This window comes from Streptomyces sp. NRRL S-87, assembly GCF_000719335.1.
Taxonomy (GTDB): Bacteria; Actinomycetota; Actinomycetes; order Streptomycetales; family Streptomycetaceae; genus Streptomyces.
This window is the reverse complement of record NZ_JOGB01000014.1, coordinates 1-57,671: the sequence shown is the minus strand read 5'-3', so window position 1 is coordinate 57,671 and position 57,671 is coordinate 1. Positions and strand designations below refer to the sequence as shown.

The window sequence follows — 57,671 nt, the reverse complement described above, 5'->3', positions numbered from 1 at the left end:
GCGCGCGGATGCTGGTCGACGCCACGCAGGCGGTGGGCTGGCTGCCCTTCGAGGCCGGCCGGTACGACTACACGGTGACCGGCGGCTACAAGTGGCTGCTGGGCATGCGCGGGGTCGCCTACCTCACCGTCACCGAGGAGGCGCAGGAGTCGCTCCTGCCGCTGCACGCGGGGTGGGTGGCGGCCGAGTCGATCTGGGAGGCCACGTACGGGCCCATGCCGGCGCTGGCCGCGGACGCGCGGCGTTTCGACGAGTGCCCGGCGTTCGTCGCCTTCCATGCGGCGGCGGTCTCGCTGGCGCTGCTGGAGTCCGTGGGCGTGGCCGCCGTGCACGCCCACAACACCGCCCTGGCGGCGCGGTACCGGGACGGGCTGGCCGCCCTCGGCCACGTGCCGGTCGCCGCGGACGGATCCGCGATCGTCTCGGTGCCCGGTCTCGGCGACCGCCAGGCCGCCCTGGGGGCGGCGGGCGTCGTCACGGCGGACCGCGCCGGTGCGCTGCGTGCCGCCTTCCACCTCTACAACACCGTGGATGACGTCGACCGGTTGTTGGGGGCCCTTGCTTCTTGAGTTGTCGGGGGGGGTGGGGTGAGGTGGGCTGGGGTGGGGTGGTTGCGGTTGGGTGGGCTGCGGTTGGGGTGGGCTGGCGTCGGTGGGTGGGGTGGGGGGCGTGGGTTGGTGGTTGGTGGGTGTGGGGTGGGTGGTGGGTGTGGGGTGGGCGTACGCCGTACGGCCGCTTGGCGCGGCTGCGTACAGTGCGACCCATGAGCGATGACGCCGTACTGCACGTGAAGGGGCGGGTGCTGGTCGGGCCCGACGAGGTCCGCGACGAACTGTGGGTCGTCGGGGGCCGCATCTCGTACGAGCGCCCGCGCGCCGGCCGGGACGTGACCACCGTCGAGGGCTGGGTGCTGCCGGGCCTGGTCGACGCCCACTGCCACGTGGGCCTCGACGCCCACGGCCCGGTCGACGCCGCCACCAGCGAGCGGCAGGCCCTCACCGACCGCGAGGCCGGCACCCTGCTGATCCGGGACGCCGGATCCCCCTCCGACACCCGCTGGATCGACGACCGCGAGGACCTCCCCAAGATCATCCGAGCGGGTCGGCACATCGCCCGGACCCGCCGCTACATCCGCAACTACGCGCACGAGATCGAGCCGGCCGACCTCGTGGCGTACGTCGCCCGCGAGGCCGGACGGGGCGACGGCTGGGTCAAGCTCGTCGGCGACTGGATCGACCGCGACGCCGGCGACCTCACCGCCTGCTGGCCGCGCGCAGAGGTCGAGGCCGCCATCGCCGAGGCGCACCGGCTCGGCGCGCGCGTCACCGCGCACTGCTTCGCCGAGGACTCGCTGCGCGACCTCGTGGAGGCCGGCATCGACTGCATCGAGCACGCGACCGGCCTCACCGAGGAGACCATCCCGCTCTTCGCGGAGCGCGGGGTGGCGATCGTGCCGACGCTCGTCAACATCGCCACCTTCCCGAAGCTCGCCGCCGGCGGCGAGGCCAAGTTCCCGCGCTGGGCCGACCACATGCGGCGGCTGCACGACCGGCGCTACGACACCGTACGGGCCGCGTACGACGCGGGCGTCCCGGTGTACGTCGGCACGGACGCGGGCGGCTCACTGCCGCACGGGCTCGTCGCTGCCGAGGTCGCGGAGCTGGTCAAGGCCGGCATCCCGGCCGTCGAGGCGCTGTCCGCGACGGCCTGGGGCGCGCGCCGGTGGCTGGGGCGGCCGGGGCTGGAGGAGGGGGCGCCCGCCGACCTCGTCGTGTACGGGGCGGACCCGCGCACGGACGTCGGGGAGCTGGGCCGGCCGCGCCGGATCGTCCTGGACGGTGTCGTGAGGGGCTGACCCGCATCGGGTGGGGTGGGGTGGGGTCGCTTCGGGCGGCTCGCCTCGGGGCTTGGGCGGGTGGGCTTGGTGCCGCTTCCGGGTGCCCAGCTACCGCTGGGAGGTACCCCCAGCGGCAGGCCCACCCCAGGGGCAAGGGGCTTCGCCCTGGCCTGCGGCCACCCCTGGCCCGGGCCTGCCTCCGAGCCAGCCTGCCACCCCTGTCAAGCGCCTCCCCCACACACCACGGGGCGGCCTGGCGGGGCTTCGTGCGGTGATGGGGCGGTCGGGGCGGGACGTGTCGGGGCGGGGATCGGGGTTGCCTCTTCGGGCTGCTCGGGCTGCCCGAACCGCTGCCCGGATCCCGGGTGATGGGGGGCGGGCAGCGGGACAGGGTTTCGGGTGAGGAGGTCTGCGTGCGACGACGTGTACGAGGAGACGGCCGACCGGTCGGCGGCGCACACCGGCCCGCTCCGGCCGTGCTCCCGCGCCCCGGCAGGCCCGCGCGCTCCGGCGCCCGCTTCGGGCGGTGCGGGCTCGTGCTGGCGCTCGCCCTCGCGCTGGTGGGGGCCGTGCCCGCCGCCGCGCCCGGTGCCGGCGGCCCGGCCGCCGCGCCGGCCCCGGCCGCGGCCGCCGATCCGCCGCCCGACCCCGGGCGGATCGCGTACGTCGGCGACGGGTGGCACCGCAGCCTCGTCACCGTCGGCCCGCGCGGCAGCCTCGCGCCCGCGCTGCCCGTCGGGCTGGCCGGGAACGACTGCGAGGCCTCCGCCCGCGGCGACGACGTGGTCTGGGTCAGCGACCGCGACGGTGACGCCGAGGGCGTCTACCGGCGCACGGCCGACGGGGCGGTCCACCAGGTGCTGCGCAAGCCCGCGGTCGGCTCGGAGCCCGGGTGGCGCCTCGCCCACCCGGTGCTCTCTCCGGACCGCCAGTGGATCGCGTTCGTCGGCTGGGCGGGCGACGAGGGCGACGGCACCCGCTCCTCCGCCGGTCGTTGCGACGCCGAACGCGGCCTGACCGAGCAGGACGCGCGCCCGTCCGTATGGGTGGTGAAGGCCGACGGCAGCGGTGCCGGGCTGCGCGAGGCCGTACCGGACGCCGACTGGTTCGACTGGTCGCCGGACGGCAGCGAGTTCGTGTTCACCCGCGACGGGGTCGCGTACCGGACCACCGTCGCGGCCGGCGGCGCCCAGGTGCGCGTCACCGGCGACGAGGAGGGGGTGGCCAAGCCGGCCTGGGAGCCGGCCGCCGCCGGCTCCCAGGACCGCATCGCGTACGTGAGTTGGCGCTGGATCGACGACGACCCCGGGTGCGGGACCGCCTGTGTGACCCGCGGGCGCCCGGCCGACGGGGCGGGGGTACGGGCCGCCGCCGAGCGGCGCCACATGGTGCTGGCCGCCGTGTCGGCCCGTCCCGGTGACGCCGCCCCCGAGGTGCTCGCCGTCGGCGACACGTACACGCAGGCGCGGGCGGGCGTGGCCTGGTCGCCCGACGCGAAGACGATCGCCTTCCTCTCCGGCGAGCCGTACCTGGTCGACGCCACCGGCCCCGCCTGCGGGACCTGTGCCGGCACGCCCGTCTTCGACCCGGACGCCGTTGTCGACTACGAGACGGAGTCCGTGACCTGGTACGGGCCCGCGGCCGGCGGGGACGGGGCGCCGGTGCTGCTGCTCGGCGGGACGGACCCCGAGTCCACGAACATCGAGAACTCCCGTCCCGTGTTGCCCGCCGACCGCCTGCAGCTCCGCGCCCTGCAAGGGCGCGAGTACGACCTCGCCGACCCGGCCTACTCCCCGGACGGCACGGCCCTGGCGTTCGTGGCGAGCGCCTCGACGCCGTCGGAGGCCCCGGACGAGCAGCGCATCCTGGTGGGCGGCCCCAAGGACCTGGCGGCGGCCGTCCGGCTCACGTACGAGAACCCGGGGAGGGAGCTGCCGAACGAGCGCCAGTCCCGGCCCGCCTGGTCGCCGGACGGCACGAAGCTGGCCTTCGCCCGCTGGGGCGACGAGGGCCAGTCGTACGCGCGGATCACCGTCGTCGACGTCTCCGGCGGGGCGGCGCACGCCGAGTTCCTGTACGACGTGCCGTGGCGGTTCCCCGCGCCCGGGTACGCGTGCGACTCCGACGACCGGGACCCGGCCTGGTCCCCCGACGGCACGCGGTTGGTCTTCTCGCGCTGGAGCAGCTGCAGGCTGGTCGACGAGCCGGGGCTGCGGGCCGGACCGCGTGTGCCGGCCGCGACCCCGCCGGCCGTGACCCCGCCGGCCGTGACGCCCCCGGCCGCGACCCCGCCGGCGGGGGCCCGGTCGCCCGGGGCCGTGCCGCCCGGGTCGGGGGCTCCGGGTCCCGCGTCCTCCGGTTCCCCGGCCGCCGGCTCCTCTGCGTCCGACGCCCCGTCCTCCGGGGACGGGCGCGCGGGTGCCGCGCCGCCGGGGCCGAGTCCTGCGGCCCCGCGCACCGGCGTCGTCGCCCCGGCCGCCGACCGGGCCGCCCCCACCCCCGCCCCGCTGCTGACGGGGGACCCCGGGGACCAGCGCGACCGCCACATCTGGAACGCCGAGGCCTTCATGCCCAGCGAGGAGCACATCCCGCGCCAGTACGACGTCACGGCCCGGCAGTGCGGCAGCCCGGGCTGCCTCGTCGTGGACGTACGGCCGGCCTGGAACTGGGGCGACGGCACCATCGCGTTCGTCCGCCAGGCCACGCTCAGCGGTCCCGGTCTCGGGGCGGCCGCCCCGGCCGCCCGACCGCGGGCGGCCGGCGCGCCCCCGGTCGCGCTGAGCTCCGGATACGACGGCCCCCGCGCGGTCCTGCGCATGAAGGCCGACGGCACCGGCTGCACCGGCCTGCTCCCGCGGCGCACCGACGACTGCCCGCTCGCGCCCTCCGAGCTGCCCGGCGAGGACGGGACGGGCTGGTCGTACGACGAACCCGACAACCCCGCCTGGACCCCGGACGGCCGGCGCCTCGCCGTGGACGTCCTCGTCACCGGCCACGACAGCGACGCGAACCCGCGCACCCGGCGCCTGATGACCCTCGACCCGGCCGCCCCCGCCAGCGCCCGGATCCTGGCCGGCAAGCTCTACAACGGCCAGTCCCAGCCCACCTGGGAGCCCGGCTCCGACCTGCGCGCGTCCCTCACCACCCCCGACGACCCGCTGCTGCTGGGCGGGACCGCGACCCTCGTCCTGGAGGTGTGGAACCGCGGCAACGCGCCCGCCCCCCGCGCCCGCGCCCGCTTCACGCTGCCGGCCGGGCTGGAGGCGGCCGGCCCGCCCGTGCCCCCGCCCGGCCGCGGCACCTGCGGGCCCGACCTGGTCTGCGACCTCGGCACGCTGCCGAGCGGCACCAGGACCCGCGTCGAACTGAAGGCCAAGGCCGTGGCGAAGGGCGCGCAGACCGTCACCGCGGCCGCGGAGTCCGGCCTGCCCGACCCCCGACCCGGCGACAACACCGCGACCCTGTCGGTGGACGTCGTCGTCGCCGACCTCGCCCTCAGCGCCACCGCCACCCCGCCCGTCGTCGACGTGGGCGAGCCGTCGACGGTCGTGTTCACGGTCCGCAACCTCGGCACCGCAGGCGCCCAGGACGTCCGCCTGAGGCTGACCGTCCCGCCCGGCCTCACCCTCGTGTCCGGGACGGCGTGCCCGCCCACCGGCTGCGCCCTCGGCACGCTCGCGCCCGGCGCCGTCCGCACCGTCACCGCCGCCTACACGGCCGCGGCCGCCTTCTCGGGCAGCATCGACGGCACCGTCAGCACCGGCACCCCGGACGACGACAGCGAGAACGACGAGGCCTCCGTCGACCTCACCGTCGTCGACCCGCGGCTGCCCGACCCGACCGTGAGCGTCACCGCCAGCCCGCCCGTGATCGCCACCGGGCACCTGGCGACCGTCACGTACACGGTCCGCAACGCGGGCGACGCCCCCGCCCGGGACGTCCACCTGACGACCCTGCTCCCGACCGGGGTACGGGTGGTCACCGCGAGCCCGCCGTGCCCGGCCCCCACCGGCTGCGCGCTCGGCGACCTCGCCCCCGGCGCCACCGTCACCGTGACCCGGACCGTCACCGCCGACGTGGCCCTCGACGGCGCCGTGGCCGGTACGGTCACCACGCCCGGGCCCGACTCGAACCCGGCCAACAACAGCGCGAGCACGCCGTTCGGCGTCCGCCGGGTGACCGACCCGGGCACCGACCCGCCCGGCCGGCCCCGGCCCGGACGCCCCGACCCGGCGGTCGCCCTGAAGGCGGCCCCGCGCACCGCGTACACGGGCGGCCGGTTCGACGCCGAGGTCGTCGTCCGCAACGAGGGCCCGCGCCCGGCCACCGGGCTGCGGCTGGTGGTGGCCGTGCCGAGCGGGGTGCCCGTGCTCAGCGCCTCGCGCCCGGAGTGCCTGACGCCCGCCGGCTGCCCGGTCGCGGACCTGGGCTTCATGAAGCGGGCGACCGTACGCCTCGTCCTGGCCGCCGAACACGCCCTGACCGGGGCGGTCACGGCGACCGTGACCACCACGGGCGGCGACGCGCGGCCCGGCAACAACAGCGCCCGCGCCCCCCTGACGGTCCGCGAACCGCTGCTGCGGCTCGTCCCGCCGGTCGGACCGCCCGGCGCGGTGGCCCAGGCCTCGGGGGAGCAGTTCCCGCCGGGCGTGGAGCTGCGGCTGCGGTGGAGCAAGGGCGTGACGGTGGCGTCGGCACCGGTGGTGGTGCGGGTGGACGGCACGTTCTCCGCGCCGATGCTGGTGCTCGTCCAGGACGCGCTGGGCGAGCGGCGGCTGAGTGCCGTCCAGGCCGGCGTACGGGCGCCCGCGCGGGCCCTGTTCCGGCCGGTGACGGCGGACTACCTGGTGGTGCCCGGCGTACTGCAGCCGGGGGACTTCCAGTGGCGACGGTGACGGCCGGCGGGCCCGGCGGCGGGGGTGCGGTGTGATCCACGAGGTGGACGAGGCGCTGCGGGCGCTGGTGCGGGCCGAGGCGGTGGGGGAGGGCGCGGACGTCGACGTGGTCTTCGAGGCGCCCACCCGCGACTGGGCGGCCCGCCGCAACACCCCGACCGTGAACCTGTACCTGTACGACATCCGCGAGGACATGCGGCGCCGGTCGCGCGGGCGCCGCAACCTCTACGACGAGCAGGGCCGGGTCACCGCCCGCACCCTGCCGCCCCGCTACTTCAAGCTGTCGTACCTGATCAGCGCGTGGACGCAGCGGCCGGAGGACGAACACCGGCTGCTGTCCGCGCTGCTGGCCTGCTTCCTGCGGCACGACGCGCTGCCGGCGGCGGGGCTGGGACCCGAACTGGCCGGCACGGGACTGCCGGTGCCGGTGTCGATCGCGCTGCCGCCGCCGGAGGACCGGGCGTTCGCGGACGTGTGGTCCGCGCTGGGCGGCGAGCTGAAGCCCTCGCTGGACGTGGTGGTCAGCGCGCCCGTGGCGACGGCGCCGGTGTGGGACGCCGGGCCGCCGGTCGAGGACGGGCTCGTGGTGGACCTGTCGGACGTGGCGGCGGGACCCCGGGCCGCGGGCGGGGACGGGGACGGGAGCACGGGGCCGGGTGGGGGCGCCGAGGAGGGGCCCGGTGCGGGCGCGGGCCCGGGCGCGGGACCCGACGGCCCCGGTTCGGGCGGCGGGGTGGGCGTACCGCGGGCGCGGGGGCCGCGGACCCGGCGGCGCGGCTGATGGACCGCTACCTGCTGGGGCGCCTGGCGATCGTGGAGGCCCGGGTGCGGCGGGCCGTGGCGGCGCGGCGCGCCGGGGACCCGGAGGCCGACGACCCGTTCCGGGGCCTGTACCTGTCCGACGAGACCGTACGGCGCATCCTCGACGACCCCGGTACGCCCATGGGCCCGGACGAGGTGGACGCGCGCGCCCTGGCCGCCCTGCCGGCCCCCGGTGACTCCCGTCTCGGGCTGCTCGTACGGAACTTCGGGCTGGGGGCGGGCGGCCCCGCAGGCGCGGGCGGCTCCGCCCACGCGGGCGGCTCGGGCGGCGAGGGCGGGCCGGGCGGCGGGGGCGACGTGCTCGGGGGCGCCCCGGGCGGCCTGGACGCCGAGCTGCTGCTCATCGCGCTCGCGCCCGACCTCGACCGGCGGTTCGAGCAGCTCTACGGCTACCTCAACGACGACGTGACCCGGCGCCGCCCGAGCGTCGGCCTCGCCCTGGCCCTGTGCGGGGTCCCGGCCGCCTCGGCCGCCGCCCGGGCCCGGCTGTCGACGGCCGGCCCGCTCGCGGCCCGCGGCCTGCTGCTCGTCGAGGAGCCGGAACGGCCGCTGCTCAGCCGGTCGTTGCGGGTGCCCGACCGGGTCTCGGCCTACCTCCTCGGCGACGACTCCCCCGACCCGGCGCTGGCGGACCTGCTCGCCCCCGGCCGCCCGGGACTGCTGCCCGTCGACGCGCTCGGCGACCTGCCGGACCGCCTCGCCGCCGCGCTGCACGCCCCCGGCCTGGTCTACCTGCGGGAGCCCGCGGGCGGCGTGGCCCGCGCGCTGGCCGTGGACGCGCTGGCCCGGGCCGGGCACCGGGCACTCGTCCTCGACCCGGCTCGGCTGACCCGGCAGGCCGGCGCCGACGTGCTGGTCGCCGCGGCCGGCCGGGAAGCCGCGCTCACGGGCGCCGGGCTGGTGGCGGGGCCCGTGGAGGCCCTGGCGGAGAAGCCGGAGCTGCTGCGGGCGCTGGCGGGGCTGTGCGGGGCGGACGGGGCACCGTCCGGGACGCCGTACGGGGCGGCTGGTGAGGATCCGGCCAGGGCGGCGACCGGGTACGGCGTACCCGTGCTGCTCACCGGCCAGGCCGGCTGGGACCCGGCCTGGTCGGACCGGGTGCCGCTGCTGGTGGAGGTGGCCCGGCTGGGCGCGGCCGCGCGGGCGTCGCTGTGGGAGGCGGTGCTGGGCGCGCCGGCCGGACCCGCCGTGTCGGCCTTCGTACTGACCCCGGAGCAGATGGAACGGGCCGCCCGTACGGCCCGCCAGCAGGCCGACCTGGCGCGGGGCGACGGACCGGGGGCGGAGCTGGCCCCGGCCCCGGACGCGTACCTGCTGCAGGGGGCGCGGGCGCAGAACACCTCCGGTCTGGAGCGCCTGGCCCGCCGGATCGGACCGGGCGTGGGCTGGGACGACCTCGTCCTGCCCCCGGTCGTCCTGGGCCAGCTGCGCGAGCTCGCCGCCCGCGCCCGGCACCGTGACCGGGTGCTCGGCGACTGGGCGATGCGGCCCGGGGGCGGGCGGGGCCGCGGGGTGATGGCGCTGTTCGCGGGTGACTCGGGGACCGGCAAGACCATGTCCGCGGAGGTGATCGCCGGTGCGCTGGGCCTGGACCTCTACACCGTGGACCTCGCCACGGTCGTGGACAAGTACGTCGGCGAGACCGAGAAGAACCTGGAGCGGATCTTCACGGAGGCGGCCGGCGTGAACGGCGTCCTCCTCTTCGACGAGGCCGACGCCGTCTTCGGCAAGCGGTCGGAGGTCAAGGACGCGCACGACCGGTACGCCAACGTGGAGAGCGCGTACCTGCTCCAGCGGATGGAGACCTTCGACGGTCTGGCCGTCCTCGCCACCAACCTGCGCGCCAACCTCGACGAGGCGTTCACGCGCCGGCTCGACCTGGTCGTCGACTTCCCGCTGCCGGACGCCGCGCAGCGCACGGCGCTGTGGGACCGCTGCCTGGGGTCCGCGCTGCCGCGCGGTGACGACCTGGACCTCGTCTTCTGCGGGCAGGCCTTCGAGCTGGCCGGCGGCGACATCCGCTCGGCGGCCGTGACGGCGGCCTACCTCGCCGCCGACGCGGGCCGGCCGGTGGGCATGGCCGACCTGGTCGCGGCGGTGGCGCGGGAGTACCGCAAGCTGGGCCGGCTGTGCCTGGCCTCGGAGTTCGGCCCGTACCTCCACCTGGCCCGCTGACGCACGGGTCAGGCGCCGGGGGCGCGCCAGACCAGGCTGTAGCGCCAGAGCAGGTGCCGCCGCAGCCGGGCGCCGGGCAGGAGGCGGCGGGCCGCCCCGGCCGTCTCGGCGTACGTCATCCCGGCCGGCTTGGTCGGCGCGGTCATGGCCACCGGGCGGGGCGCGGTGCGGCCCTTGTTCTTGAGCCAGGCCATGGCGAGGTTGACCGGGATCGAGGCCAGCCCGAGCACCTGGTCGACGGGCCCGGCCTCCCGCGCCAGCCCCACCACCACGAGGGTCCCGCCGGGGGCGAGCAGCTCCCGGAACCGGACCAGCGCCTCCTCGAAGGGCAGGTGGTGGAGCACGGCCACGCAGGTCACGACGTCGTACGGCCCCTGCACCGCGCCTTCCGCGAGCACGTCACCGACGCGGTAGGACACCTTGCCGGCTTCCCGCGCCCCGGCTCGCGGGGCCTTCGCCTCCCGGGACCCGGATTCCGCCGCCCCGAACTCCCGTGCCCGCGCGACGATCCGCGGATCCGCGTCGATGCCGTCCACGGTGTCGGCGCGGGCGGCCAGCGCCCGTACCAGGTCGCCGCTGCCGCACCCCACGTCCAGCGCGCGCCCGCAGCGGCGGGGCAGCCGGCGCAGGATCCAGGGGTGGAAGCGGGCGTTGTGGTCCCACGGGTGGGTGGCGTTGAACCGGTCGATGGCGTGCAGGAGGCGGCCTCCGGTGCTGGTCATCCCACCATTGCACCAGCCGTGTCGCGACCGGCCGCGACCGGCCCCGGCACGACCGCCGGCCGCGGGCCGCACCGGTGCCGCGCGTCGGTGGCCCGCCCTGCGGATCGGCGTGCCTGAAAGGGCAGTAAGCGATGCCCTCTTGGGGCTGCGCGGGTGAAGGACGGCAGCGGTACGCGACCGGCAGGGTGGCCGCGGGAGGCTACGACATGCGCGAACACGAGCACGACGGCGAGCACTTCGACGGGCCCCGCCCCAAGGCCGAGCCGGACCACGGGTCGGCGGCCCCCGACGCGCTGCTGCTGAAGGCCGCCGCCGACGGCCGGGCCGACGTCCTGGGCCGCACCGGCCTGCTCCGCCTCCAGCGCGCCCTCGGCAACAAGGGCGCCACCGCCTCGGTCCAGCGCTCCTCCGTGCACGACGTCGTCGGCTCCGGCGGCCAGGCCCTCGACCCCGAGGTGCGGGCCGACATGGAGGGGCGGCTCGGGGCGGACTTCGGCGACGTCCGGGTGCACACCGACGCCGCCGCGCACGCCTCCGCCAAGGAGGTCGGCGCCCACGCGTACACCGTCGGCTCGCACGTGGTGTTCCAGCGCGACGCCTACGACCCCGGCTCGCACCAGGGCCGCACCACGCTCGCCCACGAGCTGACGCACGTCGTCCAGCAGCGTTCGGGCCCCGTCGACGGCACCGAGACCGCGGGCGGCGTCAAGGTCAGCGACCCCGGCGACCGCTTCGAGCAGGAGGCGGTGGCCAACGCCGAGCGCGTCATGGCCGCCCCCGGCCCCGGAACGGCGTCGGACGGCACCCCGGACGCGGGCCCCGCGCCGTCCGCCACCACTGCCTCCGCGGGCCCGGCGCCCGCCGTGGCACCGGTACAGCGGGCGGCCGAGGAGGCGGAGGGGGAGGAGGCCCCGTCGGTGCAGGGGCTGTTCGTGCAGCGCGCCGCGGCCGAGGAGGCGGACGAGGAGGAGGCGCCGGCGGAGTGACGGCTCCGGGGACCGGGCGACGGCCGTGCGGTGCCCCGGCCGACCGAGGAGCGGCTGCGTGAAATGCCCCGCGGACTGAGCGGGGTGGCGGAGTGGAGGCGGGTGGCCCGGTGGAGGCGGTGACGCGGTGAAGGCGACGGCGGACCGGCCGGCGGGCGGCCAGGAGCCCGCACGGGACGGCGCCCGCGCGCGGAGGCCCGCGCCGTCCGGCGCGTCCGCCGCGGCCCGCCCCCGGCCCGTGGACGCGCGGGCGCTGCAGCGGCTCCAGGCCGGTGCCGGGAACGCCGCCGTGGCCGCGCTCCTGGGCCCCCGCCGGGCCCCGGGGCAGAGCGACCGGGGCGGCGGGGAGAGCGGCGGGAGCGGCGCGGGCGGGGGCCCCGGGCGTACGGAAGCCACCGCGCCCGACGCCGGCACCGGAGCCCGCACCACCGCGCCCGACGCCGGCACCGCGTCCGCCCTCGGCACCGCTCCCGGATTCGTCCCCGCCCCCGGACTCGCCTCCGCCCCCGGACCGGACACGGCCCCCCGACCGGACGTCGGCCCCGAACTGGACGCCGCCCCCGCCCCCGCCCTCCAGCGCCTCGAAGCGCTGCCCGCGCCCCCCGGGGGCCTGAGCCCCGCCACCGACCCGCGCTTCAGGAAGGTCGCGCTGGACCTGCGTACCAAGAAGGCCGCGCTGGCCGCGCACCCCACCGCCGCCTCGCAGGCCAAGGCCGCCCAGGACGCCGCCCGGCCGCCCGCCGACGACAAGGAGGCGCAGGCCAAGCAGGCGCAGGCGGCCGAGATGGGCGCCGCCACGCCCGGCACGTTCGACAAGGCGGCCTTCGTCGCGGCCGTGTCGGCGGCCATCGCCGCCAAGGCCCCCAAGACCCTCGACGAGGCCGACAAGTTCACCGGGTCCGGCAAGACGGACGAGATCAAGAGCCAGGTCGCGGGCCAGGTCAAGGCGGGCAAGGACGGCTCCGCCAAGGACATCACCGACAGGACCAACGCGGCCCCCGACCAGTCCAAGGCCGTCGAGAAGCCCGTCACCCCGCTCCCCGGGCAGCCCGCCCCGCCCACGCCCGCACCGCCGGACCCGAAGGCCGCCGCCGTGGCCCCGGCCCCCGCCGCGCAGACCGACCTGAGCACGGGGCCCAGGGAGACCGACGCCATGCTGGCGGAGGCCAGGGTCACCCCCGAGATGCTGGCCCGCTCCAACGAGCCGCAGTTCAAGGAGACCCTCGACGCCAAGAAGGAGGCCGACACCCACGCGGCCACCGCCCCCGCGCAGTTCCGGGCCGCCGAGACGGCCCGGATCGCGGCCGAGCAGGGCGGCGCGGCGGCCGCCGGCCCGGCCGGCGTCCAGGCCATGACCGCCGCCCGGGCCGGGGCCGGGCAGCAGGTGGCGGCCGGGCAGGGCGCCGCCCGGTCGAAGGAGGAGCAGGAGCGGGCCCGCGTCGCGGCCGAGATCAAGGGCATCTTCGACGCGACGAAGAAGGACGTGGAGGGCATCCTCGGCGCGCTCGACGCCGAGGTGGAGACGGCGTTCGACAGCGGTCAGAGGCAGGCCAAGGCCGCCTTCGACGCCGACCACCAGACCAAGATGAAGGCCTGGAAGGACGAGCGCTACTCGGGCGTGACCGGCGCCGCCCGCTGGCTCGCCGACGCCGTGCTCGACCCGCCCCCGCGCGCCAACCAGATCTTCGCCGAGGCCCGCGCGGTCTACGAGCGCGAGATGCGCGCGGTGATCACCACCGTCGCCGACCTCGTCGGCAAGCGGCTCGGCGACGCCACCGCCCGGATCGCCCAGGGCAAGGCGCAGATCGCCAAGAAGGTCGAGGACCAGCCCAGGAACCTGCGGCAGTTCGCGCAGCAGGCGGCGGGCGACATCGGCGGGGAGTTCCGGGCCCTGGAGTCCTCCGTCAACGAGAAGTCGCAGTCCCTCGTCCAGGACCTCGCGGACCGTTACGTGGCCGCCCGCGACGACCTCGACAAGGAGATCGCGGCCCTCCAGGAGGCCAACAAGGGCCTGCTCAGCAAGGCGAAGGACGCCGTCGCGGGCACCCTCGAGACGGTCCTCAAGCTCAAGGACATGCTGCTCGGGGTACTGGCCCGGGCGGCCGGCGCCATCGACAAGATCATCTCGAATCCGATCGGGTTCCTCGGCAACCTCGTCAACGCCGTCAAGGCGGGCGTCACCGGTTTCGCCTCCCGCATCGGCGAGCACCTCAAGAACGGCCTCAAACAGTGGCTGTTCGGGCAGTTGTCCGCCGGCGGCATCGAGATCCCCGAGACCTTCGACGCCAAGGGGATCATCAAGCTGATCCTCTCCATCCTGGGCCTGACCTGGTCCAACATCCGCACCCGCATCGTGGCCCAGATCGGCGAGCCGGCCATGAAGGCGCTGGAGACCAGCTTCGAGATGGTCCAGGTCCTGGTGTCCGAGGGCGTCGGCGGGCTGTGGAAGTGGATCGTCGGCAAGCTGTCCGACCTCAAGGACACGGTCGTCGGCGCCATCAAGGACTTCGTCGTCGAGAAGATCGTCACGGCCGGCATCACGTGGATCGTCTCGCTCCTCAACCCCGCCTCCGCCTTCGTCCGCGCCTGCAAGGCGATCTACGACGTGGTGATGTTCTTCGTGAACCGCGCCGCCCAGATCAAGTCCTTCGTCGACTCCGTCCTCGACTCGATCGAGGGCATCGCGGCGGGCGGCGGCGGGGGCGTACCGGCCCTGATCGAGAACAGCCTCGCCAAGGCCCTCCCGGTCGTCCTGGACTTCCTCGCCAGCCTGCTCGGCCTCGGCGGCATCTCCGAGAAGATCAAGTCCATCCTGGCGAAGGTCCAGGCCCCGGTCATGCAGGCCGTCGACTGGGTCGTCGGCAAGATCGCCGGCGCCGGCAAGAAGCTCCTGTCCAAGCTCAAGGCCAAGGCCCAGGGCGGCGACGACTCCCCGGAGGGCAAGAAGGCCCGCCTCGACAAGGGCCTCGCCGCGGCCGCCGCGGTGGCCAACCGCTACGCGGGCCGCCCGCTGTCGAAGCTGGTGGTCCGGGCCGCCTTCGCCGCGATCAAGGTCAAGTACGGCATGCAGAGCCTCGAACTCGTCCCGGCCGGGCGCAAGTGGGCCGTCCAGGGCACCGTCAATCCCACCGACACCGTGGGCACGGAGGCGTTGACCGAGGAGCAGCAGGCCGCGGGCATGATGGCCGCGGGCGACGCGGCCGTCGAAGCCAGGGTCCGCAGGCTCAGGGACGAGCTCACGGCGGCCGAGACCGACAAGGACGGCAGGCAGGCCGGGTGGCGGGCGCGCAAGACGGAGATCGAGGCGGTCAAGGCGCGCAGGGACGCGGCGCCTCCGGGTGCCGAGCGGCAGGCTGCCCAACGGGAGTACCTGGCCCTGTGCGAGAGCCAGCGCGGTGACCTGGTCGAGATCGAGAAGCTGGAGGGGGAGATCAGGCACTGGAAGGAACTCGTCGGAACGGCCCTGGCCGACCAGGAGAAGAACCGCGTCGCCTCGTTCTCGGAGCTGGTCAAGCGGCTGCGCTCCGCCAGCGCGTTCAAGGACGCCAACACCCAGGTGAGCGAACCGGCGGAGAAGAAGGGCGAGGACTTCCTCGGCCCCATCATGCAGCGGCCCGGTCAGCCGGCCGACCCGATGACGGCGGAGCACGTCTTCCCGATGTACTGGATCTCACGGCTGGTGTGGCAGCCGACCGGCGGCGCGGCCAGACCCATCGGCTTCGTGCAGCTGAGCCGCGAGCACCAGCTGGCGATATCCACCCACGCGGACAACCTCGTGCCGCTGCGGCACAGCGTCAACAGCTCGCGCCAGGAGCGTTCGTGGAGGTCGATGAAGGACCAGATCCTGCGCACGCCCAACCTGAAGGACCTGCCCGGCATCGCGGCCAAGGTCCAGGAACTGATCGACCGCGAGGCGCGCATGGAGACCTTCCTCCGCAACGAGGTGGGCCGCCGGGGCCGCTCGCAGGGCCTGGGGCGCTGACCGGGTACGTCGCGCCGTGGCAGTCGCAGCCAGGGAGCGGCGGAGCCACGCGTTGCCCGAACGGGCAGATCGTGATTCCCCCGCGGCCGTACGGCAGGTCATGACCTTCGACCGGGGGCGGGCGGAAGGTGGGGGCGACCGTCACGTCCCAGGGGAGGGCAAGGATGCCGTCGTACCTGTCACCAGGCGTCTACGTCGAAGAGGTCGAGGCCGGCTCGCGCCCGATCGAGGGCGTCGGCACCGCCGTCGCCGCCTTCGTCGGGCTCGCGGCCGCGGGCCCGTACGACACGCCCACCCTGGTGACGAACTGGAGCCAGTTCACCGCCGCCTTCGGCGACTTCATCGAGGGCTCCTACCTCGCCCACGCCGTGTACGGCTACTTCCTCAACGGCGGCGGCACGGCCTACGTCGTCCGCATCGGCGGCCCGGACGGGACCGGCGCGGAACCGGCCGCCGTCCCGGCGCCCGCAGCCGCCCCCGGCACCCCGGGCCCCGCCGGCGCCGGCAAGCGCGGCAAGGCCACCCTCCCCGCCGGCACCCGCGTCCCCCTCGGCGGCTTCCAGGTCGCCGCCCTCGAGGGCACCGGCGAGGGCCTGTCCGTCGAGGTCGCCGACGCCGCCGGCGAGGCCCCGGCCGAGGACGCGTTCACCCTCCACGTCAAACGCGGCGACCGCACCGAGGAGACCTGGGAGGTCTCCGCCAAGCGCAGCCAGCGCAACTACGTCGCCACCGTCGTCCGGGAACGCTCCCGCCTCGTCCTCGTCGAGGACGCAGGCCCCGCCCAGGCGCTGACCCGCCCGGACAACCAGAGCGTTGCCCTCCCCGCCGCCCCCGCGCCCGCCGCACCGGCGCCGGCGACCCCCACCGGGCTCGCCCCCGCCGACTACGTCGGCAGCGCCGACGACCGGACGGGCTTCGGCGGCCTGGAGGCCATCGACGAGATCACCATGCTCGCCGTCCCCGACCTGATGAGCGCCTACCAGCAGGGCGCCCTCGACGCCGACGGCGTCAAGGCCGTACAGCTCGCGATGATCGCCCACTGCGAACTGATGGGGAACCGCGTCGCGATCATCGACCCGCTGCCCGACCTCACCCCGCAGCGCGTCAAGGAGTGGCGCATGACGGGCGCGGGCTACGACTCCAAGTACGCGGCCCTGTACTACCCCTGGATCAAGGTGGCCGACCCGGCCGTGCCGAACCAGATGAAGTACGTGCCGCCCAGCGGTGCCATGGCCGGCATCTGGGCGCGCAACGACGAGAGCCGCGGGGTGCACAAGGCCCCCGCCAACGAGGTGGTGCGCGGCGCCGTCGACCTCGCCGTCCACCTGACCAAGAACGAGCAGGACCTCCTCAACCCCATCGGCGTGAACTGCCTCCGCTCCTTCCCGGGCCGCGGCATCCGCGTGTGGGGCGCGCGCACCCTGTCCTCCGACCCGGCGTGGCGGTACCTGAACGTGCGGCGCCTGTTCAACTACATCGAGGACTCGATCCTGATCGGCACCCAGTGGGTCGTCTTCGAGCCGAACGACGACGCGCTGTGGGCCCGGATCCGGCGCACGATCTCGGCGTTCCTGGTCAACGAGTGGCGGCGCGGCGCGCTGTTCGGGCTGACGCCGGACGAGGCCTTCTACGTGAAGTGCGACCGCGAGACCAACCCGGCCGAGGGCATCGACGCGGGGCAGGTGGTCTGCGAGATCGGCATCGCGCCCGTGAAACCGGCCGAGTTCGTGATCTTCAGGCTGTCGCAGTTCTCGGGCGGCACCAGCCTCGTCAACGAATGACCGGAACCCGTACGTCCCGTACGCGCGCGTGAGGAGCGGTTGCTGTGGCACTTCCCGATATGGACACCTCCGTCGGCCACTCCTTCGGGCTGGAGGTCGACGGGGTCGTCATCAAACAGATCAACGAGGTGACGGGCCTGAAGATGGAGCAGGACGTCATCGAGCTCAAGCAGAACACCGCGGACGGCAAGTACGTCATCAAGAAGCTGCCGGGCCGGCCGAAGGCGGGCGAGGTGACGCTCACCCGCGGCCTGACCGCCGACCAGAGCTTCGAGAAATGGATCAAGGACGCCCGCTTCGGGAAGATGAGCACGGCCCGCAAGGGCGGCGCGATCATCGTCTTCGACTACGAGGGCAACGCCATCAAGCGGTACACGCTGGTCAACGCCTGGCCCAAGAGCCTGGAGATCAGCTCGCTGAAGGCCGGTGACACGAGCGTGCTGACGGAGAAGCTCGTCATCACGTACGAGCAGATGGATGTGGCGTGAGGCCCTGATGCGTCGTCGGATCGTGCCGGAGCCCGGGCAGACCCTCCCCGGGCAGCCCGGCGTGCAGCCCGCGCCCGGGGGCCCGGGTGCGGAGACCGGGCCGGGAGCGGGAGCGGGGCCGGGGCAGGGCGCTTGGGCGGGGTCGGTGCCAGGGGCGGGGTCGGTGCCAGGGGCGGACGCGGAACGCGCCGCGTACGGGACGGCCGGGGCAGGGGCAGGGGCCGGGACGGGCGTACCCGGGAGCGGTGGGCGGGAGACCATGCGGACCGAGTTCACCTTCGAGCTGCCGCGCGGGTACGTGGACGAGTCCGGCCACGTGCACCGTACGGGCGTCATGCGCCTGGCCACCGCCCGCGACGAACTCGTACCGCTGCGGGACGACCGGGTCCGGGAGAACCCCGCGTACCTGTCGGTGGTGCTGCTGGGGCGGGTGGTGGAACGGATCGGCACGGTGACCGACATCCACGCGGGCGTCATCGAGGACCTGTTCGCCTCCGACCTGGCCTTCCTGCAGGACTTCTACCGCCGCATCAACGCCGAGGGGCACACCCGCGCCCAGGTCACCTGCCCCTCCTGCGCGACCGGCTTCGCGGTCGACCTGGCGGGTGGGCGCCTGGGGGAATCGTGACGTACGCGACGGACGACCTGTACGACGAAGTCGCGTACGTCGCCTACCACTTCCACTGGGACATGGACACGATCCTGGACCTCGAGCACCCCGACCGCCGCCGGTACGTCACGCAGATCGCCCGCCTCAACCGGCTGGCCACCTCAGGGGGGCGCTGACCGGTGGGGGTGTGGGGGTGGCTGCGGGGAGACGGCTCGTCCGGAGGTAGAGCAGGAGCAGGAGCAGGAGCAGGAGCAGGAGCGGGAGCAGGACCAGGAGCAGGAGCGGGCGCGGGCGCGCGTGCGGGTGCGAGTGCGGAGGCAGGTGCGGGTGCGGACCCGGGGTTCGCCTCGGGGTCCCGTGACGACGCCGCCCCCACCGCCCCAGCCGCTCCGGCGTGGCTCCAACTCCCGCTTCAGCGGACGACGTTCGACGCCCCCGCCCTCATCACCGCCCCCGAGTCCTTCGCCGCCGGACTGGCCAGTTGGCAGAGCCCGGTGCTGTCGAGTCCCCTGGGGCACGCCGTCACCCCCGATGCGCCCTCGGGGTTGGTGCACGGGGTCGTCGAGCCGGCCGTGCCGATGACGTCGCTCCATGACGGCGCGGGTGCACCGGCCGGCGGCCCGGCCACGGCCGCGCTGCCCGTGGTGCGGCTGGAGATGCCCGCGCGCCCGTCGATGTCGGCGTCGTCGTCGGTGTCGGTGTCGGCGTCGTCGGTGTCGGGTGAGCTGTCGGCCGACTCGGCCTCTCGCGCCGCAGGAGCGTCGGGGACGGGTTCCGGCGCGGGCGGCGGGGTCGGGGGCGGATCCGACGGTTCGGCGGGGTCCGTGGTCGTACGACCGGAGCCGCCTGCGTCCGTCCTTACGGTGTCCCGCGCCGTGGACCTGCCGCGCCGACCGCTGCCGGCGTTCCCGCTGCCGGCGGCGGAGCTGGCGGGTACGGGTCCGGAGGCGGCGCGACGTACCCCGGACACCGTCGCGGTGGAGGACCCGCGGGCGCTGGTGGGCGACCGGCCCGCGGCGGCGGTCCCGCCCGAGACAGGGGGCCTGTACGGCGCCGCGGGAACGGGCGGCGTCGCCGGCCTGCCGGTGCAACGGGCCCACGCCCCGGACGCGGGGCCCGCGGACGCGGCCGCCCGGTCGGGGCCGGTGTCCGGCGCCCTCCCGGTACGCGACCCCGGCGAGCCGGACGCGGTGGGCCCGGCCGCCGCCTCTTCGGCCGCGTCGGCCTCGTCGGCCGCGTCGGCGGTGACCGACGCGCCGGCCCAGGACGGGCCGGCCGGGGAGGTGCGTCCGCTGGTCGGCGAACGGCCCGGACTCGTCGCGCAGCCGGACGACGCCGTCTCCTCGTCGCAGCCGGCCGGGGCGGATCCGACCGGGGTGAACCCGGTCGGGGCGGACCCGGCCACGGCCGACCCGGTCGGGGCGGTGGTGCAGCGGTCCGTGGTGGCCGGGGGTGGGGTGGAGGTGGCCCCCACTCCTGAGCGTGCCCGGGTGGAGGGGGTGGGTGCGGTTGCGGGGCCCGGAGAGGGGTCGGGGCCGGACCCGGGGAGATCCCTGAGAGAGGGACAGGACTTCGGTGTGCAGCGGACTCCGGAGGGTGGGGCGGTGCCGGACGGCCATGAGCCGGTGGCGGTGCGACCGCTCGTGGGAGGGCAGGTGCCGGAGGAGGCATCGCCGCTCGGTGGGGAACAGGCGTCGTCGGCCGGGGCCCCGCTGCTCGCCGGGGACCAGGCGCCCACAGGGGTCTCGCCGCCGGCCGGGGACCGGTCGGCCGGGGAGGCACGGCTGCCCGCAGTGGAGCAGCCGACCGGCGAGCTGCGGCCGCTGGTGGGGGAGTGGTCGGAGCCGGGGGGACCGGGGCCGACCTCGCTCGGCAGCCTCGGGACGGCCCCCCCGCCGCCGGTGCAGCGGTCGGTCGAGCAGCGCGGGGGCGGGACCCCGCCGGTGCGGGCCGCCGCCGACCGGGCAGGTGGCGCGGCCGACGACGGGGCGTACGCACCCCCGGGCGGGCCCGGTGTGGTGCAGCGCGAGGTCGGGTACGGCAGCGGGACTCCCAGCGGGAGCGGAGCCGGGAACGGCGGAGTCGGTGTCGGGGGTGCGTCCGGTCCGGGCCCCGGGTCGGGGGCTGACGCGGCGGCGGTCGGTGGGAGCCTCGGGGAGGGGACGCCGGGTGACGGGGCGGCCGGGTCCAGGGGCTCGGACGCGGTTCCCGTAGGTGTGGACGCGGGTACGGACGGCGGTGCGTTCGAGGGCGGCGAAGTGCGGCCCCTCGTCGGGGAGCGGCCGCTCTCGGAGACCTCGGCGGGGTCGGGTGCGGAGGGGCTGCCGGGGGTGGGGGCGGGGGCGCCGGTCACCGGGGTCCAGCGCCTCGGCGAGGGGTCGGTACGGCCCGGGTCCGGGCAGCGGGGGCCAAGGGACGCGCGGGGCGACGCAGGGCCCGTGCAGCCGGTGCAGCGGACGCGGCGGCTGGGACTGGGCGCCCCGATTCCGGCCGTTCCGGCGTCGGTCCAGCGGAGTGCGGCGGGTCCGCCGGCCGTGGCGGCTGCCGGGGCTCCGACGTCTGTGCCGTCGGCTCCGGCTCCGGCTCCGACGTCTGTGCCGTCGGCTCCGGCTCCGGCATCGGGTTCGGGTTTCGACTCGGGTGGGGGTCCGGCTCCGGTCGGCCCGGCGGGTGCCGCTGGCGGTGGGGGCGCCGGTGCCGTGCAGCGGGAGGCGCGGGCCGGCGGCGCGGGAGGCGGGTCGGGGACGGCCGGGCTGCCCGTGGTGGCGGCCGTACCGCTGCAGCGGGCCCTCCCCCTCGTGCCCGAGGCCGGTGACGTGCCCGTGGCGTCGTTGGTCGGCGAGCGGCCGTTGGAGCTCTGGTCCGCCCCCGCCCCGGCCGGTGACGGGATGGCCGGGGCGGGGGCGGTGGACCCCGAGCCGGTCGTCGTGCCGGTGACGTGGGGCGACGGCCGGTCCGCTGCCGCGACCGGTGCGCAGGCCGGCCCGTCCGGTGGCGGGGCGGGTGGTGCGCTGTTCGGAGGGTCGGGCGGGATCGGCGGGTCGGGGGCCGCGTCCGGACCCGGATCCGGCCTGCCGTCGGGGCCCGGCTTCCCGTCCGGACCCGGCTTGCCGTCCGGGACGGCGGCTTACCCGGTGGGAGCTGGTGGAGGTCTCCCGGTGGGGGCCGGTCCGGTCGTGCAGCGCGCGCGGGAGGCCGACTCCCCGGCCGGTGAGGGCGGAGGGCCCGGCGATGGGGGTGTGGTCGGCTCCGCCGTTCCCGCCGTGTGGACCCCGCCCGCCGTCCAGCGGGAGCCGGAGCCGGGCGGGTCGCCGCCCGAGCCGGCCGGCGCCGCGCCCGCCGCCGCGCCCGCCGGCGGGCCCGGACCCGCGGCCTCCGGTGCGGCGGCCGCCGGCCCACCGCCCAAGGAGTCCACCGACGAGCTCGTACGCCGCCTCATCGGCCCGCTCAGCCGCCTGCTACGGGCCGAGCTCCGTCTCGACCGCGAGCGCGCGGGAGTCCGTATCGACCCCCGCCACTGACCCGAAGCCGACCCCCACCCACCCCAGCCCACCCCACCCCACGCGAAAGGCACCCCGTGGCCAAGGACACCGACCCCGCCGTGAGCGTCTGCTTCATGGTCGAGATCGACAACATCAACCTCGGTGCGTTCAACAGCTGCGAGGGTCTCGGCTGCGAGGTCGTGATGGAGCAGCGCGAGGAGGGCGGCAACAACGGCTACGTCTGGCAGCTCCCGACCCGCATCAAGTACTCCAACATCAAGCTCACCCGCCCCGTGACCCAGGACACCGAGAAGGTCACCGCCTGGCTCTCCGGGATGGTCAACGGCGTCGCCCGGAAGACCGCCCACATCAGTGCCATGACGGTGGAGGGCACCGTGGTGGCCCGGTGGAGCCTCATGGACGTCGTGCCGGTGCGGTGGACCGGGCCCCAGCTCAACCCCGAGACCCCCAAGGTCGCCACCGAGACCCTGGAGATCGCGCACCACGGCTTCCTCAAGTAGCCCCCGTCCGCCCCCGTCAGGAGACCCAGGAGCCATGCCGCCGACCCAGCCCGTAGCGTTCATCGCCTCCGGTGCGCCCGCCGCCCCGCCGTCCAAGGACCCGAACGGCAACGGTGCCGGCGGATCGCGCCCCAAGCTGGAGCGGGCGTACCTGGAGCTGCGCCAGCCCCCCGCCGACGGGGGGACGACGACCCCCGGGCCGCGCATGGGCCGGATCGACTTCCAGTTCAACCCCAAGGAGCTGACCCTCGCCAAGTCGGCCAAGTGGGAGCGCAAGACGGCCAAGGGGGCGAAGAAGGCGGGGCCGGCGGAGTTCAAGGGCGCGGGGCCGGCGAAGCTGACGTTGGAGATGTTCTTCGACGCGACCGGTACGCAGGACGACCGCGTGGTGAAGTCCGTCGAGGAGCTGCTGTCCTGCTGCGTGCCGACCGAGCAGACGCACCAGAAGCAGCAGGGCGTGCCCCCGTGGGTGATCTTCCACTGGGGCGGTCTGACGGGGTTCGTGGGGTACGTGAGCCAGGTGCAGGTCAAGTACAGCCTGTTCACGCCCGGTGGCATGCCGATCCGGGCCACCTGCCAGGTCACCCTGGAGGAGATCGCGGGCCCGATGCCGGGCCAGAACCCGACCTCCGGCGCCCTGGCCGCCCGCCGCGTGCACCGCGTGGTCACCGGGGACACGCTGGCGCTGCTGGCCTGGAACGAGTACGGGGACCCGGCCGCGTGGCGGGACATCGCCGAGGCGAACGGCATCGACGACCCGATGCGCCTGGCCCCGGGGCGGGAGCTGCTGCTGCCCGCGGCCGAGGAGCTGGCGGACCTCCGCGAGGCGCGGCGGCAGGGGCAGGGCCGGGGACAAGCCATAGCCCAAGCCCAAGGCCAAGCCCGAGCCCAAGGACCGGGGCCAGGACCCGGGCCAGGACCAGGACCGGGACTGATCCCGGACCAGGGACGGGGCCGCCAGCCGTGGGGAGGGCCCGCCGATGGCCGGTGAGAGCTTCGCGAACACCCTGGCCGTGGAGGTGAACGGGCAGCCGCTGCCCGCCCCGCTGGCCGAGCTGGTCGTGTCCGCGTACGTGGACGACAGCACCCAGCTGCCGGACCTGTTCGTGGTCCGCTTCCGCGATCCGCACCACCAGGTGCTGGAGAAGGCCGGCATCACCGTCGGCACGCCGATGAAGCTGTACGCGCGCGCGGGCGACGATCCGCAGCGGCTGCTGCTGGTCTCCGGCGAGGTGACCGCGGTCGAGATCGACCTCGACGCCACCGGCACCTTCACGGTGGTCCGCGGCCTGGACCACGCGCACCGCTTCTTCCGCGGCCGGCGGGTCGCCGGGTACCGGCAGATGACGGCCTCCGACATCGCCGTGCAGGTGGCGCGGCGGGCGGGGCTGCCCGTCGGGCGGGTGGACGCGACGACGACCGTGTACGAGCACCTGGCCCAGCCGGGGGTGACGGACTGGGAGTTCCTGCACCGGCTGGCCGATCTCGCGGGTGCCGAGGTCTCCGTGTCGGACGGGAAGTTCCACTTCCGGGACCCGGCGAAGGCGGAGCGGGCACCGGCCACGTCGACGCGGCCGCAGGCCAGCCCCTACGTGCTGGAGTTCGGCCGGAACCTGCTGCGCTGCCAGGCGTCGGTGACCGCCGCCGACCAGGTGCAGCAGGTCGAGGTGCGGGGCTGGGACGTGCAGGCCAAGGCGGCGGTGGTCGGGCGGGCGCCGGCCGGGACGAGCGACCGGCTGGAGCTGGGCATGACGCCGGGGCAGGCGGCGCAGCCGTTCGGGCAGGCGGTGTTCCTGGCGACGGACACCCCGTACGGCACCCAGGCCGAGGCCGACCAGGCGGCGAAGGCGCTGGCGGCGGACCTGGCGGCGAGCTTCGCGGAGCTGGACGCGGTGGCCATGGGCATCCCGCAGCTGCGGGCTGGCGTGGCGGTGACCCTCGCCAACGTCGGCAGGCCCTTCGAGGGCAAGTACACGGTCTCCGCGAGCCGGCACGTCTTCGACCCCGACACCGGCTACCAGACGTGGCTGACGGTCGGCGGCCGCTCCAACCGCTCGCTGTACGGGCTGGCGTCGGGCGCCTCCGGCGGTCCGGCGCAGCAGGACCGGGTCGGCGGGCTGGTCAACGCCACCGTCACCGACACCCGTGACCCGGAGGGGCGGGGCCGGGTGAAGCTCGCGTTCCCCTGGCTGTCGGGGGAGTACGTGAGCGACTGGGCCCGTACCGCGGACGCCGGCGGCAAGGGCGGCGGCGGGGTGTTCGGGCCCGAGGTGGGCGACGAGGTGCTGGTCGGGTTCGAGCAGGGCCGCGTGGACCACCCGTACGTCATCGGCGGCCTCTACAACGGCCAGGACAAGCCCTCCGCGCACGAGGGGCCGCTGGTCGACTCCACCAGCGGGCGGACCAACCGCCGTTCGCTGGTGTCCCGTACGGGGAACCGGCTGGAGCTGCTGGACGCCGCGAACGGGCCCAAGGGCGTACGGCTGGCCAGCGGTGACGGCACGTTGACGCTGCACCTGGACCAGAAGGCGACGAGCGTCACCGTGCACAGCGACGGCACGGTGGAGATCACCGCCAAGGAGAAGGTCACCGTGAAGGCCGAGTCGGGCATCAGCGTGGACGCCGGCACCGGGAAGCTCGAACTCACCGGCCAGTCCGTGTCCGTGACCGCGAAGACCGGGGTGGAGGTGGACGGCGGCAGCGGCGCGCTGAACCTCAAGACCAGCGGCCAGGTCGACGTCAAGGGCGCCACGGTCGGTGTCAACGGCCAGGCGAGCACCGAGATCAAGGGCGGGGCCAGCTGCTCGATCAGCGCGGCCCTCGTACGCATCAACTGACCCACCCGACCCGCAGACCGGCCCGACCCCGCAGACCCCCGACCGCAGACATGCACGACCGGCAGACATGCACGACCCGCAGACACGCACGATCCGCATCGCACAGAGGAGTGGTACGAGATGCCGCCTGCCGCACGCGTCGGCGACCCCACCGGGCACCCGGGGGTGATCGGACCGCCCGGCGTCCCCACGGTCCTCATCTGCGGCATGCCCGCGGCCGTCGTGTCGACCCCGCACGTCTGCTCCTTCCCGCCCCCGGCGGTGCACCCGCCCTCGGTGATCGCCCCGCCCGGCTGCCCGACGGTCCTGATCGGCGGCATGCCGGCGGCCCGCATGGGTGACCTGGCGGCCTGCGGCGCGCCGATCGTGACGGGCGCGCCGACCGTACTGATCGGTGGGTGAGGGGCGGTGGCCGAGCAGTTCATCGGCTCCGGCTGGGCCTTCCCTGTCCGTACGGACGCCACGGGGGCGGTCGCGCTGGTGGGCGGGGACGTGGAGATCGAGGAGAGCATGCGGCTGATCCTCGGTACGGCGCCCGGGGAGCGGCCGATGCGCCCGCAGTTCGGGTGCGCGATCCACGACTTCGTCTTCGCCCCGGCGGACGCGGCGACCGCCGCGCAGATCGCGTACGAGGTGCGGCTGTCGCTGGAGCGGTGGGAGCCGCGGATCGACCTGGTGGACGTGACGGTGACGTTCGACGCGGGTGACGAGGGCACCCTGTACATCGACATCCGGTACGCGCCGCGGGGCAGCAACGACCCGCGGAACCTGGTGTTCCCCTTCTATGTGATCCCCGGTCACGACGCACCCGACGACGGCGGGGAGCGGGCCGGCGGGGCGCAGGGCGGGGGCGCGGGATGAGCCTGCCGCGGCCCAACCTGGACGACCGCCGCTTCCAGGACCTCGTGGACGAGGCCAAGCGGATGGTGCAGCAGCGCTGCCCCGAGTGGAGCGACCACAACGTGTCCGATCCCGGGGTCACGCTCATCGAGGCGTTCGCGCACATGACGGACCAGCTGATCTACCGGCTCAACCGGGTGCCGGACAAGAACCACCTGGCCTTCCTCGACCTGATCGGCCTCCAGCTGCACCCGCCGGCGGCGGCCCGTACGGACGTCACGTTCTGGCTGTCGGCGCCGCAGGCGGACGCGGTGCGCGTGCGGGAGGGGACGGAGGTGGCCACCCGCCGTACCGAGACCGACGAGGCGGTGGTGTTCTCGACGGTCCGCGAACTGGACATCGTGCCGGTGGAGCTGGCCGTGGTGGCGACGCGCGCCGCCGATCCGCCGGGGGCGGGCGCCCGGCTCCCGGCGGGCGGGGGCGCACCAAGCCCGGCAGGCGCACCGGGCGCGGCAGGCGCACAGGGCGCGTCGCACGGTGCCCTGCCGGCGCCCGCCGCCCCCGCGCGTCCCGCGACCGACCGGCGTGCGGAGCTGGCGGACGGGCGTGGGGTGCCGTGCTTCCAGCCCGTGCCCCGCCCGGGGGACGCGCTGCTGTTCGGCCTGTCGCGGCCCGCGCCGTCCTGCGTGGTGGCGCTGCGGTTGGACTTCCCCGTCGCCGGTCACGGCATCGACCCCGAGCACCCGCCGCTGGCCTGGGAGGCGTGGACGGGCGAGGAGTGGACGCGGTGCGAGGTGGACCGCGACGGCACCGGCGGCTTCAACCGGCCGGGCGACGTGCTGGTGCAGCTCCCGCCCGCGCACACGGCCTCCGCGGAGGCCCGTACGCGGGGCGGCTGGCTGCGCTGCGTCGTCCAGGACACGGCGGCGGGGCAGCGGGCGTACTCGGCGACCCCCGAGCTGCTGGCGGCCGAGGCGTTCACCATCGGCGGCACGGCTCCCGCCGTGCACGCCGAACGGCTCGGCGAGGAGCTGCTGGGCGTCTCCGAGGGGGTGCCCGGGCAGGAGTTCGTGCTCGACCGGGCGCCGGTGGCGGCCGGCGGGCCGCCGTTCGTGGTCGAGACGGCCGGTCCGGGCGGCGACTGGGAGGCGTGGAGCGAGGTCGGGCACTTCGCCGAGTCCGGCCCGCAGGACCGCCACGTCCGCCTCGACCGGGCCACCGGGGAGGTCGCGTTCGGGCCGGCCGTACGGGAGCCCGACGGGCGGCTGCGCCAGTACGGGGCCGTGCCGCCGAAGGGGGTGCCGGTACGGGTCCGCTCGTACCTCGCGGGCGGCGGGCGGCGCGGCAACGTGGCCCGCCGGGCGCTGTGCGTGCTGCGCAGCTCCATCCCGTACATCGCCCGGGTGGAGAACCGGCGGCCGGCGGGCGGCGGTGTGGACGGCGAGGACGTCGCGGACGCCCGGCTGCGGGGGGCGCTCGCGCTGCGCACCCGCGAGCGGGCGGTGACGGCCGAGGACTACGAGTACCTGACCCGGCAGGCGGCGCCGGAGGTGGCGCGGGTGCGGTGCGTGGACGCGGGCGGCGGCGGGGTGCGGGTGCTGCTGGTGCCGGCGGCCGAGGACGACGCCGGCGGCGAGGGGCGGCTGGAGTTCCACCGGCTGGCCTGCCCCGAGGAGCTGCTGGCCCGGGTCGGCGGGCACCTGGACGCCCGGCGGATGCTGGGGACGCGGCTGGTGGTGGAGCCCCCGTACTACCAGGGGGTGACGGTGGTGGCCGATCTGGTGGCGGTGCCCGGGGTGACCCAGGCCGGGCTGCAGCGGGACGCGCTCGGCGCGCTGTACGGGTACCTGCACCCGCTGACGGGCGGGCCGGACGGGCGGGGCTGGCCGTTCGGGCGGGCCGTGCACGGCGGGGAGGTGTTCGCACTGCTCCAGCGGGTGCCGGGGGTGGAGGCGGTGGAACGGGTGCGGCTGTTCCCGGCGGACCTGGAGACGCACCAGCGGCAGGCGATGGCTGAGCGGATCGTGCTGGACGCGGGCTCGCTGGTGTTCTCGTACGACCACCAGGTCCGTGTCAGCGGCGGCCGCATCGGAGGCTCCCGGTGAGCCGGCGGCTGGTCCCCGGGCTGCCCTCGCGCTACCCGCTGGGCCCGCAACTGCCCGCCGTGTACGCGGAGGACGACAACGCCCAGCGCATCACCGAGGGCCTCGACGAGGTGCTCGCCCCGATCCTGACGGTCCTCGACAACCTCGCCGCCTACTTCGACCCGCGGTTGGCCCCGGCCGACTTCGCGGCCCTGCTCGGCGCCTGGGTGGGTGCCGAGGGGACGGCCGCGCCCGGCACGGTGCTGGCGCACGCCCGGCGCGGGACGGCGGCGGGCCTGGCGGAGGGGGTACGGGCGGCCTTCGGAGCGCTCCCGGAGATCGAGGAGAGCGGGGCCACGACCTGGTCGGCCACCGCCCGCACGCCGCTGCCGGGCGCGGCGGCGCCGGGCGTCACGGTGCGGCTGCGGGTGCCCGACCCGGACGCCGTGGACGCGGCGGCCGTGGCGGCGTACGTGGCGGGCGCCCGCCCGGTCCACCTGCCCTTCCGCGTCGAGGTCGTCCGCACCGACCCGCCGCCTCTCGCGCTCCCCTCCCAGCCGGGCCCGCCGTCCCCCGCGCCCCCGTCCGAGCCGGGCCCGCCGGACTCCTCGCTCCCGTCCGAGCCGGGACCGCCGGACTCCGCGCCCCCGTCCCGGCCGGGCCCGCCGGACTCCTCGCGGCCCGTCGACCCGCGTGCCTCCGAAGGCCCTCCCGACCCCCGCGGCCGGTAGCACGAATCCCCCCTCCCGCTCCCGCGAGACCCGCAGGGAGGAACGCGGCCCGCACCAGGGCACCCTCCCCGTCACCGGGCCCGGGTCCACGCCGGTTCCACCGACGCGCAGCCCGCGCCCGCCCACGCGAAAAAAACGGGGCCCGCTCGTACAACCGTGCGGGGCTCCGGCGTGTCTCCTTTGCGAAACCGATCGAATCCAGTCACGGGGAGACCATGCGCCGCTCCTTCACCGTCCGTTCCCGGCGTTCGCTGGCCACGCTGGTGGCCCTGGCCGCCGTCGCCGGTGCCGCGCCCGTCCTCGCGGGGCAGCCGGCCGCCGCGGCGGGCCTGGGGCCCTGGGTGGACACCAAGACGCTCGCCTCGGCCCTGACCCACCCGCAGGACCTGGTCATCACCGGCAACGGCACGACGGTCGCCCTCTGGAACCAGAGGGCCTCGGTCAACGACCCCGAGCGCAAGCTCTTCGCCGAGGCGATGCCCGCCGGCCAGGGCTACTACACGGGACCGGCGAAGCTGCTCGCCACCACCCCCACCGAGGTCGGCGACGCCTCCCTCGCGGTCGCGGGCGACGACAAGGTCGTCGCGACCTGGACGGAGTTCCCGGAGAACACCGACCCGGGCGAGGACGGCAAGACCGCCGGCCGCATCATGAGCGCCACCCTCACCGGCTCCTACACCTGGTCGGCGCCCCAGCCCGTGCTCGGCGCGGACCGGAACCGGTACGTGCTCGACCTGGACACCGCGGCCGCCGCCGACGGCCGGGTCCTGGCCGTCTGGGCGGACCGGGCCGTCGACTCGTCGCAGTGGGAGGTGTGGTCCGCGCTGCGCGGCACCGACGGCACCTGGTCCGAGCCGGTCCAGGTCAGCGCGGCGGAGGCGGACGGCCAGCGGGCCACCGCGCCCGAGGCCGCCTTCGACGCCAAGGGCACCGCGGTGATCGCCTACCGCCAGGAGGGTTCCGGGGGCGCGGACCCCAGCATCCGTACGGTGACCCGCACCGCCGGCGCCACCGCGTGGTCCGCGCCGAAGCCGGTCGTGGCCGCCGCCACGGTGAGCGGCCCGCCGCGGCTGGCCGCGGGCACCGACGGGTCCGTCGGGCTGACCTGGACGGAGCGGGCCGAGGAGGGCGCCGCCCCCGTGGTGCACACGGCCACCACGCCCGACGCGTCGGCCGCCGGCTGGAGCACGGGCAAGCCCCTCCCGGTGGGCGACAGCCTCACCGAGACCCCGGAGCCGCTGATCGAGCCCGACGGCGACCTGACGCTGGTGTGGGTCGACGCCGCGGGCGGCTTCGGCACCCGTACGGCCACTCGCGCCAAGGCCACCGGCGCCTGGACGGCCGTGAAGACCCTCTCCACCCAGTACGTGCCCGAGCAGTTCGACGCCGCCATCGGCAAGGACGGCAGCATCCGGGTGCTCTGGACCCAGGACAACGCCGCCGGAACCAGCCGCTACGTGTGGTCGGCCGGCCGCAGCGACGACACCTGGACCACGTCCGCCGTCATCCAGAACTCTGGCACGCAGTACGCCGTTCCGCAGGTCGCGGTGGGTGCCGGGGGCCGGGGCAGCGCGGTGTGGGCCGGCGCCCGCAGCGACTCCGACCCGCGCCTCTTCCACTCGTTCACCACCGCCTACGTGCCGCCGCTGGCCGTGGCGTCCGCGACCGTCCCCGCGACGATCGCGCTGGCCGGCACCACCAGCACCAGCAAGGCCTGGACGCCGGTGTGGCAGCTCAACCGCCCGGTGTCCTCCTGGACGCTGACCGTCACCGGCACGGACGGCAAGGTGCTGCGCACCCTGACCAGTGCGCGGGGCGCCGCGGCCTCGCAGACCGTCGCGCCGGCCTGGACCGGCCGCACCACCGACGGCGCCGTCACCCCCAACGGCCCGGTGAAGTGGGCCCTCACGGGCGTCGCCGCGGGCGAGACCGCCACCGTGAACCTGGCCTCGGGCTCCGCCACCGTCACCGGCGGCGGCGCCCTCTTCCGCGACTACGGCAGCGCCACCGGCTCCCCCGACGGCACCGGTGACGCGCTCGTCCTGACCACCAACGGCGGACTGCGCTCCATCTACGGCGACCGCGCCACGGGTGCCTTCAAGGGCACGGCCACCGGCTACGGCTGGCCCGCCGGCACCCTGCCCGTGCCCATGAAGGACATGAACGGCGACCGCTGCAACGACCTCGTCGTGCGCAACAAGGCAGGCGAGCTGCGCCGTTACACCCCGGCCTGCGGCAAGACGGCCACGCCGGGCACCACGAACAAGCTCATCGGCGGGGGCTGGAACGTCTACGACGTCCTGACCTCGCCCGGTGACGTCACCGGCGACGGCCGGGCCGACCTGATCGCCCGCAACCCCGCCAACGGCTACCTGTACGTGTACGCCCGCACCAGCACCGGTGTGTTCGCCCCGCGCGTGCAGATCCCCGGCGTGTACAAGCACTACAAGCGGATGGTCGGCGCGGGCGACCTCAACGGCGACGGCAACGGCGACCTGTTCGTGCAGGACACGTACAACAACGCGTGGATCATGTTCGGGACCGGCGGCGGCAGGTTCGGCACCCCGGACTACGTCGGCGCGAAGTGGGGCGCGACGTACAACGCCGTGGTCGCGGCCGGTGACATGAACGGCGACAACAAGGGCGACCTCCTCGCCCGTGACACCTCCGGCGCCATCTGGCGCATCCCCGGCACCCTGACCGGCGTCGGCTTCAAGCTCGGCGCACCCGTGAAGATCGCCACGGGCTGGCAGATCTACGCCGGCCTGTACTAGCCGGACCCTGGCGTCGAAGCAGAACCGGTCGTCCGGTGCCGCCCCGCTCGCGGGGCCGGCGCCGGGCGAGGCGGCCGGCGCCGGGGCGGGCGGCCCGCCCCGGCGGTCGCCCGCCCCTCAGAGGAACTCGGCCAGCCCGTCCAGGGCGCGCAGCACCTCCGGCTCGTCCGCCGACGGCAGCTGCGCCACCACCTCCTCGATGCCCAGCTCCGCGTAGTGGTCGAGCTTCCCGCGCGAGGGGTGGATGGCGTACGGGACCACCTGGAGGGTCTTCGGGTCCCGGCCGGCCTCCTCCCACGCCCCGCGCAGCACCGGCAGGCTCTCGGTCAGGCCCCGCCCGCCGATCGGCATCCAGCCGTCGGTGAACTCCGCGATGTGCGCGAACAGCTTCGGCCCGGCCGACCCGCCCAGCAGCGTGCGCGGCCCGTGCAGCGCCCGGCCGCCGCCCAGGTCGCGCGGCGCCTGGGCCGGCTTGGGGTGCGCCGAGCTGGCCCGTACCGACCCGAACTCGCCGTCGTACGGCATCGGTTCAGGGGCCCACAGGGCCCGCATCAGCGCCATCCGGTCGCGCACGAGCCCGCGCCGGGTCGACCACTCCACCCCGTGGTCGGCGGCCTCCTCGCGGTTCCAGCCGTATCCGATGCCGAGCGTGAAGCGGCCGCCCGAGAGGTGGTCCAGCGTCGCGACGCCCTTGGCCAGGTCGATCGGGTCGTGCTGCGCGACCAGCGTGATGCCCGTACCGAGGGCGAGGCGCTCGGTGACCGCGGCGGCCTGGCCGAGCGCGACGAGCGGGTCGAGGGTGCGCCCGTACTGCTCGGGCAGGTCCCCGCCCATCGGCGCGGGCGTGTCGCGGCTGACGGGGATGTGGGTGTGCTCCGGGAGATACAGGCCGTGGAACCCGCGCCGTTCCAGCTCGCGCGCGAGCCGTACGGGAGAAGGGGTCCGGTCCGTCAGGAAGATCGTCACGGCGATCCGCATGTGCTGACACCTCCGTCGAACGTCGTCGAACGTCATCAAACGCCACCGGCTTTCACCCGGCCACGTCCTACCGGGTCCGACCGCTCCGGACGGTCGGAAACGGACGCACTTCGAACCGTCTCCGGTCGGTCACCGGTCCGTCCCGGTCGGCCTGCGCCGAACATCGTCGAGTGCGGCACTCAACCTAAGGCCCCCGCGGTCAAATGCCGAGGGGGGCACGGATGTTGCCAGCCAGGCCGCGATTCGGTAAGCAGTAACTCGTTCATTGCGGAGAGTGAGCACCGATCCTTGTCCTGCTCGGGTGCAGGGGGGAGCATTTCATGACCGTGCGGGACCGAATCGTGCCCGGACTGATCGGCGGGCCCGGACCGCTGGCACTTCTGGTGGCGCCGGCGGGCTACGGGAAGACCACCGTCCTCACCCAGGCCGCGGCCGCCTTCGAGGGCAAGGTGCTGCACTGGCACCCCAGCCGCGACACGCGTGGTGCCCCCGTCCTGCTCGGCCGCCTCGGCCGGCGGCTGCACATCCCCCCGGCGGCCGGCCCGGCCGAACAGGACGGCGGGGTGACGGTGGAGGCCGTGCTGCTCGCCGTCGAACGCCACGCCGACCCGGTCCTCCTCCTCGTCGACGACGTGCACCTGGTCCACGGCAGCCCCGCCGAGCAGGTGCTGGAGGAGCTGGCCCTGCTCGCCCCCGCCAACCTGAGGCTGGTCCTGGCCGGCCGGCGGATGCCCGCCCTCAACCTCGCGCGCGCCGAACTGGCCGACACCTGCGTCCTCACCGCCCGCGAACTGCGCCTCGGCGAGGCCGAGATCGCCCGCGCCTTCCCCGACGCCGGCCCCGACCTCGCGGAGCTGACCGGGGGCTGGCCGGCCGTGCTGAGACTGAGCGCCCCGCTGGTGCTGGCGGGGCGGGACCCGCTGGACTCGGGGGCCCTGCGGACGTACCTGGACCGCGAGGTGCTCGGCGCGCTGCCGCCCGGCTGCGCGCCCACCGGGCCGGAGGCCGCCGAGGAGTACGGGATGGTGGACGTCCCGCTGCTGCGCGCCCACACCGCCCGCCGCCGGAACCCGGCCGCCCACCGCGCCCCCGCCCCGGCCGCCGACGGGCCCGACGGGGCGGGACGCGGCGCGGCAGACGGGCCCGCGGGCGGGTACGGGCCGGGCGGCGGACGTCGGCCGGAAGGTGAGCACGGGGCCGGGGCGGGGGTCAGGGCCGGGGCCGGATTCGGGTTCGGGGCCGGGGTCGAGGTCGGATCCGGAGGCGGGTCCCCCGCCGGTGGTGGTGCTGGTGCAGGTGTGGTGCCCGCCTGGGGGCCGTTGTCCGTGCGCTGCTTCCGGCGCTACGAGGCCACGGTGGGCGGACAGGCCCTGGACTGGTCCGCGACCCGGCCCCGGGTCCGGACGCTGGCCCGACTGCTGTCGGTGCACGCCGGACGCCCCGTGCACCGCGAGGAGCTCATGGCCGCCCTGTGGCCCGAGAGCCCGGCCCGCACCGCAGGGCGCGGTCTGCAGGTCGCCGTGTCGGCGCTGCGGACCTTCCTGGAACCGGGCACGGACCGCGGGCGGGCGCAGGTGCTGGTGCGCCAGGGCGAGGCGTACATGCTGGTGCTGGCCCCGGACGGCAGCAGCGACGTGCAGCGCTTCGAGGCCGCCCTCGCGGAGGGGCTGCGGGCGGCCGCGTGCTCCGACGCGGACCGGGCCGGCACCGCCCTCCAGCAGGCCCTGGCCGTCTACACGGGCGAGCTCCTCCCGGAGGACGGGCCCGCGGAATGGGTGGTGCCGATCCGCGAGCGGTACCGCGCCCAGGCGGTGCGGGCCGCGCACGTACTGGCCGAGGTGGAGCTCGGCCGGGACCGCGCCGCGGCGGCGGTGACGGCGGCCTCGTACGCGCTGTCGGTCGACCCGTTCCAGGACGCGGTCTGGCGGCTGCTCATCGCCGCCCACCTGCGGGCCGGTGACCCCGTCGCGGCCCGGCACGCCGAGCGGCGGCACGCCCGTATCCTCGCCACCCTCTCGGCCCCGGACCCGGCCTGAATTCCAGCCCCGAATTCCGGCGTGCGGGGGTGGGCGGGGGAGTGTCCGGCGCGTACGGAAAAGGCGCTTAACACACCTTGATTTCCGGCGACTTCCCGTCCGGGCGCCCGGCGTGTGGCGTCCGGCGTCCGGTGTGCCACTGGATACGCTCACCGCGTCGTACACGCCCGCTCACGAATTCGAGGCACGTATGAGTATGACCAGCGGGAAGGATTCCGGCGGACGGCGCGGGGCCCGGACGGCGGCCTTCGTGGTCGCGGGGGCCGCCACCTGCGCCGCCCTCGCCTGGACGGCGGTCGCTCTGACGGACAGCACCGCAACCGATGCCAAATCCGCCCCCACCTGCACCTACACGCCGACCGGCAGTGCCACCAAGTCCGTGGGCGTGCCCACCTTCGACACCGTCACCGCCCGCCGGCCCGTCATGTACAGCCTGGTCACCAGCGCGGGGACCATCACGATCCAGGCGCTGACCACGCAGGCGCCGTGCACCACCAATTCGTTCTCCTTCCTCGCCGGAAAGAAGTACTTCGACGGCAGTAAATGCCACCGCCTCACCACCCAGGGGATCTTCGTACTGGAATGCGGCGACCCGGCCGGCGAAGGCACCTCCGACCCCGGTTATTCGTATCCGGACGAGAATCTGTCCGGGGCCGCCTATCCGACCGGCACCGTGGCCGTCTCCAAGGCCCAGCCGGGGCGCAACGGCGGCCAGTTCTTCCTCACCTACGGCGATCCCACGCTGCGGATGCCGCCCCAGTGGACCCCGTTCGGGAACGTCATCGACGGGCTGGACGTGCTGCGGAAGATCGCGGAGAAGGGCACGGCGAACGGATCGACCGACGGCAGGCCCAAGGAGCCGGTCGTCATCAAGTCGTTCACGGTGCAGGTCCTGCCCGCCTGACCCCGTCCCCCGGTCCTGGCCCTGGCCCGGCCCTGCCCCGGCCCGCGGCCCCGGCCCTGCCCCGGCCCGCCCCCGCCCCCTGCACGGAACACGGGTGCCACGTCGCCGCTCGCGGCGCGTGGCACCCGTGTTCGTGTGTCCGGTACCGGCGGGAGCCCCCGCCGGTACCGGCGGAAGGGTCAGCCGGTACGGGCGGCCGTACGGCTCAGCAGGACGAAGCCGTCGCGTTCCACCACGGTGCGGTAGCCGTGGGCGCGGGCGTCCTCGAGGGCGTACGACTCCTGCACCACCGACATCGGCCACCGCCACTGCGGCGCCACCTCGGTGTCCACCATGATCCATTCCGGGTTGGGGCGGCTGTCCCCCCAGCCGTAGAGGCTGACGCTCGTCCGGTCGGCGAGGTGGGGCACCAGGTAGTGCGACGCCTGGACGGTGGCGTCGTCCGGGATCTCGGCCATCACCTGGTGGGCCACCGCGGTGCGCGGGTGGTTGCGCCACGTGTCCGCCTTGACCAGCTGCCAGAAGGGGAAGTGCGGCAGCAGCAGGAGGGTGACCCCCGCGCAGCCCGCCAGGTACCGGTACAGGCTGCGGCCGCTGGTGCCACGCCGGTGCAGGGCGTCGACGAAGGCCACGAAGACGATCGGCATCACCAGCAGGGAGTAGTGGTAGCCGGTGCCCCAGTGCGGCGGGTAGTTGGAGGCCAGGCGCCACAGCACGGACGGCACCAGGACCAGGGCCAGCGGCGAGCGCAGGGCCAGGAAGAGCGTGGGCGCGAAGATCAGGATGAGGGTGGTGACCTTCTCGCGGGGCTCGACGAGGCCGATCGTCACCCGCTCCAGCAGGGCCGGCAGGCCGCCGCCGGCCGCGTCCTGCGGCCCGGCCGGGGCGCCGCTGCCCGGGTTGTGGGATCCGAAGTAGCCCTCGAAGCCGCCCGGATGGAAGGAGCTGAGCACCAGCAGCGAGAGGGCCACGGCGAGCACCCCGGCCGCCGCGGTGAGCAGTCCGGTCCGGCGGTTGCCGCGGCCGCCCTGCCAGGCGATGACCACGCCGATGGCGGCCACGGTCAGGCCCATGTCCTCCTTCACCAGCACCAGGGGAAGGGCCCAGGCCGCGGCGGCCCGCAGTCGGCCGGCGCTCAGTGCCGTGAGGGAGAGCGTGAGCAGCGGAAGGGCGAAGGCCCACTCGTGGAAGTCGGACTCGACGCCGCTCGCGAGCCCCCACGACAGGCCGTAGCAGATGCCGACGACCGCGGCGGCCGGGGCGCCCAGTGCGCGGCGCGCCCAGAACGCCAGGGGGACCATGCTCCCGGCGACCAGTGCGGCCTGCGCCACGAGCAGCATCTTGACCGAGGGCCACAGCCAGTACAGGGGCGCGAGCAGGGCCAGGACGGGGGAGAAGTGGTCGCCCAGGACGGGGAAGTCGGGGCCCTTGACCTCGGAGACGGGCAGGTGCCAGGCCGCGTACGAGCGCACGACCTGAACGAAGATCCCCAGGTCGAAGCTGCGGGAGAGCAGGCGTTCGTGGACGGAGAGGGAGAGGATCGAGTAGCCGAGGAACAGCGCCGCGGCCATGGCCCAGATCCACCACGTGGTCCCGGGACGGGCTCGCGCCGCGGGCTCCGGCGCGGGCTGTGCCGCGGTGCCGGTCTGCTGCGGGGGGAGCGTGGCGGGGGCGTCGCCGGTGGGTGCGTGCATGGCTCCCCAAGATGCCAGCAACCTTGCGGGACGCCGCCGGAGTTGGCCCCCGGCCGGGCAGATTCCGTCGAATGGCGCACGTCGGCGGGTGGCTGGGGGCGGGGGACCGGGCGGACCGCGCCGCTCGTGCCGGTCCGGCACGCCCCGGGCGCCCGGGGCGCGCAGGGGCCGCTCGCGCCGACCGCGGAATCCTAGGCCCGCTTGAAGAACTCCAGTTCCGCGACGGCCACATGGCGGCCCGGCGCGGCGCCCGCCGCGGACTCGATGGTGACCCGCACCCGCACGGCGTCGGACACCGGCACGCGGAAGCGGTGCGGACCGGGCTCGTCCGGCACCCGGACCGTCTTCCGCGTCACGCGCCCGTCCTCGGCGGTGACCGTCACCAGCAGCGCGGCCGGCCGGGCCTGGGTGAGGAACTTCTCCGCCACGGGTGAGATCCCCGGATGGACGACCACGTCGAGGAGCCGCACGGGTCCCGGGAACTCCACCTCCAGGAACTGCCCGTGCGCGTCCCCCGTCGCGGCCGGCGCCCAGTACTTGTCCGTGGTGCCGTCGACGGCCAGGGCGGCCGCGTGCCCGGCCCCGGAACTGGAGGCGGTCAGCCGTACCGCGTGTACCTGTTCGGCCTTGCCGATCCGGTCCCGTACGGACTCCACGGCCCCCGGGACCTGGCCGCGCAGGGCGTACCCGGCGCCGGCCAGGACGACGAGCAGGGCGAGTGGCAGCAGGCAGGAGGGGCGCCGCCACCGGCGCTGGCGCGGGCGTTCGCCGGCCACCGGCGCCGCCTTCGGGCGGCGGGTGAACAGCCGCTTCCACCAGGGCGGTCGGGGCGCGACGCGGGCGTCCTGCAGCGAGGAGCCGCAGCGGCGGCAGAAGCGGCGGGTGGGGACGTTGCCCGCCCCGCACTGGCCGCACACGAGGTCGCCCGCCTGGGGCGGCGGCTCGTCGGGCTCGTCCCGGACCCGGACGGCCGGGCCCCGGTGCGGTTCGGCGGTGGGCTGGACCGCCCGTACCGGGTCGCGCCCGGCGGGCGGGGCCGGTGACCGCGGTACGGGGCCCTGGCCGGCGGGCGGGGCGGTCTGGGCGGGCACGCCGGGCGGTACCGAGGGGGGTACGGACGGCGGCACCGAGGGTGGCGGAGGTGCCGGTACGGACGGGGGGATCGCGGGTGGGGGCGGGACCGGTACCGCGGGGGCGGGTCGCGCGGCGGAGGCGGGCTTCGGGGTGGGGGGTGGGGCTGAGGTGGTGGCTGGGGATGGGGATAGGGCTGTGGTGGGGGCCGGGGCGCTGTTGTCCGTACTGCTTCCCGTGCCCGTCGCTGCCGCGCCGGGGGCCTCGTCCCCGACGAACGCCCCGCAGTTCCCGCAGAACTGCTCCCCCGGCTCGCACCGGTGCCCGCACACCGCGCAGTTGACCACGCCTCGCTCACCCCTCTTCCGGGGTTCATGCTCCGCCCCGCGGCCCTTCCGGGCCATGCCCGTAAGGGCAGCCGAGGTCCGGGGTTCCCTTGCCCTTTCGGGTCACCGTGCAGGCCGGGGCCGGGGGCGGGGGCGGGGGGCCGGGGACGGAGGCTGTCGTGATCCTCAGGAGCGCGGGTAGCGGGCCAGCCAGCCGGTGGAGGTCACGGTCGGGCCGTGCAGGGCCGGGCCCTGGGTCATCTCCATCGCGAAGTCGTCGGCCAGCTCCAGGATCGTCGCCCGACCCTCCAGTTCGGCCAGCCAGGCCGGCGGCAGGGCCGTCTCGCCGTGCAGGGCGCCCAGCAGGGCGCCGCACAGGGCGCCCGTGGCCGTGGAGTCGCCGCCGTGGTTGACCGCCAGCCGCAGGCCGTGGCGCAGGTCCTCGGCGACCAGGGCGCAGTACACCGCCACCGCGAGCGCGTCCTCGGCGTCCCGGCCGTCGCCGGGGGACAGGGACTCGACGAGCTTCGGGGAGGGCAGCCCCTGCCGTACGGCACCCAGGGCGCGCTGCAGGGCGTCGGTGACCGGCTGGTGGCCGGGCCGGCCGCCGAGCATGCCGAGTGCCCGCTGCACGGCGGCGTCGAGGCCGTCGCCCCGGGTCAGCCCGTGCACGATCACGGCGAACGCGCCCGCCGACAGGTAGGCGGTGGGGTGGCCGTGGCTCTGCGCGGCGCACTCCACGGCGAGTTGGAGCACCAGCGCGGGCTCCCATCCGACCAGCAGCCCGAACGGCGCCGAACGGCCGGTCGCTCCCGCGTCCCGCGCGGTGGGGTTCTTCGGCTTCTCGAGGGTGCCGAGGATCTCGTCGCCGAACCCGGTCATGCAGGCCCGGTCGGGGCCGCGGCGGGCGTACAGCCACTCCTCGCGGGCGAGCCAGCCGTTGTCCTTGCGGCGTTCGTCGGGGCCCCAGTCGTGCTGGGTGGCCGCCCAGCGCAGGTACGCGCGGTGGACGTCGGTGGGCGGGTGCCAGGCGCCCGTGTCGCGGCGCACGTGGGCCCGTATCAGGCCGTCCACGGTGAACAGGGTCAGCTGGGTCGGGGACGTGACGCTGCCGCGCCGCCCGTAGGCGGGGGCGAGCTCGGTCAGGCCCTCCAGGCCGTGCTTCTCGCGGATGCCGACGAGGGAGAGGCCGGCCACGGGTGCGCCGAGGGCGTCGCCGATGGCCCCGCCGAGCAGGGCGCCGCGGACCCGGCTGCGGAAGTCCTGCTGCTCGGTCCGGCCCCACACGGGCGTCGTCACTGTCGCTGAGCTCACGGAACCCCCCCTCTGGATCCCCCCTGGATCTGGGTCGGCACTGTAACGGACAGAGTCGATCGAATCCGGACGCGGTGGGCCACGAGGCGCGAAGGTGAGCGGAGAACGGCTGGAATGCGAACTCCAGCCATCCGCGGGCCGCCTCGGCGGGACTTCCGGAGTCGGGTTCGTCCCCCGTACGCGGCGGCGGTCCGGCCGGCGGCGCCGCGGTCGGGCGCGTCCGCACCGGTCGGCGGCCCGGGAGGCGCGTTTCGCCCTAGTGGCATGCTTTGCCGCTGGTCGTCATCCGGCCTGTCTCTTTCGGCCATGTTCCGTTCAAGGTCGTTTCTTCCGCCCTGGCCCCATCCCCAGCCGCGCTCCCAAGGGACGACACACCCCGAGCCCCGCTACTCCAGCACCGGCAGCAGCTCCGGCAGGTGCCCGTCCGAGGCCGCGGCCGCCCGCAGCCGCTCCTCCGGCACCTCCCCGTACAGCGTCGTGCGCGCCCGCACGGGACGGCCCGCCGCCGCCGCGACGGCCTCCAGGTCCCGGACGGACTTGTACGAGCCGTAGCTCGACCCCGCCATCCGCGAGATGGTCTCCTCCATCAGGGTGCCGCCCAGGTCGTTCGCGCCCGAGCGCAGCATCTCGGCGGCCCCCTCCGCGCCCAGCTTCACCCAGCTCGTCTGGATGTTGGGGATGTGCGGGTGCAGCAGCAGCCGCGCCATCGCCGTCACCGCCCGGTTGTCGCGCACCGTCGGCCCCGGCCGGGAGATCCCCGCCAGGTAGACGGGCGCGTTGGTGTGGATGAAGGGCAGGGTCACGAACTCCGTGAAGCCCTCCACCCCCTTCTCCAGCGCCTCCCGCTGCATCCGGGCCAGCGTGCGGAAGTGCCCGAGCCAGTGCCGGGGCTGGTCGACGTGGCCGTACATCATCGTGGACGACGACCGGATGCCCAGCTCGTGGGCGGTCGACACGACCTCCATCCAGTCGGCGGCCGGCAGCTTGCCCTTGGTGAGCACCCACCGCACCTCGTCGTCGAGGATCTCCGCCGCGGTGCCGGGGATCGAGTCCAGCCCCGCCTCCTTGGCCGCCGACAGCCAGTCCCGCACGGACATTCCGGTGCGGGTCGCCCCGTTGACGACCTCCATCGGCGAGAAGGCGTGCACGTGCATGCCCGGCACCCGCTCCTTGACCGCCCGTGCGATGTCGAAGTACGCCGTGCCGGGCAGGTCCGGGTGGATGCCGCCCTGCATGCACACCTCGACCGCCCCCACCTCCCAGGCCTGCGCGGCCCGTTCGGCGACCTGCTCCAGCGACAGGGTGTACGCGTCGGCGTCCGTGCGGCGCTGCGCGAAGGCGCAGAAGCGGCAGCCGGTGTAGCAGACGTTCGTGAAGTTGATGTTCCGGGTCACGATGTACGTGACGTCCTCGCCGACCACCGACCGGCGTAGGTCGTCGGCGATGCGGGTGAGGGCGTCGAGGGCGGGCCCGTCCGCGTGCAGCAGCGCCAGCGCCTCGGCGTCGCTCAGCCCGGTCGGGTCGTCGGCGGCCTGCCGCAGCGCCTGCCGCACGTCGGTTTCGATCCGTTCGGGGGCCATGCCGGGCGCCGCCGCCTCGCGCAGCGCCTCCCAGTCCCCGTACACGGCGTCGAAGTCGGCCCGCCGGTCCCCGGTGCGCCCCTCGCTGTCGATGGTGCGGTGCAGATCGGTGCGCCCGCTCGCGGCGAACACCTCGTCGGGCTCCTGCCACGGACGGCCCTCGACCACGGCGTCCGGCCGCGCCAGCCCGGTCTCCGGGTCGGCGAGCGCCCGTACGTGCGGCAGCAGGCGGGGGTCCAGCCAGGGTTCGCCGCGCTGCACGAACTCCGGGTACACGCAGAGCCGTTCGCGCAGCTCGAAGCCGGCCGCGGCGGACTCCTGCGCCAGCCGCTCGATCTGCGGCCACGGCCGCTCGGGGTTGACGTGGTCGATGGTGAGGGGGGAGACCCCGCCCCAGTCGTCGATCCCGGCCCCGATGAGCCGCGCGTACTCGTCCTCGACGAGGTTGGGCGGCGCCTGGAGGCAGGCGGACGGCCCCATGATGTGCCGGGCCACGGCCACCGTCGCCACCAGGTCGTCCAGCTCGGCGTCCGGCATGCCGCGCATGGCGGTGTCGGGCTTGGCGCGGAAGTTCTGGACGATCAGTTCCTGGATGCCGTGGTACGCGCGGGCGACGCGGCGCAGCGCGAACAGGGAGTCGGCGCGTTCCTCGTACGTCTCCCCGATCCCGATGAGCAGCCCGGACGTGAACGGCACCGACGACCGGCCCGCGTCCTCCAGCACCCGCAGCCGCACGGCGGGCTCCTTGTCGGGGGAGCCGTAGTGGGGCATGCCCGGCTCGGACCACAGGCGGGTGGCGGTGGTCTCCAGCATCATCCCCATGCTGGGCGCGACGGGCTTCAGGCGCTGGAAGTCGGACCAGCTCATGACCCCCGGGTTGAGGTGCGGCAGCAGGCCGGTCTCCTCGAGGATGCGGATCGACATCGCCCGCACGTACGCCAGGGTGTCGTCGTAGCCGTGCGCGTCGAGCCACTCGCGGGCCTCGGGCCACCGGTCCTCGGGCTTGTCCCCGAGGGTGATGAGCGCCTCCTTGCACCCGGCCGCGGCCCCCTTGCGCGCCACGTCCAGCACCTCGTCCGGGGACATGAACATCCCGTGGCCCTCGCGCCGGAGCTTGCCGGGCACGGTGGCGAAGGTGCAGTAGTGGCACTTGTCGCGGCAGAGCCGGGTGAGCGGGATGAAGACGCTCTTCGAGTACGTGATGACCCCGGGGCGCCCGGCGGCCGCCAGCCCCGCGTCGCGCACGCGGGCGGCGGAGGCGGTCAGGTCGTCGAGGTCCGCCCCGCGCGCCTGGAGCAGCACGGCGGCCTCGGCGAGGTCGAGCGCGACGCCGTCGCGGGCCCTCTTGAGGGCCCGGCGCATGGCGTTGGCGGTGGGGGGCTGCGGCACATCGGTGGTCATCTGAGGAGCATACGATCCAGTGATCGCGGCCCGTGCCCCCGTTCCCGGCCCGCCGCCCGGCCGTCCCCCGCCGGTCACCTCATCAGCTCGCCCGCGTTCACGAGCAGCGACTGCCCCGTGATGGCCCGCGCCCGGTCGGAGGCGAGGAAGGCGGCCGCGTCCGCGACGTCCCCGTCCGTGGCGAGCTCCGGCAGGGCCATGCGCGAGGTCAGCCGCTCCAGCACCGCCGCCTCCGGCACGCCCTCGCCGTGCGCGGTGAAGGTGACGTACGCCTGGACCGGCGGGCCCCACATCCAGCCGGGCAGCACCGTGTTCACCCGGATCCGGTGCGGGCCGAGCTCGCGGGCCATCGAGTACATGGCGGAGGTCAACGCGCCCTTCGAGGCGGCGTACGCGGCCTGCTGCACCTGCGAGGGCGCGGCCACGGCGGACTGCGTCCCGATGATCACGACCGATCCGCCCCGCTCCTTCAGGGCGGGCAGGCAGGCCCGGGTCATGCGGAGCGTGCCGAGCAGGTTCACGTCCAGGACCTGCTGCCAGGTGCCGAAGTCCGCGTCCTGCAGCCCGCCGAAGTAAGAGTCCCAGGCGGCCACGTGCACCACCGCGTCGATCCCGCCGAACCGCTCGGTCGCGAGCGCCGCGAGCGCCTCGCACTGCGCCTCGTCCGTGATGTCCGTCGGGCGGTGTGCGGTGTGGCGGCCGTCGGGGTCGATCTCGGCGGCGGACTTGGCGAGGTTGGCCTCCGTACGGGCGCCCAGCACCGCGTTGCCGCCGTCCCGGACGACCGTCGCCGCGACCTGGTGCCCGAGCCCGGCGCCCACGCCGGAGACGATCACGGTCTTCCCTTGCAGCAGCATGCGCAGTCGCCTCCCGGCACCGGACCCGTGTCTGATGGTTCGTCAGATTAGGGTGCGGGCTGCGCGGAGGGAAGGGGCGTGACCGGGGTGGCCTCCGGTGGACGGCTCCGGCCGGATACCGCCGCCCCGGCTGAAATGTCGCTGATCAGCGCCGCAAACGCGGTCCGCCTCAAGATCACCGTATCGAGGTAATCCGACCGGCTTCCAGGCGCTCGCAGGGGGCGCGGGCGCTTAGTGTGCTCCCGGATCTGAACGGAATGCCCGGGTATCTCACCTCTTTTTCTTCTTTCACCGCGACGCGCGAAGGCACCCGTGTGCCCGTGCGCGTGCCCGTGCCCCGCCGCCCCCGACGAAGGAGCCTCACCCGATGACCGTCGACACCACCCCGGAGCCGACGCCCACGCAGGCGGCGCAGCCGCGCCCGCAGACCAGCCTCGGCACCGCAGCCGCCCGCAACCTCGCCACCACCACCAAGTCCGCCCCGCAGATGCAGGAGATCACCTCCCGCTGGCTGCTCAGGATGCTCCCGTGGGTGGAGACCAAGGGCGGTGCGTACCGGGTGAACCGCCGCCTGTCCTACACCGTCGGCGACGGCCGCATCGACTTCGTCCAGGACGGCGCCGCGGTCCGCGTGATCCCCCGCGAACTCGGGGAACTCGCCCTCCTCCGCGGCTACGACGACGAGGACGTCCTGACCGCCCTCGCCGGCCGCTGCGTCCAGCGCGACTTCCGCGCCGGCGAGGTGCTGGCCGAGCGCGGCACCCCCGCCGACCGCATCCACCTCCTCGCCCACGGCCGCATCAGCCAGACCACGACGGGCAAGTACGGCGACGAGGTCGCGGTCTCCGTCCTCGCCGACGGCGACCGCTTCGGCGAGAACGCCCTCCTCGACGGCGACGCGACCTGGGACTACACCGCCACCGCCGAGACCTCCGGCACGCTCCTCACCCTCACCCGCGCCGACTTCGCCGCCGTCATGGCCCAGTCGCCGCACCTCCAGGAGCACATCCGCACGTTCAGCACCCTCCCGCAGCAGCGCCAGAACCGGCACGGCGAGGCCGAGATCGCGATGTCCGCCGGTCACGTCGGCGAGGCCGAACTCCCCGGCGCCTTCGTCGACTACGAGGCCCACCCGCGCGAGTACGAGCTCTCCGTCGCCCAGACCATCCTCAAGGTCCACACCCGGGTCGCCGACCTCTACAACGGCCCGATGAACCAGACCGAGGAACAGCTGCGCCTCACGATCGAGGCCCTGCGCGAGCGCCAGGAGCACGAGCTCGTCAACAACCGCGAGTTCGGCCTGCTCCACAACGCCGACTTCAAGCAGCGCATCCAGCCCCACTCGGGCCCGCCCACCCCGGACGACCTCGACGAGCTGCTCTGCCGCCGCCGCGGGACGAAGCTCTTCCTCGCCCACCCGAGGACCATCGCGGCGATCGGGCGGGAGCTCAACGCCCGCGGCCTGTACCCCGACCACGTGGACGTAGGCGGGCAGGCGGTGCCGGCCTGGCGCGGCGTGCCGATCCTGCCGTGCAACAAGATCCCCATCAGCAAGGAGAACACCAGCTCCATCCTCGCCATGCGTACCGGCGAGGACAACCAGGGCGTCATCGGCCTGCGCCAGACGGGCCTGCCGGAGGAGTACGAACCCGGGCTGTCGGTCCGCTTCATGGGCATCGACGAGCGGTCGATCATCTCGTACCTCGTCACCACCTACTACTCCGCGGCCATCCTTGTGCCGGACGCGCTCGGCGTGTTGGAGAACGTGCAGATCGCCCGTCGGCACGATTAGAGGACCTGCCCCGCCCCACGGTCACGACAGCCCGGTCGACCCCCGGGCCGGCCGGGTGTGCCCGGGCCGGGCCCCGGACGCGAGCCCGGGGCCCGGACGCAAGCCCGGGGCCCGGACGCGAGCCCGGGGCCCGGACGCGAGCCCGGGGCCCGGCGTCGGCCGGGGGCCGGGGCCGGACCCCCGCTTCAGCGAGCCTCAGCAAGGAGCCACGGATGCCCGACCCTGGGCCTTCCCCCCTGCAGTCCAGCCGGCAGCCCAGCCTGCAGTCCGCCCTGCAGTCCGCCCTGCCTTCCGTCCTGCCTTCCACCCTGCCTTCTGTTGTCCCCGAACCGGGATCCTCCGCCCCCGGAACGTCCGGCCTGGACGTCCTCGCCTCCGCCTACCGGCGGGCCGCCGCACTGGCCGGAGCCTCACTCGTCCTGCCGGTACCGCCCCCGGAGGTCGCGGCCCCGGCCCCGGCCGACGTCTCGGCCCCGGCGGAGGCGGTGGCTTCCGCAGCGGCCCCGGCTTCCGTGACGGCCCCGCCGGCGCCGGTCGGCGTTCCGGAGCCTCCGGCCCCCGCCACGGCCCCCGCCACGGCCTCTGCCACGGCCTCTGCCACGGCCTCTGCCACGGGCCCCGCGTCGGCCCTGGGGCGCGTCCCGATCCGCCCCGGCGGTCTCGGTACGAGCGGGCTGTTCCTCACCCTGAGGGAGACCCCTGCGGCCCCGGCGGCCCCGGCGGCCCCGGCAGCCTCCCCGGCCCCCGCGGAGCTCCCGGACCCGGAGGCGGGGCCGGGCGCGCCGTCCCAGGCCGACGGCATCCCCATCCCCGGCCTCTACTTCCACCCCGTCCCGGAGCCCGACCCCGCCCGCGTGGCCGAGGTCAGCCGCCGCATCAAGGACTGGGCGGTCGACGAGGTCGCGCTCTACCCGCCGGAGTGGGAGGACCAGTTCGACGGCTTCTCGGTCGGCCGGTACATGGTCGCCTGCCACCCGGACGCCCCGACCGTCGACCACCTCATGGTCGCCACCCGCCTCATGGTCGCCGAGAACGTCGTCGACGACTGCTACTGCGAGGACCACGGCGGCTCCCCGGTCGGTCTCGGCGGCCGCCTGCTGCTGGCGCACACCGCCCTGGACGCCCTGCACACCACCAAGGAGTACGGCCCGGCCTGGCTGGACTCGCTCCAGTCCGACGCGCCGCGCCGTGCGTACACGTCCGCCATGCAGTACTTCGCCCGGCAGGCCACCCCCTCCCAGACGGACCGCTTCCGGCACGACATGGCCCGCCTGCACATGGGCTACCTCGCCGAGGCCGCCTGGGCCGAGACGGACTACGTCCCGGAGGTGTACGAGTACCTGGCGATGCGGCAGTTCAACAACTTCCGGCCCTGCCCGACGATCACCGACACCGTCGGCGGCTACGAGCTCCCGGCCGACCTGCACGCCCAGCCGGGCCTGCAGAGGGTCATCGCCCTGGCCGGCAACGCCACCACGATCGTCAACGACCTGTACTCGTACACCAAGGAGCTCAAGAGCCCGGGCAAGCACCTCAACCTGCCCGTGGTCATCTCCGAGCGCGAGCGGCTATCCGACCGCGAGGGCTACCTCAAGGCGGTCGAGGTCCACAACGAGCTCATGCACGAGTTCGAGGCCGCCTCGGCCGAGTTCGCGGCCGCCGTGCCGCTGCCGACCGTGCAGCGCTTCCTGCGCGGCGTGGCGGTGTGGCTGGACGGCAACCACTACTGGCACATGACCAACACGTACCGGTACAGCCTGCCTGATTTCTGGTAAACCAGCGCGCATAAGGACGAGTCGCAGGTTCCACGCCGTAATGCGGCATGCCGTGCGAACCGTGCACCCCCTGTGCCCCGGCACCCCCCTGTGCCCCGGCGCCCCTTGAACCTCGCTTCCCCCTTGTAACCCCCATCTGGCAAGAGGAATGGATCTGTCTGTGACCAGCACCGTCGGCACCACCACGTTCATCCCCGCCCCCGTCACCCCCTACCAGGGCGACATCGCCCGCTACTGGGACGGCGAGGCCCGGCCGGTGAACCTCAAGCTGGGTGACGTGGACGGCCTGTACCACCACCACTACGGCGTCGGCGCCATCGACCAGGAGGCCCTCGGCGACCCCGAGGACAGCGAGTACGAGAAGAAGCTGATCGCCGAGCTGCACCGCCTGGAGTCCGCGCAGACGGACGTCCTCCTCGACCACCTGGGCCCCATCGGCCGCGACGACCTGCTCGTCGACGCCGGCTGCGGCCGCGGCGGCTCTTCGGTCATGGCCCACCAGCGCTTCGGGTGCAGGGTCGAGGGCGTCACCCTGTCCGCGAAGCAGGCCGAGTTCGGCAACCGCCGCGCCGGCGAGCTGGGCATCGCAGACCACGTCGCCGCCCGCGTCTGCAACATGCTCGACATGCCCTTCGAGAAGGGCTCCGTCGCCGGCTCGTGGAACAACGAGTCCAGCATGTACGTCGACCTCGACGACCTGATGGCCGAGCACTCCCGCATCCTCCGCGTGGGCGGCCGCTACGTCACCATCACGGGCTGCTGGAACCCCAAGTACGGCCAGCCGTCAAAGTGGGTCTCTCAGATCAACGCCCACTTCGAGTGCAACATCCACTCCCGCCGCGAGTACCTGAAGGCGATGGCCGACAACCGCCTCGTTCCGCAGGCCGTCGTCGACCTGACCCCGGACACCCTCCCGTACTGGAAGCTGCGGGCCACGTCGTCCCTGGTCACGGGCATCGAGGAGGCGTTCATCAAGTCCTACGAGGACGGCTCGTTCCAGTACGTCCTGATCGCCGCCGACCGCGTCTGAGCCAAGCCTGAGTCACCGCCCGAGCGCCGGGTCCGTCGTGCGACGGGGCCCGGCGTCTCGGCTGCCCGCAACTGCCCGCTCGTACGCGCTGTTCGACGGCCATGGCGACGACCGCTCCGCCCGCCAGAGCCAACCGCTGGCGTTCCGCCCTGACCCTCCCGGGTCAGCGCGCCGCGGCGTACGCCACGAAGCCGGCCCAGGCGGTGGTGCCGAAGGTGAGGCGGGGGCGGGTGATGTCCTTGGAGTCGCGGACGTGGATGGTGTGCGGGGTGGCGGCCACTTCGACGCAGGAGTCGCCTTCGCTGCCGTCGCTGTAGCTGCTCTTGAACCACGCCAGCTCAGGGTTGCGGGTCATGTCTCTCCCAGCACGTGCTCGATGAAGGCCTTCGACTCCCTGGGCGTGAGAGCCTGGGCCCGGATCATGCCATAGCGCAATTCCAAGATCCGCAGCTGCCGCGGGTCGGATACGGGCCGCCCGCCGAAGGCTCCCTCGGACCGGCCGACGGCCGAGCCGTCTCCGAATTTGAGCACCTCGATGCCGCCGTCCATGCCGGCGTGGACCTCGACGTCCGTCGGCATCACCTGGAATGCGATGTTGCGCAACTGGACCACCTCCAGCAGATGTTCGAGTTGCCGTCGCCTCACCATTGTGCCCCCGATACGTCGCCGCAGTGTGGCCTCTTCTTGGACGAAGCTGAGGTACGGTGCAGGGTCCCGGTCGAAGATCGCCCTGCGAGCTGTCCGCGCAGCCGTGAATCGATCCACCTCGGACTGCGAGTAAGCAGGTAGTCGCATCTCGAACAGGGCTCGCGCGTATTCCTCCGTCTGCAGCAGGCCGTGTATGCCGTGGATCCGATAGGCGCCGATCTCGACCGCCCTCGCCTCCATCTTGGCGAGGTCGCGTACGCGTTTCGGATATCGAGTCGTCTCCACGTCCCGCTTCATGGCGGCGATGCGACCCCCCGCCTTCAGGACCCTGTCCGCCTTGTCCAGGTACTCGGGGCGGGGGATCCGCGTACCCCCCTCGACCTTGCGGACCAGGTCCTCGCCGTAGCCCATGGCCCGGGCGAGGTCGGCGACGCGCATTCCCGCGGCCTCGCGCCACACCTTCAACTGGCGCCCCACCGCCGCGACGACCGCCGCGCCCTGCTCGTCCTCCGGGTCGACGTCCCAGCCGGAGTCGTCCCTGTCCTCGTTGTCCTCGCTCATCCGCGCACCTCCCACGTGCTGACAACCTCAACGGCGCCGTACCCCTCCCGGAGCTCCGGACAGGCAGGACAGGACCGGACAAGCACCGGACAGTCTCCGTACACGCGGGCGCTGGCGCTGTTCACGGTATGCACGCATCGCCACGCTGAGTGACATGAATCTCGAAAGTCGCGAGCTCCTCCTCTTCAGCGTGCAGCTCTCCTCCACCCCGCGCGGCGCGCGCCTCGCCCGCCTGCTCGCGGTCGAGCAACTCCGCTCCTGGGGGCTGCCCTTGGAGGCCCCGGCGCACATCGTCGCCGAGCTGGCCGCGAACGCCATCACCCACGGCCGGGTCCCCGGTCGCGACTTCCAGCTCGGGCTGGCCGTCTACGCGGACACCCTCCGTATCGAGGTGGCCGACACCCGGGCCGACCGGCTGCCGGCGGAGGGCGGGCCGGGGCTCGGGCTGGTGCTCGTACGGGAGTTGTCCGACCGGTGGGGAGTCACTCTCGGGCCCGCGCCGCGCAAGACGGTGTGGGTCGAACTGGCCGTTCGAACCGGGTCGTGATTCCCTACGACCCGGTCGTCCGCGGAGTGGTGGGACCCGGCGTCAAAAGACCAAAGAACCGGGGGAAAGAAACCGAACCAACCCCTCCAGCCTCCCCGTTCGGCCCGTGATCGCTCGGATGGGTGAACTATCCCAACTCGACTGGATTCGGGATCGGTTGGCGGGCATATGCTCGCGCCACAACCCACAAACAGAGACGGCCCCCGGCGGGACTGGCATCCCGGCCGAGGGCCTGATCCACGAGGAAGCGAAACCCTTCCCGATGGTCTTCCAACAGCCTAACGCGGGCCTGCCCGCAGCACGCCGTATTCCGCCCCGAACCGCTCGATCCGGTGGCCTTTCCGGCGTCACGCACTCCAACATCCCCCTCACGAGCCACTTCACGGTGGTGGCCAACCAACTCGCCCAGCACGCGTCCCTCTCGCTGCTGGCGATCGGCGTGGCGGTGCACGTGCAGTCCCTCCCCGAGGGCACCCCGGTCAGCATCAAGGCCCTGGCCGACCGCTTCCCGGAGACCGAGCACCGCATCGGCCGGGCCCTGCGGGAACTGGAGCAGGCCGGCTACCTGCGCCGCACCCGCCTCCGCCTTTCCACCGGCCAGGTGATCACCCGGACGGTGTCGTACAACGTCCCCCTGGACGCGGGTCCGCCGGAGCCTCCTGACGCGCCGCACCCGCCGGAGCCTCCTGACCCGCCGGAGCCTCCTGACCCGCCGGACCCGCCGGAGCCTCCTGACCCGCCGGAGCCTCCTGACGCGCCGGACCCGCCGGAGCGTCCCGACCCGCCGGAGCTTCCCGACCTGCCGAGGCCTCCGACTCCGCCGACGCCGCCCCGCCCGCCGGTCGGGCCTGCCCCGGCGCCGGCTTCCGCCCGGGCGCCCGCCTTCGGCTCGGTGCCCGCTGCCGGCGGAGAACCGCCCACCGGCGACGCGGCGGCCGACCTCCCGCAGCCGGCGGACCGACCGCACTGGACCCGCTTCCGGACGCTGCTCGAGCGGGAGGCGGCGCACCTCCTCGCCGGCCTCCGCGCCCGCGAGCCCCGCCTCCTGCTGGCGGAGCGCGACGTCGAACGCCTCGTCCCCGGCGTCGTCCGCTGGCTGGAGACCGCCCCGCCCGAGGCCGTACGCCGCACCCTCACCACCGACGTCCCGCCCGACCTCCGCAACCCGGCCGGCCTCCTCGCGTACCGCCTCAAGGCCGCCTTCCCCGTCCCCGTGCCGCACCGCCCGCCGCTGCCGGCCGGTCCGCCGACACCGGACCGCGTGGTCCAGCCCTTCCAGACCTGCGACGGCTGCGAGCGCGCCTTCCGCGCCCCGACACCCGGCCGCTGCCGCAAGTGCACGGACGACGACAGAAAGGCTGCCTAGCATGAAGGTGATGACTCGGCCCCGAAGGCGCCCTTCGGGCGTCGCCTGCGGCGATTCCGCTGCGCTCCACCCTTGACCCCCCGACCCGGCCCGGAAAAGCAAAACCTCGGCGGACAGGCCCAGAAGGACGCCCGGGACGATCGTGAAGACTCCGGCCCGTTGAGTCCGGCCAGCGGGTCAGCGCCTCAGATCGCTACGCCCCACCGGTTCGGGTGGCGGCCTCCGGGTCCGGTGGGGGCCGGACATACGCCGCCCACGATCGCTACGCCCCTCCGGTTGAGTTGGCGGCTTCCGGGTCCGGTGGGGGCCGGACATAGGCCGCCCACGATCGCTACGCCCCTCCGGTTGAGGTGGCGGCTTCCGGGTCCGGTGGGGGCCGGACATAGGCCGCCTACGATCGCTACGCCCCACTGGTGGCTTCTGGGTTCGGTGGGCCGGACGTAGGCCCTTGTCGGCGCACCTCACCGAGTGCTCCGCTCAGTCGGCAGACCCGCTCGTGATCTGGCGGTACGGCGCCGCCTCAGTAGCTGGGGCCCTGCTGGGGAGCGGGGCCGACCTGTGTCGGGGGAGTGCCGCTTCGGAGCTGGCGGACGTGCTGCAGATTCGCGGCCGTCCATGCGGTCTGCGGATGGCTCTCTCCGAGGGCCCTCGTCCGCATCTCCAGGACTGTGGTCAGTTCGCATTCGGCGGAGCCGAGGTCCCCCCGCTCCCAGGCCAGCAGGGCGAGCTCCGTGCGGGTGATCAGGGTGTAAGGATGCTCCGCTCCGAGAATCTCGATCCTGGCTGCGAGCACCTCCTGGAACCCGGCCTCGGCCTCGTCCCACCGCCCGAGCCTGCGGGCCACAACCGCGAGGCTGTGCCGGGTGGCCAGCGTGTCGGGATGGCGTTCCCCAAGCACCTGTTGGCGCGCTCGGTGGACGCTACGGTACTCCGCCTCCGCATGCGGCAGGTCGCCCCGTTCGCGCGCCATCCTGGCCAGGCTGTAGCGGGAGTTGAGGGTGTCAGGATGGTCTTCGCCGTAGATCCGGGCCCGGATCCGCCAGACCTCTCGGTGCTCCAGCTCCGCCTCTTCCAGCCGTCCGAGCTCGCGCAGCACCATGGCCCAGGCATGGCGGACGAGGAGCCCGCCGGCGTCGTCCTCACCCAGGAGTCGACGCAGCTCCTGCGCGACGGTCCTCAGCTCCGCCTCGGCCTCCTCCAGCCGGCCCTGCTTACGCGCCATGCGGGCCAGGTTGTAGCGGGCGTCCAGGGTTGCCGGATTGTGGTCTCCGAACAGGTCGCGCCGCGCCAGGTAGACCTGCTGGATGCGGTTCTCGGCCTCCGAGTAGAGGCCTCGAAGGTCCAAGTACCGTGCGACGGCCAGCGCTGCGGTGCCCGCTCTCACGATCGCCTCGTCATCGTCCACCGCTTCGACGGCCAGCCGATGGGATCGGAACACGTGTGGCGCAAGCGCGTGCCACTGCGGCCATGAGGAGGGGTCCTCGACCTGGTCGCGCAGGGCGTCGACGGCCTGGTTCAGCAGCAGGCCGGCGGTCGTTCGCGCCCAAGGGGGCTCTTCCGTGCGGGCGGCATCGCGCACCAGCGGATGGAGTCGCAGCATGGGCAGGGCGACCGATACACCATCGAGTTCGATCAGGCTCAGATCGGCGAGTGCCTTGAGGAGGCGCCAGAGCTGAGCGCCATCGATGACACCAAGGGGAGCCGCAGCTGCGACCCTGTCCGGGCGGAGCACCGTCACGTAGGGAAGAGGTGCCTCCGCGAAGGAGGACAGCAGCTGGATCAGCGGGCGTGCCTGTGACATGCCGCGGCTGGCCAACTGGTCGAGGTTCAGCATCGTTGCGCCCCTGATGACTCGGTTCGGGTCAAACCGACCGTGACGTCCCTCCTCCAGGGCCTGCTGGTAGGCCGAGAAGGTCAGGGCCGCGGCAGCGTCCGGCCAGGGCTGCTCTGACACGTCTGCGATGTAGCTGCCCGCAAGTCGGAGAGCCAGTGGTAGCCCGCCGAGGCGCTCCGCCAGTGCCTCGGCGGTTCGGAGAGACCCCTTGTCGGAACCCGCGTAGTCGATGAGGACCTGAGCGGCGGGCGACGGGGCCTCTGTCGGCTCCCCGTCCGGATCCGCGGACGCCAGGCCGTCGACGTGGTGCAGCCGGAAGCCCGGCCCCCACGCCTCGGGTGCCCCGTTCCGCGTGGTGACGAGTACCAGTCCGCTCCCCCGGTGCGGGCGGATCCAGCCGGTGCCGTCGCTCAGGCGGCCGGTGTTGTCGAGGAGCCGCGGATCGTCGACGCCGTCCACGACCAGCAGCCACTGCTGGTCGTACCGCTCCAAGGCGTCCCAGAGCACGTCGGCTCTGTCAAGGGTGCGGATTTCCTCGTCCGTGGCACCGGCCTGTCGGGCGACCGTGAGCAGCCCAGAGGCCAACGCGTCCTTGTCTGCGGAGCCGATCCACCAGACCCGAATACCGTGTGTGGTGGCGTGATGCGCCGTCTCCAGAGCCAGGGTGGTCTTACCCGAACCGCCCATGCCGTGAAGTATGTGGGCCGCGCCCCCCGAGGCGTTGGTCAGCAGATCGGCCAGGGTTTCCAGGAGGGCTTCCCTTCCACGTGGCGGGCGGTGGGGGTGCCGTCGGGCCAGGGGTGGGCTCAGGGTCGTCGCGCCCGTTCGGAGGTCGTTCTGCATGTAGACGTTCAGCTGATCCACCCGTCCGGCGGCCACTCCGGTGCGCCCGATGGTGAACGCGGTACCGACCGTCGCGGCCGCGAGACCACCGCGCTCGGCCACGATCCTGGCGTCTCCGCCGAGCGCCAGCGAGTTGTTCCCCAACGCCGTGACGGCCGTGGCCGCGCCCGAGAGCCCGACCAACTCGCGCAACAACCGGACGGCCGACTCGCGATCGGGACCGTCGAGTTGCTGAAGCAGGCCTTCGAAGTGGGATCGCCATGTCGTCGCAGCCGATTCGAGGCTACCTGCCGCACCTTCCTGCCCGGCTGCGAGACGGTCCAGTTCGGCCGACACCGCGTCGACATTCCGGGATCCGGACCGGCTGAAGAGCCGCACGACCCGTTCCCGCACGGCAGCCCACGCTTCGGTTCCTGCGGCCTGCACCACCGCAGTGCCACCCGCAGCCGCCAACGCCTCCAGCGCCTCCGCCAGCATTCCAGCCCCCCGTCAGCCGGCCGTGGATGGGCCGCACCGCCCTGCTCAACCTGCCTACCCGCAATCCGGACGCCGATGCGTGGGCCGGCCCCAGATTCCGCCCGCCGCGCGGAAGCCATCACCTACCGTCCTGTCGGACAGGCTTGCGCGGGGCCGTACGATGCGCGGCATGGATGGCGCACACGACGACGACCGGTGCGGGCTCTGCGGGCAGGTCAGGGATGACCAGCACGACCGGCAGCACGAGGAGTCGCAGGTCGGCGAGGGGCGGCGGGTGGAGTACGTCGTGGTCGCACTCCGTGGAGCCCTGGCCCACTACCAAGCCGCAGACGACCCCTCGCGGACCTTCAAGACCGGCGCGGACGTCTTGGCGCAGGGGCTGGGGATCGACCAGGCCGACCTCCTCGGCCGCCACTACACCTGCTGGGTGACGCCCACCGAGTACGGCGTGATCCAGAACGGCTTCGAGGTCGCCTGACATGCAGCAGCGCGAGACCGACTCGACAGCCGTGGGCGCGGCTGACGGACATGTGGCAACGGTCGATGATCTGATCGCGCGGCCGTTCCCGGAGCGCGAGGTAGGGCCGGGGAAGGCGAAGGACGGCAGGTGGGGAGGGCCGGGATACCACCTGGCCGTGCTGCGCGAGAGCCGGGACTTCTGGGACGACCGGAGCGAGGAGGTCGTCGAGGCGGCCGAGCTGGAGCTCGAGGCAGATCTCGCTGCGCTGGTGAAGACCATGACCAGTAGGTGGGGCCACCCGAAGGTCGTCGACCTGTGGCCGTACCTCGGCTTCGACGACCCGGATCCCGAGTACGCCGCTCCCCAGCCTCTCCTGTTCCTGTGCAACGTCGCCGGGAGGATGCACGTGTGGCGACTGCCGGACTCCGACCGGTGGATCGGCCTCACGATCGGCCAGGCCGATCGTGAGTATCCCCTTCAGCTGATCGCCGCCCTGGGCGTCGCCTCCGCTTGGTGATCCCAGCCGCCGCGGGACGGAGGCGCGGGGACGCTCGTCCCTCTGGGGGAATCCGTGTCGGGGAGGTGGGGGAATCCGAATCGGTGCGGCCGAGGTGTCGAGAAACGGCGGGTGGCTCCGACGTCTCCTGTGCAAGCAGCCCGCACGGGGCTGAGCACGGAGGAGACGGCGATGAAGTATCTGGTGATGGTGCAGGGAGCACAGGCCGACTACGACGCTATGAACGGCAAGGCGTCCGCGCAGAGCCCGGCCTGGAGCGAGCAGGACCTGCGGGCGATGTTCGCCCACATGAACGCGATCAACGACGACCTCGCCGAGAGCGGGGAGCTCGTCGACGCGCAGGGGCTGACCGAGCCCGCCAGGACGCGGTTCGTGACCGCGGGCGGGGACGGCAAGCCGGTCGTCACCGACGGGCCGTACGGGGAGACCAAGGAGGTCCTCGCCGGGTACTGGGTCCTCGACTGCGAGAGCCTCGAACGCGTCACCGAGATCGCCGCGCGCGTCACTCAGTGCCCGCAGCCGGACGGCGCACCGGTCTATCCGGTCGTGATCCGGCAGATCGACGAGGCCGGCGGCGCGGACCTCGGGGGTGGGGCCGCTTGACCGCACCGGAGGGTGCCGAGGACCTGCTGCGCCTGCACGCGCCGCAGGTCCTCGGCGCGCTGGTACGCCGGTACGGCCACTTCGACGACGCCGAGGAAGCGGTGCAGGAAGCCCTGCTCGCCGCCGCGGAGCAGTGGCCCCGGGACGGCGTGCCGGCCAACCCCCGCGGCTGGCTGATCAGGGTCGCCTCCCGCCGGCTGATGGACACCCTCCGCTCGGAAGCCGCCCGCTCCCGTAGGGAGGAGACCGCGGTCCGCCTCGAACCGCGCGAGGTCCGGGCCGCTCCCGCCGACGACGACACGCTGACCCTGCTGTTCCTCTGCTGCGATCCGGCGCTCCCGCCGCCCGCCCAGGTCGCCCTCACCCTGCGCGCCGTGGGCGGCCTGACCACGGCCGAGATCGCCCGCGCCCACCTGGTCCCCGAGGCCACGATCGCCCAGCGCATCAGCCGCGCGAAGGCCAAGCTGCGGGACCACCCCTTCCGCCCGCCGGAGCCGGACGACCGGGACGCGCGCCTCCCCGCCGTCCTCAAGGTCCTCTACCTGATCTTCAACGAGGGCTACACGGCCACCTCGGGCCCCACCCTCCACCGCGCCGATCTGGCCCGCGAGGCGATCCGCCTCACCCGCGCGACCCGCCGACTGCTGCCCCGCGAGGCCACGGTGACCGGCCTCCTGGCATTGATGCTCCTGACCGAGGCACGCAGCGCCGCGCGCACGGGCCCGCAGGGCGAGTTGATCCCGCTGGGCGAGCAGGACCGCACCTTGTGGGACCGGGCGGCGATCGACGAAGGCACCGCCCTGGTAGAGGAAGCCCTGACGGAGGGCCCGCCCGGCCCGTACCAACTCCAGGCCGCCATCGCCGCCCTCCACGACGAGGCCACGGGCCCCGACACCACGGACTGGCCCCAGATCCTCGCCCTCTACGACGTCCTGGTGGCCCTTGCGCCCAAGAGCGATCCCATGGCCGAACTCGGGCGTGTGGTGGCTCTGTCGATGGTCGAGGGCCCCGAAGTCGGCCTGACGGCCCTGAACGCCCTGGAACCCGACTTCCCCCACTCCCACCGCCTGGCCGCCGTACGCGCCCACCTCCTCGAACGGACCGGTGACCGCAAGGCCGCCGCCGACGCCTACCGCACCGCCGCCCGCACCACCCTCACCCTCCCGGAACGCCGCTACCTCCAGATGCGCGCCGCGAGACTGGACCCCTGACCCTGCGGGCGGGCCGCATCGGACCTAGTAGTTGGCCTATGTCCAGCCCCCACCGGGCCCGGCGGCCGCCCGCGAAAGTGGTGGGGCGTAGCGATCGTGGGCGGCTTATGTCCAGCCCCCACCGGACCCGGAAGCCGCCAACTCAACCGGTGGGGCATAGCGATGGTGGGCGGCGTATGTCCAGCCCCCACCAACCCGCACCCGCCACCCGAACCGGAGGGGCGTAGCGATCGTGGGCGGCGTATGCCCAGCCCCCACCGGACCCGGAAGCCGCCACCT

General features: G+C 74.6%; 41 protein-coding genes and 1 pseudogene (1 of these 42 running past the window's edge). 31 read left to right on the top strand and 11 right to left on the bottom strand.

What is annotated here, in order from left to right; translation table 11 throughout:
* The 5 genes from IF43_RS0111115 to IF43_RS0111095 all read left to right on the top strand — a co-directional run.
* Positions 1 to 569, top strand: the 3' portion of a protein-coding gene (locus IF43_RS0111115; protein WP_030197619.1) for an aminotransferase class V-fold PLP-dependent enzyme. Its footprint begins 505 nt before the window's first position; the window shows 569 of its 1,074 coding nt (coding positions 506-1,074); its start codon lies beyond the left edge, outside the window; the stop codon is at positions 567 to 569.
* A 194-nt stretch (positions 570 to 763) separates the two neighbouring features.
* Positions 764 to 1,855: an amidohydrolase family protein gene (locus IF43_RS0111110; protein WP_030197618.1), complete on the top strand. Its 1,092-nt coding sequence runs from the start codon at positions 764 to 766 to the stop codon at positions 1,853 to 1,855.
* 395 nt (positions 1,856 to 2,250) lie between these two features.
* Positions 2,251 to 6,732 (top strand): DUF11 domain-containing protein, encoded by a 4,482-nt coding sequence (locus IF43_RS0111105; RefSeq protein ID WP_158939274.1) that lies wholly within the window; start codon positions 2,251 to 2,253, stop codon positions 6,730 to 6,732.
* Positions 6,733 to 6,763: 31 nt separating this feature from the next.
* Positions 6,764 to 7,513 carry a DUF4255 domain-containing protein gene (locus tag IF43_RS36355; RefSeq protein WP_030197612.1) on the top strand — a complete coding sequence of 250 codons (750 nt, stop codon included), beginning with the start codon at positions 6,764 to 6,766 and terminating at the stop codon, positions 7,511 to 7,513.
* On the top strand, positions 7,513 to 9,729 hold the full coding sequence (locus tag IF43_RS0111095; protein ID WP_030197609.1) for an ATP-binding protein: 2,217 nt from the start codon (positions 7,513 to 7,515) through the stop codon (positions 9,727 to 9,729). The genes IF43_RS36355 and IF43_RS0111095 overlap by 1 nt, the downstream gene beginning before the upstream one ends.
* A gap of 8 nt (positions 9,730 to 9,737) precedes the next feature.
* On the opposite strand, the gene IF43_RS0111090 is transcribed toward IF43_RS0111095, so the two are convergent.
* Positions 9,738 to 10,451: a bifunctional 2-polyprenyl-6-hydroxyphenol methylase/3-demethylubiquinol 3-O-methyltransferase UbiG gene (locus IF43_RS0111090; protein ID WP_030197607.1), complete on the bottom strand. Its 714-nt coding sequence runs from the start codon at positions 10,449 to 10,451 to the stop codon at positions 9,738 to 9,740.
* Positions 10,452 to 10,657: 206 nt separating this feature from the next.
* Here IF43_RS0111090 and IF43_RS0111085 point away from each other — a divergent pair, with 206 nt between their 5' ends.
* The 6 genes from IF43_RS0111085 to IF43_RS42095 all read left to right on the top strand — a co-directional run bounded on the left by IF43_RS0111085 (position 10,658) and on the right by IF43_RS42095 (position 18,474).
* A complete protein-coding gene (locus tag IF43_RS0111085) occupies positions 10,658 to 11,437 on the top strand; it encodes a DUF4157 domain-containing protein (RefSeq protein WP_030197604.1) in 780 nt (259 codons plus the stop codon).
* 127 nt (positions 11,438 to 11,564) lie between these two features.
* The gene (locus IF43_RS37950) at positions 11,565 to 15,419 is read left to right on the top strand and encodes a hypothetical protein (protein WP_051795110.1); all 3,855 of its coding nucleotides are present in this window, start codon (positions 11,565 to 11,567) and stop codon (positions 15,417 to 15,419) included.
* Positions 15,420 to 15,583: 164 nt separating this feature from the next.
* Positions 15,584 to 17,200 carry a phage tail sheath subtilisin-like domain-containing protein gene (locus IF43_RS0111075; RefSeq protein WP_030197597.1) on the top strand — a complete coding sequence of 539 codons (1,617 nt, stop codon included), beginning with the start codon at positions 15,584 to 15,586 and terminating at the stop codon, positions 17,198 to 17,200.
* Between the two features lie 44 nt (positions 17,201 to 17,244).
* Positions 17,245 to 17,688, top strand: coding sequence for a phage tail protein (locus IF43_RS0111070; RefSeq protein ID WP_030197595.1), 444 nt, complete (start codon positions 17,245 to 17,247; stop codon positions 17,686 to 17,688).
* Positions 17,689 to 17,833: 145 nt separating this feature from the next.
* Positions 17,834 to 18,316, top strand: coding sequence for a hypothetical protein (locus IF43_RS0111065; protein ID WP_234332099.1), 483 nt, complete (start codon positions 17,834 to 17,836; stop codon positions 18,314 to 18,316).
* The gene (locus tag IF43_RS42095; RefSeq protein WP_199922713.1) at positions 18,313 to 18,474 is read left to right on the top strand and encodes a DUF6760 family protein; all 162 of its coding nucleotides are present in this window, start codon (positions 18,313 to 18,315) and stop codon (positions 18,472 to 18,474) included. Before IF43_RS0111065 ends, IF43_RS42095 begins: the two co-directional genes overlap by 4 nt.
* A 236-nt stretch (positions 18,475 to 18,710) precedes the next feature.
* Here the strand turns inward: IF43_RS42095 and IF43_RS0111055 are convergent, their stop codons facing one another.
* Positions 18,711 to 19,772 carry a hypothetical protein gene (locus IF43_RS0111055; RefSeq protein WP_030197591.1) on the bottom strand — a complete coding sequence of 354 codons (1,062 nt, stop codon included), beginning with the start codon at positions 19,770 to 19,772 and terminating at the stop codon, positions 18,711 to 18,713.
* A gap of 1,225 nt (positions 19,773 to 20,997) precedes the next feature.
* Here IF43_RS0111055 and IF43_RS0111050 point away from each other — a divergent pair.
* The 9 genes and pseudogenes from IF43_RS0111050 (at position 20,998) to IF43_RS37945 (ending at position 31,567) form a co-directional block, all read left to right on the top strand.
* Entirely contained in the window at positions 20,998 to 21,819 is an 822-nt protein-coding gene (locus IF43_RS0111050) for a hypothetical protein (protein WP_030197590.1), read from the top strand.
* 56 nt (positions 21,820 to 21,875) lie between these two features.
* Positions 21,876 to 22,301 carry a phage tail protein gene (locus IF43_RS0111045; RefSeq protein ID WP_030197589.1) on the top strand — a complete coding sequence of 142 codons (426 nt, stop codon included), beginning with the start codon at positions 21,876 to 21,878 and terminating at the stop codon, positions 22,299 to 22,301.
* Between the two features lie 34 nt (positions 22,302 to 22,335).
* On the top strand, positions 22,336 to 23,292 hold the full coding sequence (locus tag IF43_RS0111040) for a LysM peptidoglycan-binding domain-containing protein (RefSeq protein WP_078910071.1): 957 nt from the start codon (positions 22,336 to 22,338) through the stop codon (positions 23,290 to 23,292).
* Entirely contained in the window at positions 23,282 to 25,138 is a 1,857-nt protein-coding gene (locus IF43_RS0111035; protein WP_030197585.1) for a VgrG-related protein, read from the top strand. Before IF43_RS0111040 ends, IF43_RS0111035 begins: the two co-directional genes overlap by 11 nt.
* 120 nt (positions 25,139 to 25,258) lie before the next feature.
* Positions 25,259 to 25,540: a PAAR domain-containing protein gene (locus tag IF43_RS0111030; RefSeq protein WP_030197583.1), complete on the top strand. Its 282-nt coding sequence runs from the start codon at positions 25,259 to 25,261 to the stop codon at positions 25,538 to 25,540.
* A 6-nt stretch (positions 25,541 to 25,546) separates the two neighbouring features.
* On the top strand, positions 25,547 to 25,999 hold the full coding sequence (locus IF43_RS0111025) for a GPW/gp25 family protein (protein ID WP_030197579.1): 453 nt from the start codon (positions 25,547 to 25,549) through the stop codon (positions 25,997 to 25,999).
* Positions 25,996 to 28,083 (top strand): putative baseplate assembly protein, encoded by a 2,088-nt coding sequence (locus IF43_RS0111020; protein WP_030197576.1) that lies wholly within the window; start codon positions 25,996 to 25,998, stop codon positions 28,081 to 28,083. The genes IF43_RS0111025 and IF43_RS0111020 overlap by 4 nt, the downstream gene beginning before the upstream one ends.
* Positions 28,080 to 28,580, top strand: a pseudogene (locus IF43_RS0111015) (phage tail protein); the annotation flags it as partial. The gene IF43_RS0111020 and the pseudogene IF43_RS0111015, both read left to right, overlap by 4 nt.
* 428 nt (positions 28,581 to 29,008) lie before the next feature.
* Positions 29,009 to 31,567 carry an FG-GAP-like repeat-containing protein gene (locus IF43_RS37945; protein WP_051795103.1) on the top strand — a complete coding sequence of 853 codons (2,559 nt, stop codon included), beginning with the start codon at positions 29,009 to 29,011 and terminating at the stop codon, positions 31,565 to 31,567.
* 117 nt (positions 31,568 to 31,684) lie between these two features.
* On the opposite strand, the gene IF43_RS0111005 is transcribed toward IF43_RS37945, so the two are convergent.
* Positions 31,685 to 32,545, bottom strand: coding sequence for a TIGR03619 family F420-dependent LLM class oxidoreductase (locus IF43_RS0111005; RefSeq protein ID WP_030197567.1), 861 nt, complete (start codon positions 32,543 to 32,545; stop codon positions 31,685 to 31,687).
* A 320-nt stretch (positions 32,546 to 32,865) separates the two neighbouring features.
* On the opposite strand from IF43_RS0111005, the gene IF43_RS0111000 reads away from it, so the two are divergent.
* Positions 32,866 to 34,581 (top strand): BTAD domain-containing putative transcriptional regulator, encoded by a 1,716-nt coding sequence (locus IF43_RS0111000; protein ID WP_030197565.1) that lies wholly within the window; start codon positions 32,866 to 32,868, stop codon positions 34,579 to 34,581.
* Positions 34,582 to 34,777: 196 nt separating this feature from the next.
* Positions 34,778 to 35,485: a peptidylprolyl isomerase gene (locus IF43_RS0110995; protein WP_051795099.1), complete on the top strand. Its 708-nt coding sequence runs from the start codon at positions 34,778 to 34,780 to the stop codon at positions 35,483 to 35,485.
* 179 nt (positions 35,486 to 35,664) lie between these two features.
* Here the strand turns inward: IF43_RS0110995 and IF43_RS0110990 are convergent, their stop codons facing one another.
* From IF43_RS0110990 to IF43_RS0110970, 5 genes are all read right to left on the bottom strand, one after another.
* On the bottom strand, positions 35,665 to 37,179 hold the full coding sequence (locus IF43_RS0110990) for a DUF2079 domain-containing protein (protein WP_030197558.1): 1,515 nt from the start codon (positions 37,177 to 37,179) through the stop codon (positions 35,665 to 35,667).
* A 191-nt stretch (positions 37,180 to 37,370) separates the two neighbouring features.
* Positions 37,371 to 38,270: a discoidin domain-containing protein gene (locus IF43_RS0110985; protein WP_051795097.1), complete on the bottom strand. Its 900-nt coding sequence runs from the start codon at positions 38,268 to 38,270 to the stop codon at positions 37,371 to 37,373.
* Positions 38,271 to 38,762: 492 nt separating this feature from the next.
* A complete protein-coding gene (locus tag IF43_RS0110980; protein WP_030197552.1) occupies positions 38,763 to 39,890 on the bottom strand; it encodes an ADP-ribosylglycohydrolase family protein in 1,128 nt (375 codons plus the stop codon).
* Positions 39,891 to 40,276: 386 nt separating this feature from the next.
* Positions 40,277 to 42,871 carry a bifunctional FO biosynthesis protein CofGH gene (locus IF43_RS0110975; RefSeq protein WP_030197548.1) on the bottom strand — a complete coding sequence of 865 codons (2,595 nt, stop codon included), beginning with the start codon at positions 42,869 to 42,871 and terminating at the stop codon, positions 40,277 to 40,279.
* 74 nt (positions 42,872 to 42,945) lie between these two features.
* Complete coding sequence (locus tag IF43_RS0110970; protein ID WP_030197545.1) at positions 42,946 to 43,728, bottom strand: SDR family oxidoreductase; 783 nt, start codon at positions 43,726 to 43,728, stop codon at positions 42,946 to 42,948.
* Positions 43,729 to 44,095: 367 nt separating this feature from the next.
* On the opposite strand from IF43_RS0110970, the gene IF43_RS0110965 reads away from it, so the two are divergent.
* The 3 genes from IF43_RS0110965 to IF43_RS0110955 all read left to right on the top strand — a co-directional run bounded on the left by IF43_RS0110965 (position 44,096) and on the right by IF43_RS0110955 (position 48,325).
* Positions 44,096 to 45,520, top strand: a complete 1,425-nt coding sequence (locus IF43_RS0110965; RefSeq protein ID WP_030197542.1) for a family 2B encapsulin nanocompartment shell protein — start codon at positions 44,096 to 44,098, stop codon at positions 45,518 to 45,520.
* A 212-nt stretch (positions 45,521 to 45,732) separates the two neighbouring features.
* Positions 45,733 to 47,295 (top strand): family 2 encapsulin nanocompartment cargo protein terpene cyclase, encoded by a 1,563-nt coding sequence (locus tag IF43_RS0110960; protein ID WP_078910066.1) that lies wholly within the window; start codon positions 45,733 to 45,735, stop codon positions 47,293 to 47,295.
* A 148-nt stretch (positions 47,296 to 47,443) separates the two neighbouring features.
* Entirely contained in the window at positions 47,444 to 48,325 is an 882-nt protein-coding gene (locus IF43_RS0110955) for a geranyl diphosphate 2-C-methyltransferase (RefSeq protein ID WP_030197537.1), read from the top strand.
* 163 nt (positions 48,326 to 48,488) lie between these two features.
* Here IF43_RS0110955 and IF43_RS0110950 read toward each other — a convergent pair whose 3' ends face one another.
* Together IF43_RS0110950 and IF43_RS0110945 are read right to left on the bottom strand one after the other, a co-directional pair.
* The gene (locus IF43_RS0110950) at positions 48,489 to 48,680 is read right to left on the bottom strand and encodes a DUF397 domain-containing protein (protein WP_030197534.1); all 192 of its coding nucleotides are present in this window, start codon (positions 48,678 to 48,680) and stop codon (positions 48,489 to 48,491) included.
* A complete protein-coding gene (locus IF43_RS0110945) occupies positions 48,677 to 49,534 on the bottom strand; it encodes a helix-turn-helix transcriptional regulator (RefSeq protein ID WP_030197531.1) in 858 nt (285 codons plus the stop codon). Before IF43_RS0110945 ends, IF43_RS0110950 begins: the two co-directional genes overlap by 4 nt.
* A gap of 154 nt (positions 49,535 to 49,688) precedes the next feature.
* On the opposite strand from IF43_RS0110945, the gene IF43_RS0110940 reads away from it, so the two are divergent.
* Both IF43_RS0110940 and IF43_RS0110935 read left to right on the top strand, forming a co-directional pair.
* On the top strand, positions 49,689 to 50,081 hold the full coding sequence (locus tag IF43_RS0110940; RefSeq protein ID WP_030197528.1) for an ATP-binding protein: 393 nt from the start codon (positions 49,689 to 49,691) through the stop codon (positions 50,079 to 50,081).
* A gap of 388 nt (positions 50,082 to 50,469) precedes the next feature.
* Complete coding sequence (locus IF43_RS0110935) at positions 50,470 to 51,447, top strand: helix-turn-helix domain-containing protein (protein ID WP_234332097.1); 978 nt, start codon at positions 50,470 to 50,472, stop codon at positions 51,445 to 51,447.
* 520 nt (positions 51,448 to 51,967) lie between these two features.
* Here the strand turns inward: IF43_RS0110935 and IF43_RS0110930 are convergent.
* Positions 51,968 to 54,601: a tetratricopeptide repeat protein gene (locus tag IF43_RS0110930; protein WP_030197515.1), complete on the bottom strand. Its 2,634-nt coding sequence runs from the start codon at positions 54,599 to 54,601 to the stop codon at positions 51,968 to 51,970.
* Positions 54,602 to 54,770: 169 nt separating this feature from the next.
* Between IF43_RS0110930 and IF43_RS0110925 the strand changes: the two genes are divergently transcribed.
* The 4 genes from IF43_RS0110925 to IF43_RS0110910 all read left to right on the top strand — a co-directional run bounded on the left by IF43_RS0110925 (position 54,771) and on the right by IF43_RS0110910 (position 57,392).
* Positions 54,771 to 55,079, top strand: a complete 309-nt coding sequence (locus IF43_RS0110925; RefSeq protein ID WP_051795094.1) for a hypothetical protein — start codon at positions 54,771 to 54,773, stop codon at positions 55,077 to 55,079.
* 1 nt (position 55,080) lies between these two features.
* On the top strand, positions 55,081 to 55,578 hold the full coding sequence (locus IF43_RS0110920) for a hypothetical protein (RefSeq protein WP_051795092.1): 498 nt from the start codon (positions 55,081 to 55,083) through the stop codon (positions 55,576 to 55,578).
* A gap of 171 nt (positions 55,579 to 55,749) precedes the next feature.
* A complete protein-coding gene (locus tag IF43_RS0110915; protein WP_030197506.1) occupies positions 55,750 to 56,181 on the top strand; it encodes a YciI family protein in 432 nt (143 codons plus the stop codon).
* Positions 56,178 to 57,392, top strand: a complete 1,215-nt coding sequence (locus IF43_RS0110910; RefSeq protein ID WP_030197503.1) for an RNA polymerase sigma factor — start codon at positions 56,178 to 56,180, stop codon at positions 57,390 to 57,392. Before IF43_RS0110915 ends, IF43_RS0110910 begins: the two co-directional genes overlap by 4 nt.
* The last annotated feature ends 279 nt before the right edge of the window (positions 57,393 to 57,671 follow it).

Excerpts from the sequence above, each read along its gene's own strand:
- IF43_RS0111040 (WP_078910071.1), top strand. The coding sequence starts at position 22,336 with ATGCCGCCGACCCAGCCCGTAGCGTTCATCGCCTCCGGTGCGCCCGCC.
- IF43_RS0111090 (WP_030197607.1), bottom strand. The coding sequence starts at position 10,451 with ATGACCAGCACCGGAGGCCGCCTCCTGCACGCCATCGACCGGTTCAAC.
- IF43_RS0110920 (WP_051795092.1), top strand. The coding sequence starts at position 55,081 with ATGCAGCAGCGCGAGACCGACTCGACAGCCGTGGGCGCGGCTGACGGA.
- IF43_RS0111020 (WP_030197576.1), top strand. The coding sequence starts at position 25,996 with ATGAGCCTGCCGCGGCCCAACCTGGACGACCGCCGCTTCCAGGACCTC.
- IF43_RS0110915 (WP_030197506.1), top strand. The coding sequence starts at position 55,750 with ATGAAGTATCTGGTGATGGTGCAGGGAGCACAGGCCGACTACGACGCT.
- IF43_RS0110945 (WP_030197531.1), bottom strand. The coding sequence starts at position 49,534 with ATGAGCGAGGACAACGAGGACAGGGACGACTCCGGCTGGGACGTCGAC.
- IF43_RS0110990 (WP_030197558.1), bottom strand. The coding sequence starts at position 37,179 with ATGCACGCACCCACCGGCGACGCCCCCGCCACGCTCCCCCCGCAGCAG.
- IF43_RS0110925 (WP_051795094.1), top strand. The coding sequence starts at position 54,771 with ATGGATGGCGCACACGACGACGACCGGTGCGGGCTCTGCGGGCAGGTC.
- IF43_RS0110930 (WP_030197515.1), bottom strand. The coding sequence starts at position 54,601 with ATGCTGGCGGAGGCGCTGGAGGCGTTGGCGGCTGCGGGTGGCACTGCG.
- IF43_RS0110955 (WP_030197537.1), top strand. The coding sequence starts at position 47,444 with ATGGATCTGTCTGTGACCAGCACCGTCGGCACCACCACGTTCATCCCC.
- IF43_RS0110940 (WP_030197528.1), top strand. The coding sequence starts at position 49,689 with ATGAATCTCGAAAGTCGCGAGCTCCTCCTCTTCAGCGTGCAGCTCTCC.
- IF43_RS0111075 (WP_030197597.1), top strand. The coding sequence starts at position 15,584 with ATGCCGTCGTACCTGTCACCAGGCGTCTACGTCGAAGAGGTCGAGGCC.
- IF43_RS0110970 (WP_030197545.1), bottom strand. The coding sequence starts at position 43,728 with ATGCTGCTGCAAGGGAAGACCGTGATCGTCTCCGGCGTGGGCGCCGGG.
- IF43_RS0111110 (WP_030197618.1), top strand. The coding sequence starts at position 764 with ATGAGCGATGACGCCGTACTGCACGTGAAGGGGCGGGTGCTGGTCGGG.
- IF43_RS0111085 (WP_030197604.1), top strand. The coding sequence starts at position 10,658 with ATGCGCGAACACGAGCACGACGGCGAGCACTTCGACGGGCCCCGCCCC.
- IF43_RS0110965 (WP_030197542.1), top strand. The coding sequence starts at position 44,096 with ATGACCGTCGACACCACCCCGGAGCCGACGCCCACGCAGGCGGCGCAG.
- IF43_RS0110950 (WP_030197534.1), bottom strand. The coding sequence starts at position 48,680 with ATGACCCGCAACCCTGAGCTGGCGTGGTTCAAGAGCAGCTACAGCGAC.
- IF43_RS0110975 (WP_030197548.1), bottom strand. The coding sequence starts at position 42,871 with ATGACCACCGATGTGCCGCAGCCCCCCACCGCCAACGCCATGCGCCGG.
- IF43_RS0111035 (WP_030197585.1), top strand. The coding sequence starts at position 23,282 with ATGGCCGGTGAGAGCTTCGCGAACACCCTGGCCGTGGAGGTGAACGGG.
- IF43_RS0111005 (WP_030197567.1), bottom strand. The coding sequence starts at position 32,545 with ATGCGGATCGCCGTGACGATCTTCCTGACGGACCGGACCCCTTCTCCC.
- IF43_RS0110960 (WP_078910066.1), top strand. The coding sequence starts at position 45,733 with ATGCCCGACCCTGGGCCTTCCCCCCTGCAGTCCAGCCGGCAGCCCAGC.
- IF43_RS0110995 (WP_051795099.1), top strand. The coding sequence starts at position 34,778 with ATGACCAGCGGGAAGGATTCCGGCGGACGGCGCGGGGCCCGGACGGCG.
- IF43_RS0111000 (WP_030197565.1), top strand. The coding sequence starts at position 32,866 with ATGACCGTGCGGGACCGAATCGTGCCCGGACTGATCGGCGGGCCCGGA.
- IF43_RS0111030 (WP_030197583.1), top strand. The coding sequence starts at position 25,259 with ATGCCGCCTGCCGCACGCGTCGGCGACCCCACCGGGCACCCGGGGGTG.
- IF43_RS37945 (WP_051795103.1), top strand. The coding sequence starts at position 29,009 with ATGCGCCGCTCCTTCACCGTCCGTTCCCGGCGTTCGCTGGCCACGCTG.
- IF43_RS0111095 (WP_030197609.1), top strand. The coding sequence starts at position 7,513 with ATGGACCGCTACCTGCTGGGGCGCCTGGCGATCGTGGAGGCCCGGGTG.